Source organism: Leifsonia shinshuensis (assembly GCF_031456835.1).
GTDB classification, from domain to species: Bacteria; Actinomycetota; Actinomycetes; order Actinomycetales; family Microbacteriaceae; genus Leifsonia; species Leifsonia shinshuensis_C.
Genome location: NZ_JAVDVK010000001.1, coordinates 109,625 through 163,894, shown reverse-complemented (window position 1 = coordinate 163,894; position 54,270 = coordinate 109,625). Strand labels below are relative to the sequence as shown.

The window sequence follows — 54,270 nt, the reverse complement described above, 5'->3', positions numbered from 1 at the left end:
CCCGAACAAGCGGACGATGCTGAAGATCAAGCACCACCGCACCGCCGACGTCGTGGCGCTCGGCTACCGCATCCACACGAGCGGGCGCGGGGTCGGCTCGCTGCTCGTCGGGCTCTACGACGGCGACGGCCAGCTGCGCAACGTGGGCGGCGTCTCCGCCTTCACCGACGCCAAGCGGCTCGCCCTGATCGACGAGCTGGAGCCGCTGGTGGAGCGGGACGACAGCGGCGCGGCGATGACCGGCGAGACGGACCGCAGCCGCTTCTCGGGCAGCAAGGACGTGTCGTTCGTCCGGCTGCGGCCGGAGCGGGTGCTGGAGGTGCGCTACGACCAGATGGAGGGGATGCGGTTCCGCCACACCGCCCAGTTCGAGCGCTGGCGTCCCGACCGGGAGGCGCGCTCGTGCACGTTCGAGCAGCTGGACCGGCCGATCGCGTACGACCTCGGCGACGTGCTGACCTGAGCCGCGGCCGCCGCCGCTCCGAGCCGCCCGGCCTATCGTCGGTGGAAAGCGCTCACATCTCCGACGCAACGCTCTCCCGCGGGAGATTCGCGGCGATCGGCGCGCGATCTCCGACGCACGAGCACGGATCTCCGACGGTAGCGAGCGCCCGAGGGGCGCAAGCCGCCGCACCGACCTATCGTCGGTGGAAAGCGCTCACATCTCCGACGCAAGGCTCTCCCGCGGGAGAATCGCGGCGATCGGCGCTAAAACTCCGACGCGCGGGCACGGATCTCCGACGGCAGCGGGCGCGGACCTCCCACGGTAGCGAGCACGGATCTCCGAGGCAGGCGAACGGTAGCAAGAGCCCGAGAGGCGGAGGCCCGCACCGACCTATCGTCGGTGGAAAGCGCTCACATCTCCGACGCAAGGCTCTCTCGCGGGAGAATCGCGGCGATCCGCGCCGGATCTCCGACGCACGCGAGCGGATCTCCGACGGTAGCGGGCGCGGACCTGCGAGGCACGCGCACGGTAGCCGACGCTCGACGGGCGGATGGGCCGCGCCGAGCTATCGTCGGTGGAAAGCGCTCACATCTCCGACGCAAGGCTCTCCCGCGGGAGAATCGCGGCGATCCGCGCGCGATCTCCGACGCAGGCGCGGGGATCTCCGACGGTAGCGGCGCGCGCGAGGGGCGGATGCGGGCGGGCGGCGATTGCGGAGCCGCGCGCGGCGTGGTTGCGTGGCCGGCATGGCGGACGAGGAGCGGCCGGGCGCCGAACGGTTCCTTCCGGCCGGGCGCGACCTTCCGGCGCTGCGGGCCGCGGCGGCGGGCTGCCGCGGTTGCGAGCTGTACCGGGACGCCACGCAGGTCGTATTCTCGAGCGGGCGTGCGGGCACTCCGCTGATGCTGGTCGGCGAGCAGCCGGGCGACCGAGAGGACATCGAGGGCGAGCCGTTCGTCGGGCCGGCCGGCCGCATCCTGGATCAGGCGCTGGGCGACGCCGGGATCCAGCGGACCGACGTGTACCTGACGAACGCCGTGAAGCACTTCCGCTTCCACCGGCAGGGCAAGCGCCGCATCCACGAGAAGCCCGCGGTCGGCAACATCGTGGCCTGCCACCCCTGGCTGGAGGCGGAGTTCGGCGTGGTGCGGCCGCGCGTGGTGGTGTGCCTGGGGGCGACCGCCGGGCGCAGCGTGCTGGGCCGCGCGGTGCGCATCGGAGAGGAGCGCGGAAAGCTGCAAGAGGCGGACGGCCGCTCGGTCCTCGTCACCACGCACCCGTCGGCGCTGCTGCGGCTGCGGGACGACCCGGGATGGGACGCCGCCTACGACGCGTTCGTCGCCGACCTCGAGACGGCGGCCCGGGCGGCGGCCCGGGCGGCGGCACGGGCGACAGGCGAAGCCACGGCACAGGCGACAGGCGAAGCCGCAGCCGAACGCGCAGCCGACTGACCGCCCGCGCGCCCTACGCCTTCTTCGCCCGGCTCGGCTGGACGCGCGGCGGCTCGCCGGGCATCTTCGGGTAGTCGGGCGGGAACGGCAGCTCGCCGAGCCCGTTCGACAGGTCGCGCTCCCACCAGCCGAGCAGTTCGTCGATCCGGCCGGGGTCCGCAGCGAACGACTCCCACGGGTCTCCCGTCGTGCGGAGGCGCTCCGGCATCGTCAGGATCGTGAACTGCTCGGGCGAGATCCGCTCCAGTTCGTCCCACGTGATCGGGGCCGAGACCGGGGCGTGCGGCAGCGCGCGGGGGCTGTAGGCGCCGGCCATGGTGCGGTCGCGGTTGGCCTGGTTGAAGTCGACGAAGATCCGCTCGCCGCGCTCCTCCTTCCACCACGCCGTGGTGACGCGGTCGGGCATCCGGCGCTCCAGCTCGCGGGCCGCTGCGATCACGGCGTGCCGCACATCCAGGAACTCCCGCTCGGGGACGATCGGCGCGAAGACGTGGAGGCCGCGGTTGCCGGAGGTCTTGATGAACGCGGTGAGCCCCGCCTCCTGCAGCACGGCCCGCAGTTCGATGGCGGCCGGGACGGCCTCCGCGAAGCCGGTGCCCGGCTGCGGGTCGAGGTCGATGCGCAGCTGGTCCGGGTTGTCGGAGTCCTCGGCGCGCGACGGCCACGGGTGGAACACCACGGTGTTCATCTGCGCGGCCCAGACGGCGGCGGCCGGTTCGTCGATGACGAGCTGGGGATGCGACCGGGCGCTCGGGTAGACCACGGGGACCGACCGCACGTAGTCGGGCGTGCCCCGCGGCGGGTTCTTGGAGAAGAACTGCTCCCCGTCGATGCCGTCGGGGAAGCGCTGCAGCGAGACCGGCCGGTCGCCGTTCGCCCGGACGAACGCCTCGCCGACCTCGACCAGGTACTTCGCCACATCCAGCTTCGTGATGCCGTCCTGCGGGAAGATCACCCGGCCGGGACTCGAGATGCGCACCTCCCGGTCGCCCTGGGGTCCCGGAACCGTGAGGATGACCGCGTCGCCTGCCATGCGACCACCGTACCGCTCCGAACCGACGGTGACCGTGATGTGAATTCCTTGTGGGATGCCGTCGCGTCGCTTGAGCCGAGCCGCGAGTGGGACAGAATGGCAGGGCAGGCGCGAATGCGCCTGCCCGCGACGGTGGACGTCGAGAAGAGGTGCATGACCCTGAGGATCGTGAGCTACAACCTCCGCAAGCACGCCGCGAGCGGTGAGCTGTCGGGTATCGCCGAGGCCTACGACGTCGACGTGCTGTGCCTCCAGGAGTGCGACAGCGAAGCCCTCCCGCAACGGCTGCACCACCTCGCGCTTGCGGACACCACTCGGGCCAACCGGCTCGGGCTCGCGGTGTACGTGCGCGACGAGCGCTACGAGATCCTGAACACTCAGGTGTTCGCCGTGCAGAAGTCGCTCCATGATCGGGTGCTCGCGCCCGCCAACGAGCGTCTGCTGGCCGTGCACCTCCGCGACCGCGACAGCGGCGAGGACATCCTGGTCGGCTCGTTCCACGCCGCCCCGCTGACCGCCCTCAACTCGCTGCGCCGCAAGCAGATCGCCGCGGCGCACGACGGGATGCGGTCCCTCTCCCCCGAGACCCCCGCGGTGATGGTCGGCGACTTCAACTACCCGTGGTTCATCCGCGGCCTCGAACGGCACCTCACCACCTCCGGCTACACGCTGAAGCGGACGACGGAGCCCACCTACCTGCGCTACAAGTTCTTCTCCGGCTACTTCGACTTCGTCACGTCGACCGGTTTCGAGATCGAGCGGGTGGATGTGCTGCCCGCCGGCGCCTCGGACCACCGGCCGATCCGGCTGGACGCCGAGCTCGCGGCCTGACGCCGAAGCACGACGCGTCCCAGCCTCCCCCTGGCAGGATGGGACCGTGACCGACATCGTGCCTTCCGCCCTGCTCGTGATCGACCTGCAGAAGGGCGTGCTGCCCGGCTGCTTCGACGCCGAGGGCGTGCTCGCCCGCGTCGTGCGGCTCGTCGACCGGGCCCGTTCCGCAGGCACGCCGGTCGTCTGGGTGCAGCACGAGGAGGACGGGATGGAGCAGGGCACCACCGCGTGGGAGCTGGCGGACGGCCTCGTTCCCGCGGAGGGCGAGCCGCGCATCCTGAAGCACTACCGCGACGCGTTCGCCGACACCGACCTGGATGAGGTGCTCGAGCGTCTCGACGTCGGTCGGCTGGTCGTGACCGGCGCGCAGAGCGACTACTGCGTCCGCACCACCGCGCAGAGCGCCGCCGTGCGCGGCTTCGACGTGACGCTCGTCTCCGACGCCCACACCACGACGGACACGGAGTGGGACGGCGTCGAGATCTCGGGCGAGCAGATCGTCGCGCACACGAACCGCTACTTCGACGGGCTGCGCTACCCCGGGCAGCTCTTCGGGGCGGAGCCGGCGGCGTCCGTTCCGGTCTGACCCCGGCGAGACACTCGGCGCGGCACGGCGCGACACCCGTCCAGTGCCCGGTCCGGGCCTCGTCCCGATCCGGCTGTCGGCGTACGGTGAACCCGTTCCGACGATCGGGGTGGTGTCGATGGAAGTCCCCGCATGGCTGACCGCATGGCTGGCCGGCGACGACTACACGATCGCCCGCGAGATCCTCGAGAGGGGTGTCGCGGCGCTGTACCTGGTCGCGTTCGTCTCCGCGGTGAACCAGTTCCCCGCCCTGCTCGGCGAGCACGGCCTGCTCCCGGTGCGGCGTTTCCTGCGGCACCCGTACGCGCGGAAGCAGCCGACGCTGTTCCGCTGGCGGTACTCCGACCGACTGCTCCGGGCCGTGGCGTGGACGGGCGCGGCGCTCTCCGCCCTGATCGTGCTCGGCGTCGTGCAGCTCGCGCCCACGTACGTGTTCGTCCCCGTCTTCCTGATCGTCTGGTTCCTCTACCTCTCGATCGTGAACGTCGGGCAGACCTTCTACGGATTCGGCTGGGAGAGCCTGATCTGCGAGGCGGGTTTCGTCGTCGCCTTCCTCGGGGCGTGGGACACCGCTCCCCCGATCACGATCGTGTTCTTCATCCGCTGGCTGGTGTTCCGCCTGGAGTTCGGCGCCGGGATGATCAAGATGCGCGGCGACCGCTCGTGGCGCGACCTGACGGCGCTGTACTACCACCACGAGACGCAGCCGATGCCCAACCCGTTCAGCCGCACCGCGCACCTGCTGCCCAAGTGGTGGCACCGGGTGGAGGTGCTCGGCAACCACTTCGCCCAGCTCATCGTGCCGTGGTTCCTGTTCGCGCCGCAGCCGGTGGCGAGCATCGCCGCGGCCGTCATGATCCTGACGCAGCTGTGGCTGGTGCTCACCGGCAACTTCGCCTGGCTCAACTGGATCACCATCGTGCTGTGCTTCGCCGGGGTGAGCGACGGCGTCTGGTCCTGGCTGCTGGGCGGCGCCGACGTCGGCCGCTTCGGTGCCGAGACCGTGCCGCTCTGGTACGCCGTGGTGGCGGTCGCCGTGACGGTGTTCCTCGTCGTGCTGAGCTGGCCGCCGCTGCGGAACCTGTTCGCACGCCGCCAGCTGATGAACGCCTCCTTCAACCGCTGGCACCTGGTGAACGCCTACGGCGCGTTCGGGAGCGTCACGAAGGAGCGCTACGAGGTCGTGGTGGAGGGCACCGCCGACGACCCGTACGACCCGGAGGCGCGGTGGGAGGAGTACGGCTTCCGCGGCAAGCCGGGCGACCCGCGCCGGGTGCCGCGCCAGTTCGCCCCGTACCACCTGCGGCTGGACTGGCTCATGTGGTTCCTCGCGCTCGGCTCGCGCGACTCGCCCTGGTTCGAGGTGCTGCTGCTGCGGCTGCTGGAGGCGGACGGCCCGACGCTGAAGCTGCTCCGGTGCGACCCGTTCGGCGGTCGGGCGCCGCGCGCCGTGCGGGCGCGGATGTTCCTCTACCGGTTCAGCACGCACGCCGAGAAACGCGAGACCGGGGACGTGTGGGTGCGGTCGGAGGTCGGCGAGCTCGTGCCGCCGGTGAGCCTGCGCTCCGGTCAGTAGCCGGTGCGCTCCTCCTCCAGCCGGGCGAGGTCGCGCCAGATCAGCAGCCGGAGCCGCGCCGGCTTCTCGCGCTCGTAGTCGGCCTTCAGCGCCTCGGCGCCCGAGAAGGCGTCGAGGCCCGCCTCGATGGCGCGCCCCACCTCGTCCCACGCGTCCTGCCGGCCGCGCTCGACCAGCGCCAGCAACTCCTCCTCGGAGTCGGCCTTCCGGCGCAGGGCCGCGGCGAGCGCGATCGCGGCGTCGCGGCGCAACCGCAGGTTGTCCGCATCCACCCGGCGGTAGTCGTGGGGGTGCTCGGCGTCGCCGCTCAGCTTCTCGGCCGCCTCCAGCTCCTCCTCGATGCGGCCCGCCGCCACGCCCTGCTCGGACGCGAGCTCGCGCAGCATCGCCGCGGCCTCCATGGCGTGCAGCGCGGGGTCGTACGAGTTGCCGTACTGGATGGTGTCGACGACGATGTGGTTCTTCACCGACATGCGCGTGGCGTATTCCGCGAGCAGCATGCCCTCCTCGACCGACTGCTCGAGGGTGGGCGTCGCGGGCTCCGGGAGGGCGTGCTCGTCGAAGGGCCGCGTGCGCGTCGTCTTCTCGACGCGCTTGCGGAACCGCTTCGGCCAGCGCATGGGACTCCTCGGATGGGGCGGCCGTCGTGCCGCCTCCTCCCATTCTGTCCGATGGCGGGACGCTTTCAGCGGCCTGTGAAGAACCCGTTCGCCCGGCGGGTGAAGAGCAGCACGATGATCAGCAGCGACCAGAGGATCTGGACGATGCCGCTCGCCAGTTGGCCCGTGAAGAGCATGAGCACGCCGTTCAGGATGTCGATCACCATGACGACGGTGACCACCGTCCGCGCGCCCGGGCTGCCGCGCAGCAGGCCGCGGGCGACGATGACGACGATGATGCCGAGCAGGATCGAGATGATGGCCGCCGTGGTGATGCCGGCGACCGAGCCGCCGTTCGGGCCGGCCATCTGATCGCGGGTGATCAGCAGGATCACGCCGCCGATGATGTTCAGGATGCCGTTGATGTAGGTGAGGACGGCCACGAACGTGACCGATCCGGGACGTGCCGCCATGCCGTGTCCTCCGCTCCGCCGCGGGGCGCTTCTCGCCCGGGCGCTTCACCGGTAGCTTGGCGGATATGGCCGGTTATCGCTACGAGTTCGAGGCGGAGCTGTTCCGCTGGGCGTCCCGCCGCGAGCTGTGGGTGTTCGCGCAGCTGCCGCCGGACGTGTCGGAGGAGATCCGGCTGCAGCCGCATCCACCGGCCGGGTTCGACTCCGTGAAGGTGGTCGTCACCCTGGGCGGCTCGCGCTGGTCGACGTCGATCTTCCCGCAGGCCGACGGCAGCTATGTCGTCCCGATCAAGGGCGCGGTGCGCCGCGCGGAGGGCGTCGAGCTCGGCGACCGGGTGCGGATCGGCGTCGAGACGCTGCTCTGACGCCCTAGCGCGTCCCCGACATGATCGTGTTCAGGGCGAGCACGATGATCAGGCCGTTGAAGAAGTAGCTGAGCACCGAGTGCCAGACGATGGTCCAGCGCATCCGCGTCGCCAGCACCTCGACGTCGGAGGCGGCGAACGTGGTGCCGAGCGTGTAGGCGAAGTACACGAAGTCGACGAAACGCGGGACCGGCGCGGGCGTGCCCTCGGGATGCGGGAAGCGCAGCATCGGCTCCGGGGCCGCGAAGTACCGCTGGTAGTAGATCTGCGAGAAGCCCCAGTGCAGGAACCCCCACGCGAGGAGCATCGACCACACCCCGACGAAATCGGTGACCGATCCGATCTGCGGGTCGTTGTGCAGGGCGAGCACCTGGATCGCCGCGGTGAGGCCGATCAGGCTGGAGAGGATGGTGGCGACCATCGAGATCAGGCGGGCGATGCGGCTGGTCTCCCACCGGGCCGGCCGCGCATCGGACAGCGCCGGCCGCCGCGCCACACGGCCCAGCACGATCAGCACGACGACGAGGTAGAGCGTGCCGATCCCGCACCAGGTGGCGAGCAGTTCCAGCGTCGTGGCGTCGTCCTCGGAGAGCACGACCAGCCACACCCCGACGACGATCATCGCCAGCTGGGCCAGGAGGCTCGCGACGAGGCCCAGGACGACCACCGGCCGCCGCACGGGCGCGCTCTGCGACATACCTGGATGCTAGCGGTGCCGCGCCGCGTTCCCGGGTAGCGCGGGGCGCAGGGCAGGATGGAGGGGTGCAGCCCCTCCTCGTCGTCGCCGCGGTCCTCCGCGACGGCGACCGCGTGCTGGCCTGCCGCCGCGCGCCCGGCAAGGACGCCGCCGGGCGCTGGGAGTTCCCCGGCGGCAAGGTGGAGGCGGGCGAGACGCCGGAGGCCGCGCTGGAGCGCGAGATCGCCGAGGAGCTCGGGGTGCGCATCCACGTCGGGGCTCTGCTCGACCGCACGGTGACGACGCGCGCCCAGGGCCGGCCGATCGACCTGGCCTGCTACGCCTGCGGGCTGGACGGCGACGTCCCGGTCGCGAGCACCGACCACGACGAACTGCGCTGGGTCGCCCTCGAGCACCTGAGCACGCTGGAATGGGCCGAGGCGGACCTCGCCGCGGTCGCCGTCCTGACCCGGGAGGTCGTATGAGGGCCCTGTACTACGAGCGCTTCGGCGGGCCGGTCGAGGTCGGCACGCTCGCCGACCCGGCGGTGCCGGACGGCGGCGCCGTCATCCGGGTGGAGGCGTCGGGGCTGTGCCGGAGCGACTGGCACGCCTGGGCGGGCCACGACGACTCCGTCGCGCTGCCGCACGTTCCAGGCCACGAGTTCGCGGGCGTGGTCGAGGCCGTCGGCCGCGGCGTGACCCGCTGGCGCGCCGGCGATCGGGTCACGGCGCCGTTCGTGAACGGCTGCGGCGAGTGCGAGTGGTGCCTCTCCGGCCAGGCGCAGGTGTGCCCGCGGCAGACGCAGCCGGGCTTCACGCAGTGGGGGTCGCACGCGCAGCTGGTCGCGGTGCGCGCCGCCGACACGAACCTGGTGCGCGTGCCGGACGGCCTCTCGTCGGACGCGGCGGCGAGCCTCGGCTGCCGCTTCGCGACGGCGTACCGCGCGGTCACGGCGCGGGCACGCATCCAGCCCGGGGAATGGCTCGCTGTCTACGGCGCCGGCGGAGTGGGCCTCAGCGCCGTGATGATCGCGGCCGCCCTCGGTGCGCGCGTCGTCGCGGTCGACCGCGCCCCCGCCGCGCTGGAGCTCGCGGCGCGGCTCGGGGCCGAGAGCACCGTCCCGGCGGGATGGGAGGCGCCCGCGCTCGTGACCGAGCTCACGAACGGCGGTGCCCACGCCTCGATCGACGCGGTGGGATCCGCGGAGACAGCGTCGTCGAGCATCCGGTCGCTCCGGCGGCGCGGCCGCCACGTGCAGGTCGGCCTGCTCGCCTCGGCCGTCCCCGAGCTGCCGCTCGGCCGCGTGATCGCCTGGGAGCTGGACGTGCTCGGCAGTCACGGCATGGCCGCCGCCGACTACCCCGCCATGCTCGACCTGGTCGCCGCCGGCCGCCTGCGCCCGCAGGAGCTCGTCGGCCGCTCTGTCGGCTTCGCCGAGGCCGCGCGGCTGCTGGAGACCGCCGACTCCGCGCCCCCGACGGGCATCGCGGTGCTGCATCCGGCAGGATGAGGACATGCGCATCTCCGACTTCGAACGCCCGGACACGGCCGCGGCCCGCGCCGCCGTCCAGATCGCGACGACGTATCACACGCCCTCGCTGCTCAACCACGTGGAGCGGTCGTGGCTGTGGGCCGAAGGCTTCGCCGTGCTGCGCGGCCTCGACGCCGACCACGAGCTGCTCTTCGTGTCGGCCCTGCTGCACGACCTCGGCATCGTGCCCGAGTTCGACAACGCGACGCTCGCCTACGAGGACGCCGCCGGTCACGTCGCGATCGCGCTGACCGCGGGCGCCGGGTGGGAGCCGGAGCGCCGGGTCCGCGCCCACGAGGTGATCGTGCGGCACAACTGGCCCGAGGTCGACCCGGCGATGGATGCGGAGGGCCACCTGCTCGAGATCGCCACCGCCCTCGACATCTCCGGCGCCCGCGCCGACGACCTGCCGCTCGACTTCCGCCGGGAGGTGCTCACCGCCTACCCGCGGCTCGAGCTCGCGGCCGAGTTCGGCGCGTGCGTCGCCGACCAGGCCGAACGGAAGCCCGGCACCTCGGCGCGCCGCCTCGTCGACGGCGGCGTGCAGCGGAAGCTCCGCGACAACCCGCTGGAACGTATCCTCGAAGGGTGATCGCCGTATCCCCCGCCCCCGTCGTGCTCTCCGCCGACGTGTGGCGGGAGCGCGAGCGCGCCCACGCCGAGCGGGCCGACGCGCTCACGGCGGACCATCGGGCGCGGGCGGCCCGCGGCGAGAAGCACCCGGTGTGGGACTTCCTCTTCACCTACTACTCGTACTCGCCCGCGCAGCTGCGGCGCTGGCATCCCGGCGCCGGTGTCGAACTGGCCGACGCGGCAGGCGACGCGCGCGCGTCCTGGCGCTGGTACGCGCCCGGCGCATCCACCGGCTCGCTCGTCGTCGACCGGCCCGCCATGGAGGCGGAGAAGGCGCCGCTGCTGCGGACCGTCGAGCGCATCCTCCGCTCCACCGCGTCGCGGCCAGGACGGTTCGGCTGCTTCGGGCTGCACGAGTGGGCGATGGTGTACCGGCAGGAAGAGCACCGGCATCCCGTCCCGCTGCGGCTCGGGCGGGAGGCGACGGACGCCGTGGTGGAGTCGCACGAGCTGCGCTGCACGCACATCGACGCGTTCCGCTTCTTCACGTCCGACGCGGTGCCGCTCAACCGGTTCGCGCCCACCCGTGAGACGCAGCCGGAGCTGGAGCAGCCGGGCTGCCTGCACGCCGGGATGGACGTCTACAAGTGGGCGATGAAGCTCGGCCCGCTGGTGCCCGGCGAGGTGCTGCTCGACGCGTTCGAGCTCGCCCGCGACATCCGGCTGCTCGACATGCAGGCGTCGCCGTACGACATGCGGCCGTGGGGCGCCGAGCCGGTCGCGATCGAGACCGCCGAGGGCAAGGCGGAGTACGTCCGCCGGCAGCGCGCCTTCGCCGAGCGGTCGAACGCGCTGCGGGCGCGCATCCTCGACATCTGGCCGGGCGTGGAGCAGGCCGCCGCCTAGCTCAGCCGCCCTTCTTCTTGCCGGTCGGCTTCGGTGTCGGCGTGGTCCCGCCGCCGGGTGCCGGGTTGGTCGAGGCGGCCGCGCCCTGCCCGTTGCTCACGGTGAGCGTCACCGAGTCGCCGTCCTCGAGCGATGCGCCGGCCGCCGGGTCGCTCGCCGCGACCGTTCCAGCGGGCTGGTCGCTCGGCACCGGGTTCGGGTCGACGGTCACGTCGAGGCCCAGTCCGTCCAGCAGCTTCTGCGCGACGTCGGGCTGCTTGCCGGTGACGTCCGGCATGGTGATCTGGCTGCCGTAGAGCACGGCGTCGGTCGGTTCGGTGAAGTCGGAACCGCCGTACAGCGCGTTGACCGCCTTCAGGATGGGCTTCGCGATCGAGAACTTGACGTTGCCGCCGCCGACCCCGTTGAAGTAAAGCGAGCGGAGCGGCGTCTGCCCCGACACGTTCCCGACCCAGGTTGCCGTCGCGACCTTGGTGGTGGACGTGATCAGCCAGTTCTCGAGGGAGTCGTCGGTCGTGCCGGTCTTCGCCATGATGGGGACGCCGTCGTACGGGTTGGCGCTGGCGGCGGTGCCGCCGCCCTTGATCACGCCCTCCAGGGCGTACGTCACGCCCGCCGCGATGTCGGGCTTCAGCCCCTGGGTGCAGGTCGTCTTGCTGACCTTGTGGTCGGTGCCGTCGGCGTTGACCACGCGGTCGATCGCGATCGGGGTGCACACCGTGCCGTTGTTGGCGATGCCGGCGTAGGCGGTGACCATGGTGAGCGGCGAGATGTAGTTGACGCCGAGGATCATCGACGGCGTCTGCACCCACGGGTTGCTCTTCGACGCGGGATGCACGCCGAGCCCCTTCGCGGCGTTCACGATCGAGCAGAGGTCGACCTTGGTGCCCATCTCCGCGAACGCGGTGTTGACCGACTCCGCTGTGGCGGACATCACCGAGAGGCGGCTCGCCGAGCCCTCGTCGTTGGTGACCGGCCAGGCCGGACCGTCGATGTTCGCGCAGGTGTTTGTGAAGTCGGACGTCGGGAACAGGTGCTGCGATGCGTTCACCGTCTCGTACAGGCTGTGGCCCGCCTCCAGCCACGCCGCCAGGTCGAACGCCTTGAACGTCGATCCGGTCTGGAAGCCCTGCGAGCCTCCGTAGTCCTCGTCCGTGTTGTAGTTCACCGCGGTCGTGCCGTCGATGGGCGTGTCCGTGTTGTTGAAGGCGCGGTTCTGCACCATCGTCACGATGCGCCCGGTGCCCAGCTCGAGCGCGACGTTGGACGCGCCGAGGTCGATGCCGGGACGGGATCCGGGGATGTACTTGCTCAGCGACGCCTGCGCGACCTGCTGCAGGTCGAGGTTGAGCGTCGTGTAGATCTTCAGTCCGCCGCGGTTGAGGGTCTGCAGGCGGTCGTCCGCGGTCGCTCCGTAGGCCGGATCGGTCAGGATGACGTCGCGCACGTAGTCGCAGAAGAAGGCGGCGTTGTACTGCTGCGCGGCCGCGCATCCCTGGGTCGTCGGCGTGATCGTCGGCGTGATCTTCGTGGCCTTCGCCTCGTCGCGCTGCTGCTTGGTGATGGTGTGCGTGATGTACATGCGGTCGAGCACGTAGTCGCGGCGCGCCTTGGTCAGCGCGTAGCCGTTGGCGGCGCCGTTGTCCTTGTTGTCGGGCTCGTCGATCCGCAGATTCGCCGGGTTGTTCAGGATGGCCGCGAGCGTGGCAGCCTGGGCGAGGTCGAGCTTCGCGGCGGTCGTGCCGAAGTAGTACTGCGCGGCCGCCTGCACGCCGTAGACCTGGCCGCCGAAGCCGACGACGTTGAGGTAACCGGTGAGGATGTCCTTCTTGCTGTAGTTCTTCTCCACCTCGACGGCGTAGCGCATCTCCTGCACCTTGCGCTGCAGGGTGACGCCGGCCGCATCCGCGTAGCACGCCTGGACCTTCTTCTGGCTGGTCAGAGCCTCGCACTTCTCGACCTCGACGTTCTTCACGTACTGCTGCGTGATCGACGAGCCGCCCTGCACGTCTCCCCCGGCCACGGTGGCGACGGCGCCGCGCAGCGTGCCCCAGATGTCGACGGCCCCCTCGGTGTAGAAGCGCGGGTCCTCGGCCGAGACGGTCGCATCCTTCATGGTCTGCGCGATCTGGTCGAACGAGACGTCCTGCCGGTTCTGCGCGAAGAAGGTGGCGATGGGCACATCCTGGCCGCCCTGCTTGGCGTAGACGGTCGAGTTCTGCGCGAACTGCTGGATGTGCAGGTCGGCCGGCAGCGCATTGAAGTCGTTGACGCCGGCGGCCGCTGTTGCGCCGACTCCCAGGAAGCCGGGCAGCAGGAACAGCGAGCTGAGCACGGCGGCGACCAGGGCGAGGCCCAGGAACTGGGCGATCAGCCCTCCGCGGGTGCGTGCGGGCTTCAGCTCGAAGCGCTTGACGGGCTCGAGCCGCTCATCGAGGGCGGCCAGGCGTGCGGGCAGGCGGGATCGATCGGATTCGGGCACGCCCTCCAGGCAACCAGGCCTTTCTGGGCGGCAACAGGGGGTTGCATGTGCGTCGCTTCGCAGATGTTCAGGATGCGCACATCCCCGCGGCCGACGCATCCACGTGGACTTTGACCCCAGTTCGGGTGGGACGCCAGTAGGGTCTGCCGCTGTCTGAGCGGCCAATCGCTAATGTCTGAGACGACACTCACTCGGGAGATTCAATGGAGTTTGCAGAAGTCCTCGCGGCGATGGCGCAGAAAGTCGCCAATCAGCGCGAAGCGATTCACACAGAAGAAGCGACCAAGAACGCTTTCGTGATGCCGTTCATCTCGAACGTCTTGGGATATGACGTCTTCGACCCACTGGAGGTCGTGCCTGAATTCACGGCCGATGTTGGCATCAAGCGCGGCGAGAAGATCGACTATGCGATCGTCCGCGACGGCGAAGTGCAGATGCTCATCGAGGCGAAGAAGTCGACGGAGCCGTTGACCATCGAGAACGCCTCACAGCTCTACCGCTACTTCGCTGTGACCAACGCTCGAGTCGCCGTCCTGACGAACGGCCAGGTGTACCAGTTCTACACCGACCTCGACGCGCCGAACCGCATGGACGACAAGCCCTTCCTGGTTCTCGACCTGCTCGATATCGACGAGACCTTGATTCCCGAGCTGCGCAAGCTCACCAAGGACGCTTTCGACCTCGACTCGGTGATCAACGCCGCAGGCGAGCTGAAGTACATCGGACAGATCAAGCGAGCCCTCTCTGCGCAGTTCCGCGAGCCCGAAGACGAGTGGATCCGGTTCTTCATCAGCCGCGTCTATGACGGCTCCATCACCGCACGGGTGCGTGAGCAGTTCGCCCCGCTGGTGATCAAGGCGACGAAGCAGTTCCTGAACGATCAGGCCAACGAGCGGCTGAAGTCGGCGCTGGGCGGATCCAGCTACGCAACCGCGGATGCGGCACCGGGTGAGGTCGTGACCAGTCAGCCCGCCGCCGATGATGACCTCAATCGCGACACGGAGATCGAGACGACCCTCGAGGAGCTCGAGGGCTACCAGATCGTCAAGGCGATCGCCTGCAGCGAGGTTAAGCCACAGCGGGTGGCGCAGCGCGACTCGAAGTCGTACTTCGCCGTCCTGCTGGACGACAACAATCGCAAGCCCGTTGCGCGGCTCCACTTCAACGGGAAGTCCAAGAAGTACCTGGGACTCTTCGACGAAGACAAGAACGAGACGAGGCACGAGATCGCGTCGCTGGACGAGATCTACCGCTTCGCGGACGACATCAGGGAGACAGTCCGGCGTTACGCCTGATCTGACCCATCGAGGGGGCGACATTGAGGGGGGACAACGGCGTGTGCGCCCCTTGATGGTGGATGCGCGAAAGCGCCGGCCCTGGGGCAGGGCCGGCGCTTGGGCGGGTGAGGCGGGGCGGGTTACGCCGCGACGGGGAGCGCCGCGGGGGCGGCGGCGACGCGCAGGTCGCCGGCCTCGGCGTCCACGATCACGCGGCCGCCCTCGGCGAGCTCGCCGCTCACCATCAGCTCGGCGATGCGGTCGTCGACCTCGCGCTGGATCACGCGGCGGAGCGGGCGGGCGCCGTACTCCGGCTCGTAGCCCGTGTCCGCGATCCAGGCGACCGCCGCATCCGTCGCCTCGAAGGCGATGTCGCGGGCGGCCAGCCGGGAGGCGGTCGCGTTCAGCAGCAGGCGGACGATGTCGCGCAGCTGCACGGCGTCGAGCTTGCGGAACAGCACGATCTCGTCGATGCGGTTCAGGAACTCCGGACGCATCGCCTCACGGAGCTTGCCCATCACGCGGTCGCGGATGTCCTTCTCCGACGCGAAGCCGTCCGAGCCGGCCGGTACGAAGCCGAGGGCTCCGCTGCGGCTGGCGAGGAACTCCGAGCCCAGGTTCGAGGTCATGATGACCACCGTGTTGCGGAAGTCGACCGTGCGGCCCTGGCCGTCGGTCAGGCGCCCGTCGTCCAGCACCTGCAGCAGCAGGTTGAAGACGTCCGGGTGGGCCTTCTCGATCTCGTCGAACAGCACCACCGAGTACGGGTTGCGGCGCACGCGCTCGGTCAGCTGACCGGCCTCGTCGTAGCCGACGTACCCGGGAGGGGCGCCGACCAGGCGGGCGACGGTGTGACGCTCGCCGAACTCGCTCATGTCGAACCGCAGCATGGCCTTCTCGTCGCCGAAGAGGGATGCGGCGAGCGACTTCGCCAGCTCGGTCTTGCCCACGCCCGTGGGGCCGAGGAAGAGGAAGCTGCCGACCGGGCGGCGCTCGTCACCGAGGCCGGTGCGGTTGCGCCGGACGGCCTTGGCGACCGCGACGACCGCGTCGTCCTGACCCACCACGCGCTCGTGCAGCTCGGACTCGAGCCGCGCCAGGCGGGCGCGGTCGGCCTCGCCGACGCGGGACACCGGGATGCCGGTCGCCCGCGAGACGATGCCGGCGATCTCCGGCTCGCCGACCACCGCATCCACCCGGGGTGCGGCGGCGAGCTCGTCCAGCGACCGCTGAACCGACTCGATCTCGTCGCGCAGGCGCGACGCCTCCTCGTAGTGCTCGGCCGCGACGGCGGAGTTCTTCTCGGACTCCAGCGTGGCCAGGCGCTCCATGAGGGCGGACGAGTCCACCCGCTTGCCGAGCGACAGCCGCAGCCGGGCGCCGGCCTGGTCGATCAGGTCGATGGCCTTGTCCGGCAGGAAGCGGTCGGAGATGTAGCGGTCGGAGAGCTCCACCGCGGCGCGGATCGCGTCCTCGGTGTAGCGCACGCCGTGGTGCTCCTCGTAGGCGGCGCGGAGGCCGTCGAGGATGAGCACGGCGTCCTCGATCGAGGGCTCGCCGACGGTCACCGGCTGGAAGCGGCGCTCCAGCGCCGGGTCCTTCTCGATGCGGCGGTACTCCTTGAGCGTGGTCGCGCCGACCAGGTGCAGGTCGCCGCGGGCAAGGCGCGGCTTGAGGATGTTGCCGGCGTCCATGCCGCCGGACTCGCCGGACCCTCCGGCGCCGACAACGGTGTGCAGCTCGTCGATGAACACGATCAGCTGGTCCTTGCCGTCGCTGATCTCGTCCATGAGCTTGGTGAGCCGCTCTTCGAAGTCGCCGCGGTACCGGGTCCCTGCGACCATCCCCGCGAGGTCGAGCGAGACGACCTTCTTGTCCTGCAACTGCTCGGGCACGTCGCCGGCAACGATCGCGCGGGCCAGGCCCTCGACGATCGCCGTCTTGCCGACGCCCGCCTCGCCGACCAGCACCGGGTTGTTCTTGGTGCGGCGGGAGAGGATCTCGACGGTCTGCTCGATCTCGTCGAGCCGGCCGATGACCGGGTCCAGCTTGCCGTCGCGCGCGAGAGCGGTCAGGTCGGTGCCGAACTGGTCGAGCATCGGGGTCTCGGAGCCGTCCTCGGCGGCCTCGGGGCCCGCCTGGCCGCCGCCGACGGTCGTGCTCTGGCGCATGGCCTCGGTGAGGGCCTCCGGGGTCACGCCGGCGGCCTGCAGCACGCGGCCGGCCGGGGCTTCCCGGCCGATCACGAGCGCGAAGAAGACGTGCTCGGGGTCGATGTACGTCGCACCGGAGGCCTGCGCCACCTGGTACGCGTGGAAGAGGGTCCGCTGGAGCGGGGCGGTGATGGATGCGCCGTCCGCGTGGATCACGTCGCCCGGGGCGGGCAGACGCGACTCGGCCGCCTCGGCGACCCGCGCGGGGTCGACGCCGATGCGGCGCATGGCGTCGGCGGCCGGCTCCTGCTCGGCCATCACGCGCAGCACATGCAGCGCGTCGAGCTCGCTGTGGCCGTGCTCCAGCGCGAACCGTCCGGCCTCCGCCAGGATCTCCTGGGTGCGCCGGCTGAGGAAGCGGCTGATGTCGATGGAGCGTGCGTTACGCGCACGCTCACCCGCGAGGTACCGCGCGAGGAACTCGTCGAACGAGTTGGCGCTGTCACCGTCGGGAGTGAAGTTCTCAGGCACGTGTTCTCCTGTTTCTGAAAGTTGAGCCTTGTGCACTCAAGTCCAACGCAGGAGGGACTGGTTTATTCCGTCGTGCCGGGATGCGCGTCCGGGGCGGTCACTCCCCCGCGTCGAGCGCGTCGAGGGCGGCGACATCCTCGGCCGACAGCTCGAAGTCGACGTCCGCGTTCTCGCGGATGCGCTCCGGCGTCGTCGACTTCGGCAGTGGCAGGATGTCCTTCTGCAGCAGGTAGCGGATGCTGACCTGGGCGACCGACTTGCCGTACTTCTCCGCGATCTCCCGGATGTCGGCGTTCTCGAGCAGCCGGCCGGTCGCGAGCGGGGAATAGCCCTCGACGAGGATGTCGTGCTCCTTGCTGAAGGCCGTCGTCTCCGGCTGCGTGTTGCCGACGAACCAGCGGATCTGGTTCGCGTGCGGCACCACGTCGGTCGAGCCGAGCAGCGACTCCAGGTCGGCGACCTCGAAGTTGCTGACGCCGATGGCGCGGGTGCTGCCGGCCTCGTAGACCTCCTCGAAGACCTTCCAGACCTCGATGTTGCCGGCGCGGTGGTCGCTGCCGATCGCGTTCCACGGCCACGGCGCGTGGATCAGGTACAGGTCGATGTGGCCGAGGTCGAGGAGCGCCAGCGAGCGCTCGAACGCGTGCCGGGCTCCCTCGGCGTCCTTCACCTCGGCGGGACACTTGGTCGTGATGAAGATCTCGTCGCGGGAGATGCCGCTGTCGCGCACCGCGCGTCCCACGCTCGCCTCGTTGCCGTAGGCGCGGGCCGTGTCGATGTGGCGGTAGCCGGCGTCGAGCGCGGTGCGCACCGAGTCGTAGGTCTCGGACCCGTGCGGGATCTGCCAGGTGCCGAAACCGATCTTGGGGATGGTGACGCCGTTGGAGAGGGTGAAGGTGTCGGTCAGTGCGGGCATGGGGGTTCCTTCCTGAAGGATGCGGTGCCGCACATCGTAGCCCCGCCGCGCGATCAGTCGACCGGCTCCGGACGTCCGTTGCGGAGGTGCTCGTAGACCACACTGGTCCGCACGTCCGCGATCTCGCGGCGCTGCGTCAGGCGGTCGATCACGAAGGCGTACAGGCTCTCGTTGTCCGCGACGGCGACGTGGATGATGAAGTCCTCGTTGCCGCTGGTCACGAAGACGCCGAGCGTCTCGGGCAGCGACGCCACCCAGTCCCGGAAGCCTTCGATCACCGGACGCGACGGCGGACGGATGCGCACCGCGATGAGGGCCTGGACCGGCCGGCCGATCGCGGCGAGGTCGACGTCGAGCACCGCCCCGCGGATGATCCCGCGGCGCCGCAGGAGTCGCGTGCGTTCGAGCGCGGTGCTCGGCGAGACGCCGACGGCGGCGGCGACGTCCCGGTTGCTGCGCCGCGCATCCGACTGGAGTTCACGCAGGATCGCCCGATCAAGTTCGTCCATAAGCGCGATCCTAGCCTCTGTGCCGAACGAAATTCGGTGCACGCGCAGGCGGCTCGCATCCTCGCTAGGTTCGGTTCGATTGGACCGAACGAAGGAGACCTGAATGCCCGAATCCGTCGGCTTCCGACCGGACGAGATCGACACCGCCGCGCCGACGCGCTCGGCCCGCCTCAAGTGGGTGATCGTCGTGGATGCCGCTCTCGCGCCCGGGATCGCGGTCAACGCGGCCGCCTGCGTCGCCGCCGCGACGCAGGCGCACGTGAGCGGCCTGCTCGGGTCCGCCGCGGTGGATGCGGACGGCGGCGAGCATCCTGGGCTCCCCTGGGCCGGATGCTCGGTGCTGGCCGCGACGGCCGAACAGCTCGTCGGCATCCGGGCGAAGGCGGAGTCCTCGGAGGGCGTCTTCGTCTCGGACATGCCGGTCGCCGCCCAGCAGACCCGCGTCTACGACGAGTACCTCGCGACCGTCGCGGCCACCGCCTCCCCCGACCTTCCGCTCGCGGCGGTCAGCGTCGTCGGACCGCGCAACCGCGTCGACCGGATCGTCGGCCGCCTGCCGCTGCTCTGACCGGATCGCCCGATCGGGCCTCCCGCGATGTCGGCGGCCGGCGCTACCGTCGGCGCATGGAGATCGTTCTCGTACCCGGATTCTGGCTCGGCGCCGACGCATGGCGGGAGGTGACGCCCGTCATCGAGCGGGCCGGGCACCACGCGCACCCGCTCACCCTGCCCGGGCTGGCGCCCGGCGACACCGACCGCGGCAGCATCCACGTCCGCGACCAGGTCGACGCCATCGTGCAGCGGATCGACGAGGTGGGCCGGGCCGGCGAGCGGGACGTGGTCCTGGTCGGGCACTCCGGCGGCGGTCCGCTGTCGTACGCCGCGACCGCCGAGCGGCCCGACCGCATCGCGCGGACGGTCTACGTCGACTCGTGGCCGCTCGGCCCCGGCGGCGTGATCGCCGGCGACCTGACCCCGGTCGACGGCGAGATCGACCTGCTGCCGTGGGACGAGTTCGAGGACGCCGACCTGGTCGACCTCACGGACGAGCAGCGCGAGGAGTTCCGGCGCAGCGCCGTGCCGGAGCCCGGCGCCATCCCCACCACCCCGATCGAGCTGGCCGACGACCCCCGGCGCCGGTCGGTCCCGGCCACCATCGTCGCGTGCGAGTTCACCCCGGCCGACCTGCGCTCCTGGGTCGACTCCGGCTCGCCCGTGCTCGCCGAGGTCGGACGGCTGGAGCGCCTGGACGTGGTCGAGCTCCCCACCGGGCACTGGCCGATGTTCACGCGCCCGTCCGAGCTGGGTGCGCTGCTGGCGGAGCTCGCCGACCGCTGAGCGCGTCGCTGCGCCTCAGTGCTGCAGCGCGCTCTTCAGCAGGATCACCGCGACCCCGAAGGCGCCGGTGACCGCCGCCCCCGAGAGGCAGACGAGCAGCGAGCGGCCGCGCACGAAGAACACGGAGAAACCGAGCAGCGCGAGCATCAGCACCGAGAGCCACAGCGACAGGTTCACGCCGAAGTCGGCCGGCAGCACGCCGAGCGCCGCCAGGAGCAGCGGGATGCTGGGCACGATCGCCGCCTCCAGCATCCCGCCGGACTCGCGCAGCGCATAGCGCAGCGAGTCGCGCACGCGGTCGCCCTCCCGCCCGGCGTCGCCGTGGTAGCCGAGCGCCGTGGAGTACACGTGCGCGAGCCAGAACACGACGATGCTGACGAGGCTGAACACCAGCAGGCGGATCGCCGACGCCTGGTCGTCCTTCGCGCCGGAGGCCGCGGCCACGACGCTCGCGTAGACGATCGTTCCGTAGATGGCCGCCGGCGACCCCCAGTGCCGCCACAGGCCGCGGTGGATGTCCGTCTCGCGCCGGACAGCGCCCTCGGGTGCTTCGCCGGAGTCGTTCAGGTCCATGCGCGCCGGGCCGAACGGGTCGCGAGCGCCGCGTCCAGGTCGATCGCGGCCCGGATCAGCGCCAGATGGGTGAAGGCCTGCGGGAAGTTGCCCAGCTGGAGACCGCTCGGGTCGACCTCCTCGGCGTACAGGCCCACGTGGTTGCCGTACGTGAGCATCTTCTCGAACGCGTACTCCGCCTCGTCGAGGCGTCCCGCGTCGGTCAGCGCCATCACGTAGAAGAAGGTGCAGAGCGAGAACGTGCCCTCCGCACCGGGCAGGCCGTCCGGCGAGGCCGCGGGGTTGTAGCGGTACACCAGGCTGTCGGTGACGAGCTCCTCCCCGATGGCGTCGAGCGTGGAGATCCACATCGGGTCCTGCGGCGAGATCATCCCGACCTGCGGCATCAGCAGGGTGATGGCGTCCACCACATCCGTGCCCGGGTACTGGGTGAAGGCCTTCCGCTCGGGGTTCCAGCATTTCGTGAACACCTGCTCGTAGATGGCGTCGCGCGCCGCCGTCCACGTCTCCAGCGGCGCGGGGAGGCCGCGGTCGCGGGCGATGCGCAGCCCGCGGTCGAAGGCGACCCAGCACATGATGCGGCCGTAGGTGAAGTCCTTCCTACCCCCGCGGGTCTCCCACACCCCCTCGTCGGGCTGATCCCAGTTCTCCGCCAGCCAATCCAGGATGCCGCGGAGCTTGGTCCAGCCCGGATTGCCGATCGGCCGGAAGCGCTCGCCGATGGCCAGCGCCTCCATCGCCTCGCCGTAGATGTCGAGCTGCAGCTGGTCGGCCGCGCCGTTGCCGACGTGGACCGGCCGGGAGCCGGCGTACCCGGTGAAGTGGTCGAGCGTGATCTCCTCGAGGTCCGACGATCCGTCGATCCGGTACATGATCTTGAGCGGTCCGGACGCCTCGCCGACCTGCTCCACCGCGCGGTCCGCCGCCCAGAGCATGAAGGCGATGGCCTCCTCGGTGTAGCCGAGCGAAAGCAGCGAGAACACGGAGAACGAGGCGTCGCGGATCCAGGTGTACCGGTAGTCCCAGTTGCGCACGCCTCCGAGCTGCTCCGGGAGCGCCGCGGTGGGGGCCGCGACGAGCGCACCGGACGGGGCGTACTGCAGCAGCTTGAGGACCATGGCCGACCGCTCGACCGACTCCCGCCAGCGCCCGGTGTAGGTGCTGCGCGACAGCCAGTCGCGCCAGAAGTTCACCGTGTCCCGGAACAGCCGCATCCCGCGCGCCCTACCGATGTCGCGCGGCTCGCCGCTCGGCTCGGTCTCGAAGACGAACAGCCGCAGGTCGCCGGTCGCCATCGTGATGGTCGTGTCGACGTCGTCCCCGTCCAGCACATCCGGGCCGACGCCGTGCAGCGCCGCGCTGGTCTCGCCGTCCTCGAACCGCACCCCGTGCCGCGACGCGGTCGCGGTGTGCGGGCGGCGCCCGTAGTCGAACCGCGGGCGGCACTCGATGCGGAAGTCGAGCGTCCCCCGCACCACCCGGATGCCGCGCACGATCACCCGGCTCGTGGTCGCCACGGTCGGCTCGTCCGCCACCGGCATGAAGTCGATCACCTCGCCGACGCCGTCCTCGGACATGAAGCGGGTGATCAGCACCGCCGTCTGCGGGAAGTACATCTGCTTGACCCGCATCCGCTCCCCCACGGCCCGGATGCGGAAGTAGCCGCCCTTCTCCGGATCGAGCAGCGACGCGAACAGCGACGGCGAGTCGAACCGCGGGGCGCAGAACCAGTCGATGCTCCCCTCGGTGGAGACGAGGGCGACCGTCTGCAGGTCTCCGATCATGCCGTGGTCGTCGATGGCGGGGATCCCGTCCCCGTTGGTTCTCGTCTCCATGTCCGCCCCTTCCGGCCGGGGACCCGGTCTCGCGCGCATGCTAACGCCGGTCTCGCGAGCGCGGGAAGGCACCACGGAGGTCGCGCGGCACGGCCGGATCTGCGCTGTCTTGCCCGGGCCACCCCGCGCGAGGCATCATGCGGCCGAAGAGGGGTGGACGCCATGACCGAGACCCGGCAGCGGAGCACCGAACGCGTGACGGCACGCGCCGCCGCGCTCAATCTGGAGGGCGCTGCGATCGTGGTCGGGGGCGCCGCCCTGGTGCTCGGCGCGCTGGCGTCGCTGCCGTTCTTCTGGGGCCGGTCGCTCCCGATCGCCGGCCCCGGCTCGGTCTCCCAGTTCACGGCGCTGGCCGCCGGCGTCGTCGGCGTGGTGGCCTACGTCGTCGGCCGTCTCTGGCACCGGGATGCGCTGACCCCGTTCGGCGGAAGCCCGAGCCGGCAGCCGGCCGGCGACCATCCGGCGCGCCGGGCAGTCACCGCCTCCGCCGTCTTCGACACGATCGTGATCGGCATCGCGCACGGCATCATCGCCCTTCTCGGCTGGCTCGCCCTCGGCGCGGTGCTCGCCGACGGATTCACGGACGCGACCGTCTACGCCGTCTCCGCGACCGCGCTGGCGGGGGTCGCCGTAGGTGTGACGGCCTACGCGGTGTTCCTCTCGGCGACCCGTATAGACCTGATGCGGCTGTCGACCGTGCTCGCCGTCTTCGCGATCGTCGGCATCATCGCCGCCATGCTCAGCGCCCCGGACCCGCACTGGTGGCAGTACCACCTGAGCGCGCTCGGCATGTCGAACACGGTCTCGTCGTTGACGTTCAACCTGACGCTGATCGTCGCGGGTCTGATGATGGCGGCGATCGCGCGCTACGCCACCGACCTCACCGGCGTCGAGCCCGAGCAGCGGCCGCGGCTCCTCCGGGTGCGCGTGTGCCTCATCCTGATCGGCGTGCTGCTGGCCGGGGTCGGGCTGTTCCCGCTGGATGTGTCGCAGATCCTGCACAACGTGTCGGCGGTCGGCATGCTGATCGCGTTCGCGCTGCTCGTGTTCTGGGTCCGGCCCGCCCTCCCGGGTGCGCCGCGCTCGTTCTTCGTCTTCGGTTACGTGTCGTTCGGCGTGATCGTGCTGGTCGCCGTCTTCTTCGTCACCGGCTATTACGTGCTCACCGCGACCGAGCTGGTCGCCGGTGTGATCGTGTTCGGCTGGCTGACCGTGTTCCTCCGCGTGAGCGGAGCGGGGGCACGGGGGTGACCCGGCCGGGCGCGCGGTGCTCCGCGGGCCCGGCCGTGGTCGCACCGCGCGGCCGGTCGCTCAGGCCGCTGCGTCCCGTGCGTGCGGGTCGGAGGCGTTGAGCACCTCGACCACGCGGTCGTAGTCGCCGCGGGCCTCTCCGTAGCGCAGGAACTTGACGCGCTCGACCTGCAGCTCCTTCGCGTCCGGCTGCGTCTCGATGAGCTGCATCACCTCGGCGACGAACTCGTCGAGCGGCATCGCGAACTCGCTCTCCTCCTGACCGGGCAGGAGGCCCGTGCGCACCGCGGGCGGCTCGAGCTCGACGACGCGCACCGACGTGTCGGCCAGCTGGAGGCGGAGGCTCTCGCTCAGCATGTGGATGCCGGCCTTGCTCGCGTTGTAGCTCGGGGTGACCTTCAGCGGCGTGAACGCGAGGCCTGAGGAGACGGTCACGATGGTGGCGTCGGGCTGCGTCCGGAGGTGCTCCACGAACGCGGCGATGAGCCGGATCGGGCCGAGCAGGTTGGTCGTGACGACCTCCTCGGCGGACTCGAGGAAGCCGGCCGGCGTGTGCCAGTCCTCGACGCGCATGATCCCGGCCATGGCGATCAGCACGTTGAGATCCGGGTGCGCCGCGAGCACCTCGGCGGCGGCCTCGCGGATGCTGTCGGCGTCGGCGGTGTCGATGCGGACGGTGCCGATGCCGGGGTGCTCGGCGGCGATCCGCTCGAGCAGCTCGGTGCGGCGTCCGCCGACGATGACCGTGTTGCCGCGCTCCTTCAGGGCGACGGCGAGGGCGAGCCCGATGCCGCTGGTGGCTCCGGGGATGAAGACGGTGTTCCCTGTGATGTTCATGCCTCCACTGTCGGGCGGCTGACGGAGCGGAGGAAGCGGACCGTTCATCCAGGGATCCGCGATCCCTGGTTCGCCGCCGGGCGGGGCGGCATCATGGAGGGATGGATCGTGCCGCCCTCGCCGACTTCCTCCGTCGCCACCGGGAGAGCCTGCGCCCGTCCGACGTGGGCTTGAGCGAGGGCGCCCGCCGCCGCGCGCCCGGCCTCCGCCGCGAGGAGGTCGCCCTGCTCGCCGCCATGTCGACCGACTATTACACGCGGCTGGAGCAGCGGCGCGGCCCGCAGCCGAGCGAGCAGATGCTGTCGTCGCTCGCCCGCGCGCTGCGCCTCACCGACGACGAGCGCGACTACCTCTACCGGGTCGCCGGCCACAACACCCCGGACCGGTTCTCGGGCGGCGCCCACGTCTCCCCGGCGCTGCAGCGGGTCCTCGACCGGCTCGACGACACGCCCGCCCTCGTGCTCTCGAACCTCGGGGAGGCACTGGTGCAGAACCGGATGGCGGTGGCGCTGCTCGGCGACCGATCCGGCTACACGGGCCTGGCTCGCAGCGAGTACTACCGCTGGTTCACCGACCCGGAGAACGCGCGGGCACAGTACCCGGAGGAGGACCGCGCCCGCCAGAGCCGCGCACAGGTCGCCTCGCTCCGCGACGCCTACGGCGCGATGGGGCCGCGCTCGCGCGCCGGAGAACTGGTGCGCGCGCTGCTCGCCGAGAGCCCGGAGTTCGCGGAGCTGTGGGAGCGCCACGAGGTCGCCCGCCGGTTCGAGGACCACAAGACGCTCATCCACGCCGAGCTCGGTCCGATCGAGCTGGACTGCCAGGCGCTGTTCACCGAGGACCAGTCGCAGTGCCTGCTCGTGCTGACCGCCCCGCCGCGCAGCGAGGCGGCCGAGAAGCTGGCGCTGCTGGGCGTGCTGGGAACCCAGTCGTTCGGCGGCTCCCCTGCTGCGCATGTCGGCGGCGAGGGCTAACCTCTCCGGCATGAGCGAGAACGGCAGGAGCCGGGACGACGCGACCGTCCGCTGGCTCCTCGAGGGGGACCCGTCCATCCGCTGGCAGACGCTGCGGGACGTGGTGGGGGCCGACCCGGACGAGGTCGCGGCCGAGCGTGAGAAGGTCGAGCGCCACGGTTGGGGTGCGCAGCTGCTCGACGCGCAGGATCCCGGCGGCACCTGGGGCGGCACGGTGTGGAAGCCGCAGGACCGGGATGCGACGGACTCCGTGCTCCTGCTGCTGGTGCTGCTGGGCGCCGACTGCGAGCGCACGCGGGCCGCCGCCGCGCGCACCGCCGAGGGCGTCGACTGGGGCGAGGAGTGGGAGCACGCTCCGTTCTTCGACGGAGAGGTCGAGCCGTGCATCAACGGACGGGTGCTCACCGCCGCCGCGCCGCTCGGCTTCGCGTCGGAGACCATCCTGGGGAAGCTCCTCGACGGGCAGCAGACCGACGGCGGCTGGAACTGCTACGCCGACACGCTCGACGACCCGGGGTCGTTCCACAGCACGATCTGCGTCGTGGAGGCGCTGGCCGCGTACCGCGACGCCGGCGGACCGACGGATGTGGCCGAGCCGTTGCGCGGCGGCCAGGAGTACCTGCTGGAGCGCGGCCTGATGCGGCGCAAGACCACCGGGGAGATCATCGACGACGCGTGGCTGGAGTTCGCCTTCCCGTACTACTGGCACTACGACGTGCTACGCGGCCTCGACCACCTGCGCACCGCGGGCGTGCCGTACGACGACCGTCTCGCCGAGGCGGTCGCGCACGTGGCCTCCCGGCGACGGCCGGACGGCCGCTGGTCGCTCGACCGCCTGCTCCCCGGGCGGCCGGCCGTGCCGATGGAGACCGTCGGCGAGCCGAGCCGCTGGATCACGCTGCGGGCCTTGCGCGTGCTCGACTGGGCGGGCGTACAGTCCACGGCATGACCGCCCGCACCCTGCTCCTGATCCGTCACGGCGAGAGCACGGCGAACGTCGCGGCCGCGGCGGCCGAGGCCGCCGGCGCCGAGGTCATCGCCGTCGACGCGCGCGACCCCGATGTGACCCTCTCGCCGCTCGGCGAGCTGCAGGCGTCGGCCCTCGGAGCCCGGCTCCGGGGGGCGCTGCCCGCGGATGCCGTGCTCTACAGCTCGCCCTACCGGCGCGCGATCCAGACCGCGCGGTTCGCGCTCGGCGAGGAGGTGCCGCTGCGTCTCGACGAACGGCTCCGCGACCGAGAGCTCGGCATCCTCGACCGCCTGACCGCCATCGGCGTCGAGCGACGGCTGCCGCTGGAGGCGGAGCGCCGCCGCTGGACCGGCAAGTTCTACTACCGGCCGCCGGGCGGCGAGGCGTGGACGGATGTCGCGCTGCGCATCCGCTCGTTCCTGCGCGACGCGATGGCCGACAGCGGTCCCGACGGCGTCGTGGTCGTCTTCGCGCACGACGCGGTCGTGAGCCTGTTCCTTTATGTGCTGCTGCGCATGACCGAGGCGCAGCTGGCCGAGCACCTGCTGACGCATCCGGTCGCCAACGCCTCGGTGACCGAGCTGCGGAACGACGGCGGCGACGGTGGCGGCGGCTGGAGCCTGCGCACGTTCGCCGACGACGCCCACCTGGCCGCCGCGGGGCTGCCGTCGACGGAGCACCCCGGAGAGGCGCGCACCGATGCCTGAGCGCGCGCGTCGGACGCTGCCCCCGGCGGAGGAGGTCACGCCCGAGCTGCTCCGGTCCTGGCCGCTGCCCGAGCCGAGCGGCTCCAAGCGATCCCGCGGCGAGGTGCTCGTCGTCGGCGGCGCCCTCCGCTCCCCCGGCGCCGCGATGCTCGCCGGCCGGGCGGCGCTCCGCGTGGGCGCCGGGAGGCTCACCCTCGCCGTCGGCCGGTCGGTGGCCGCCCAGGTCGCCGTCGCCGTGCCCGAGAGCGGTGTCGTCCCCCTCCCGGAGACATCCGCGGGCAGTATCCGCGGAGCCGGCGTCCGGGCCGCGGCGGACGATCTCGCCGGGGCGGACGCGGTGCTGCTCGGTCCCGGGCTCGACGACGCCGCGGAGACCGCACGGATGCTCCCCCGCGCCGCTCGGGCGGCCGGGCGCGACACCGTCCTCGTGCTCGACGCGTACGCCCTCGGAGCGCTCGCCGGGCATCCGCGGCTCGCGGGCACCGGCCCCCGCATCCTCACCCCCAACACCGAGGAGGCCGCGCGCCTGCTCGGCCGCGAGACGGACGACCTCGACGCCGACGCGCGCGAACTGGCGCGGCGGTACGGGGCGGTCGTGTCCTGCTTCGGGAGGGTGGCCTCACCCGACGGGCGGCTGCTCACGGTGGGCGACGGGGAGGTCGGGCTCGGCACCTCGGGCAGCGGCGACGCCCTGGCCGGTGCCATCACCGGTCTCGCGGCACGGGGCGCGGAACCGCTGCAGGCCGCGGTCTGGGGCACAGCACTGCACGCCGCGGCGGGCCGGTCGCTGAGCGCCCGCGTCGGCCGCCTGGGCTACCTGGCCTCCGAGATCGTGGACCGCCTGACAGCCGAACTGGAGGCCGTCGGCTGACCCCGGAGCGCTCCGGAATTACCCACTAGCCGCGTGAACGCACGCCGGGTTACTCTCACCGCACGTCCAGACATGCGAGCTGGAGTGGAGAGGGGAGTCCATCATGGACTGGAGCAACTTCTGGAGCGTCGTCTGGCTCTTCTTCTGGAGCTTCGCCTTCGTGGCGTATCTGTTCGCGCTGTTCGCGATCATCAGCGACCTGTTCCGCGACCACAAGCTGAACGGGTGGTGGAAGGCCGTGTGGATCATCTTCCTGATCTTCGTGCCGTTCCTCACCGCGCTGGTCTACCTGATCGCGCGCGGGCCCGGGATGGCCGAGCGGAACCAGCGGGAGGCCCGGCAGATGCAGTCCGCCACGGACGACTACATCCGCCAGGTCGCGCACTCGAGCCCGGCCGATGAGATCTCGAAGGCCAAGGCGCTGCTCGACAGCGGCGCCATCACCCCGGAGGAGTTCGCGCACCTGAAGGCACGGGCGCTCTCCGGTCAGCACACCGGCGGCGCCACCGGCCCCGCCGCACCCACGGCCGCACCGGCCGCAGCCGCACCGACGGTCCCGCCGACCGCTCCCCCGGCCGCCCCCACCGTGTGATCCGCCTGCCGGACGGCCGGGAGGGCGCCGATCCTCCCGCCCGGCCGTCCGGCGCCGCCGCGGCCACCACCGATCGGGAGGCATCATGACCGACGCATCGACAGGCCCCGGCGCACCCGCCGCGACCGAGCTCCCCGCCGCGGCACCCGCCCGACGCGGGATCTGGCCCTTCCGCCGCCGCGGTCGCACCCGCGTGGAGGAGGCGCCTCCCGTGGGCCCGGACAGCGATGAGGGCTCCGGAGCGGGTATCGGACGTGCCCTGAAGATCCTGCTGATCATCGCCGCGTCCGTCGTCATCGCCTGGGGCATGGGCGGAATCAAGGGCATCCTCGCGCCCACGCTGCTGGCGCTCGTCCTGACCATCTGCGCCCAGCCGGTGCGCGTGTGGCTGGAACGTCACGGCACGCCCTCCGGCCTCGCGACGGGTGCGGTCGCACTGACCGTCTTCGCCCTGCTCGCCGGGTTCATCGGCCTGCTGATCGTCGCCCTCGCCCAGTTCGTCGGCATGCTGCCGCAGTACAAGCCGCAGCTGCAGGAGTTCGGGGACAAGCTGGGCGAATGGGCGCAGACCATCGGCCTCGGCGCCGAGCAGGTGCAGCAGATCAAGTCGAGCTTCAACCCGTCGCAGTTCCTGGGCTTCTTCTCCGGGCTGCTGGGCAGTGCGCTCAGCCTGACCGCGTTCCTGGTGGTCGTGCTGACCATGCTCATCCTGATGCCGGCCGACGCCGCCTATACGCCGACGCTGCTGAAGCAGCTGGAGCCGTCGCGGCCGAACCTGGTCTTCGCCCTGGGCAGCTTCGCGCACGGTGTGCGCCGCTACATGGTGGTGACCACGGTGCTCGGCGTCGTGCAGGGCATCCTCAACGGCCTGGCGCTGTGGGCGCTGGGCGTCCCGGCGGCGCTGCTGTGGGCGATCCTGTCGTTCCTGTGCAGCTTCATCCCGAACGTCGGGTACTTCGTCGCCCTCGTCCCCCCGCTGGTGTTCGGCTTCCTCACCGGCGGCTGGGGCACGGTGATCGCGATCATCGTCATCTACGGCGTCGTCAACGCCGTCGTGCAGTCCATCATCCAGCCCAAGGTCGTGGGCAACGCGGTGGCGCTCAGCCAGACCCTCACCTTCTTCGCCGTGCTGTTCTGGGCGGTGGTGCTCGGGCCGATCGGCGCGATCCTCGCCATCCCGATCACCCTGCTGATACGTGCCGTCCTCGTGGACGCCGACCCGCAGGCCCGTTTGTGGCGGCCGTACATCGGCGACCTGCGCCACACCCGCGAGCTCATGAAGGAGGACGCGGTGGCGCGGAAGGCGGAACGGCAGCAGCTGCACGGCAAGGGCGCGAGCGGCGCCTGAGCGGCCGGCCGAGCTGAGCGGGCCGGGACCGGTCAGGCGGAGCGGGCGGCGACCGAGAGGTCGCTCCCACCCTCGACCGTCAGCCGGCGCCCGATCCGGACCAGCTGCGGCTCGTCGGTGAACGACCCGGCGAACAGCGCCTCCCCCTTGCGGAACGACGGCGACTGCTCCAGCAGCTGCCGCGGCACGAACCCGAACACGTCCGCGAGCTCGGCCAGATCGCGCGGCGAGTTCATCCGCATCAGCCCCAGGTTGTCGCACTGGGAGAGCACGTTCGGGTGGATCTTGGTGGGCCGCTGCGTGCTGAGGAACAGCCAGAGGCCGAACTTCCGTCCCTCCGCCGCGATCTGGATGAGCTGCTCGGTCAGCTGCGCCTCGACGCTCGACCGCGGGACGGGCGGGCAGAAGTTGTGCGCCTCGTCGATCACGATGAGGACCGGCCGGCGGTCCATGCGCCGCTCCCAGAGGTCCTCGAGGATGCCCAGGGCCGCCGCCTGCGGTTCCGCCGGGTGCGAGAACCCGCCGACGTCGAGCACGACCACGGGCGGCCGCTGCTCCACCTCCGCCGTGACGGACGCTCCGCCGAAGGCCCACAGCGGCCAGTCCAGGATGCCGAGGTTGTCGATCCGGAGGCCGAGCCGGCGCCGCGCCGGGTCGCTGGATGCGGCGAGGGTCTGCAGGAACGTGTCGCGCGAGAACTCCTTCGGGCCGACGTCGAGGTGCAGCAGTGCGTTGAACTCCTCCTCGTCGGCGATCGGGTCGAGCCGCGCCACCGACGCCTTCGACCGCACGCTCAGGTCGATGTAGCGGATGCGGAGCTGCGGTTCGCGGGGAGTGCTGGAGTGGAAGACCCGGATGTCGAGCTCGCCCCACCGCGCCGCATCGGCCGGAGAGACGTCGTCGCGCGTGCGCGCGAGCTCGGTGAAGTCGGCGTTGGGGTCGAACACCGCCAACGGCAGCTCCGTCTCGAGGAGCAGCTGCTCGAGCACCACACCCAGCGCGTAGGTCTTGCCGGATCCGCTCTGGCCGCACCAGAAGGTGTGGCGGTTGAAGCGGGATCCGTCGAGCACGGCCGGGCGATCCGGCGCCTCCGCTCGCGTTCCGACGGTCAGCGGGATCATGGCGGTCTCCTCTCGCACCGGCCCGGCGGCGCGGATGCGGCCGATGGTAGCGCCGCTCGACCGACCGCGGACAGTCCGCGGATCGGTGGACCCGGCGAACCGTGCGGACGGTGCCGACCGTCAGACCGGCCGGAGCGACTCCGGGATCGGGAACGGCAACGTGTAGATCAGCTGCGGGGCGTCGATCGCGCCGAAGTCGTCCTTCTTGACGACGATGCGCTCGGTCGAGACCTCGGTCAGCCGGACGCGCAGCGCGCGCCCGTCGTCGAGCAGCAGCTCGTAGCGGTCCGCCAGGTAGCCGATGCCCGTCGACTCCAGCAGTTCCTCGCCGGTCAGCCAGTCCACCGGACCCGCGAGCTCGCGCCCGAGCAGGTCGACGGGCACGAAACCCTCCCCCTCCGGACGCAGCCATCCGACGCGTTCGCCGTCCTCGCGGCGGTGCTCGATCCATCCCTGCATTCTGCATACCCTAGCGGCCACGCGCGGACCTATGATGAGCGCGTCCACACCCGGGGACGTCGGCGTCCCCACGGCGGTGGCTCCGTGGAAGAGGTGCGGTATGACCCTGGACATCGCGGAAACGGGCGAGCGGGCGGAGTCGCCCCTCTCTGCCGCGGAACTCTTCGAGGCGGGCCGCGCGGCCCGCACGACGCTCCCCCGCTCGGCGCACGCCGAGTACGTCCCGCCTCCCGGACGCGACCCGATCGGCATCCTGCGCGCCCAGCACGAGAACCGGCTGCAGAACCTCATCGACCTCCGGGTGGAGCGGATGAGCGCCGACGCGTTCGCGTTCTACCGCGGCACCGCCGCGATCCAGGCCGCCGATCTGCGCTCGGCCCCGTCGACCGGCGCGGAGGTCGTCGTCTGCGGGGACGCGCACCTCTCGAACTTCGGCATCTACCGCTCGCCCGAGAACGCCATGGTCTTCGACATCAACGACTTCGACGAGTCGACGGTCGGACCGTGGGAGTGGGACGTGAAGCGGCTCGTCGCCAGCGTCGTCATCGCCGGGCGGGCGATCCCCCTTCCCGCCGACTTCGTGATGGAGGCCGCGCAGGCGACCGCATCCGCCTACCGGATCTGGCTGGCCCGGGCGCTGCAGAACCCGCTGATCACCCGGTACTTCACCCCGAGCTCCGTCACCTCCGCCCGCGAGAGCCGGCTGCTCAGCGCCGACATGCTGAGCCTCATCGACCGGGTCACCAAGGAGTCGCGCAAGCGGACCAGCGAGCACGTCGCCCGCAAGACGCTGGAGACCGACGAGAACGGTGTGCTGCGCTTCATCGATCGGCCGCCGATCCTGCGGCGGGCCGAGCCCGAGGTACAGGCGCTGGCCCAGGGAGCCTATGAGAGCTACCGCGCGACCCTGCCGCCGAACACCGCCCTCCTGACCTCGCAGCTCCGCCTCGACGACGTCGCACGCCGTGTGGTCGGCGTCGGCAGCGTCGGCACGCGCTGCTTCGTCATCGCGCTGCAGGGGCCGACCGGGGAGGTCGTGCTGCTGCAGCTGAAGGAGGCGGAGGCGTCCGTCGTCGAGCGGTTCGGCGGGGTCGCCCCGCTGCCCGGCTACCTGGACCTGTCGCTGCTCCCGGACGAGCAGGGCTACCGCGTGGTGTCGTGCCAGCGCATCCTGCAGGCGGTGTCGGATCCGTTCCTCGGCTTCCTGCGCGTGGAGGGTTTCGCGTTCTACATGCGCCAGTTCCGCAACAGGAACGCGTCGTTCGAGATCCCGTCGATGAACGCGGTGCAGTTCTTCGACTACGCGCGGATGTGCGGGGCCGTCCTCGCCCGGGCGCACGCACGCTCGCCGAAGGCGGCGTTCGTCGCCGGGTACCTCGGGACCGGCCCGTCGTTCCCGCGGGCACTGGCCGAGTGGGGGCGCCGCTACGCGGACCAGGCCGAGGCCGACTACGCGGAGTTCGTCGCGGCCGCGCGGGACGGGGTGTTCGCGGTCGCCTGAGTGGGTCGTTCAGCCAGGCGGGGCGCTCAGCCGGCGGGGCGCTGTCCCGGCGGCAGCAGGAAGGCGCGCACCGCCTCCTCCACCTCCGGGGTGTCGAGGTGGAGGCCGTGGCGCGCCTCGAACTCGGTCAGCGTCGCGTGCGGGATGCGCTCCGCCAGCAGGTGCGCGTGCGACACCGGGGTGAGCGCGTCGTGGCGTCCGTGCACGACGAGCGTGTCGGCGCGGATGCGGTCGAGCACGGCCGACCCGTCGTGGTCGCGGCTGGCCGCGAAGTGCCCGCGGAGCGCCGGGCGCGTCGCGACCCGCGTGAAGAAGCGGTCGACGTCGGCGGGATGCGCGGCCGCCCAGCCGTCGTCGAAGAACAGCGGCAGCATCCGCTCGCGGTCGCCGCTCAGCAGGTCGGCGACGGCGGCGGGGTCGCGGCGCGCGGCGGACCGGTCGCCGGAGGTCGTGGCGATGAGCACGAGCCGGCGGACCCGCTCCGGGTGCTCGGCCGCCAGCCACTGGGCCACCCGTCCGCCCATCGAGTGGCCGACGACGTGCGCGGCGGCGACGCCGGCAGCGTCGAGCACCGCGACCGCGTCGTCGGCGAAGGCGCGGGTCGAGTAGGCGGCGGGGTCGCCGAGCCCGCTCTCGCCGATGCCGCGGTGGTCGTAGACGATCACCCGGAAGTCACGGGCGAGGGCGTCCGCGAACGGACCCCAGCCGTGCATGCCGGTCGCCTGCCCGGCGATCAGCAGGACCGGGACGCCGACGCCCCGCTCCGCGAAGGCGATCGGCGTCCCATCGTCCGCCGTGGCGTGCTGAATGTCCTGCTCCTCCATGAGGTCAGTCCCGCGCTCCGACGATCGGACGCTCCCGCACGGCGCGAGCGCTCCAGCGTCCGTCCGCCTTCTCGACCCGGATGCGGTGCTCGAAGGCGCGGCTCACCGTCTCGGTCGTGATCACGTCGTCGATGCCGCCGACCGCCACCGTCCGGCCGTGCGCGATGAGCAGCGCGTGCGTGGTCGACTCCGGCAGCTCCTCCAGGTGGTGCGTCACCAGCACGGACGCCAGGGCCGGCGCCGAGTGCGCCAGGCCGTCGATCGTCTCGAGCAGTTGCTCGCGCGCCGCCACGTCCAGTCCGGTCGTCGGCTCGTCGAGCAGCAGCAGCCGCGGGTCGGAGATCAGCGCGCGAGCGATCAGCGTCCGTCCGCGCTCGCCCTGCGACAGGGTGGGCCAGCGGGAGTCGCGGCGCTCGTCGAGCCCGACCGCGTGCAGCAGGTCGCGCGCTCGGCGCAGCTCGTCGTCGGCCGGCTCCCAGCGCATCGGCAGCTCCTGCGTTCCGGTGATGCCGGTCAGCACGACCTCGGTGACGGTCAGCGGCGAGCGCACCGGGTGCCGCGGGTTGACGTGGCCGATGTGCCGCCGGAGCTCCTGCAACTCGACCCTGCCGAGCCGGTGGCCCAGCACATCCACCGTGCCGGAGGTCGGGAAGGTGAGGGCGCCGCAGAAGCCCAGGACCGTCGACTTGCCCGCGCCGTTCGGGCCGAGCAGCGCCCAGTGCTCCCCGGCGCGCACGGTGAGGTCGATGCCGTCGAGGATGTGCGTGCCGTCTCGGCGGAAGGTGACATCGTTCAGTTCGAGCACGATGTCGTCGGACTGCCAGCTCACCGATCCACCCTATCGGGGGTCACGATCGGGTCACGTTCGGTCTTCCTTCGCCGTTCCCCTAGGCGACGCACAGGCCCGCTCCCTACGCTCGCCCCCTATGACCACGCAGCCGCTTCGACCCGGACCGCTGGCCCGCCGCCGCATGGCGCGGCTGGCGCAGAGCGACGCGGCCGCCGTCCACGACGGCCCGGCGCCGGCGGCCGAGGGCACGACGCCCACGATCGCGGCCCTGCAGGCGCGCGCAGACGGCTTCGCCCGCCGCGAGGAGCAGCGCTTCTTCCGCGCCATGCGCCGGGAGCTGACCGAGCACCGCATGGTGACCGCCGCCCTGCGCGCCGACCTCGACGCCTACGAGGACCGCCTCGACCGGCTGTCCGAGGCGGACCGCCTGCGCATCGCGGACGGGCCGGGACCGGCGTTCGAGGAGCTGCGGCGGCTGGAGCGGCGCATCCGGCGGGCGCATCGACGCTCCGACGAGCTCAGCGCGCTGATCAACACGCGGTTCACCGCGGCGCAGCTGCGGGCGGCGCGGATGTTCGACCGCTCCGACGAGCTCGCCGCCGTGTACTGGGGCGCGCTCCGCCGCGCCACCGCCGGCCGGGTCGCTCCCCAGCCGCCCGGCCTCCGCCGCGCCGGCTGGCTGACGTCGCGCAGCACGGCCGTCGACGCCCTGCACCCGATCGCACCCCACGAGGCCGACCACAGGAGGACCGATGCCCCGGCGTGAACGACTGAAGGACTACCGCGTCCCCGCCACCGGAGGTCTCCGCCGCCGGCTGCTGTGGCGGCTGCGGCGGATGCGCCATGCCGTCGACGTCGAGACGCTGGAGGTGTTCGAGCACGAGCTCGCCGCCTTCGAGCGCGCGGGCGTCGCCGACCTGGAGCGCCAGCGCACGCGCAATGTCGCCGCCGCCTCGGCGCGGGTGGCCGAAGCGCAGGCCCGGGAGGAGCTGATCCGCCGGGCGCTCGAGCGCGCCGAGGACGACATCCGCCGCGCGGACCTCGACGTGGAGCGGCTGGACGCCAAGCTCGCCGGCCACGACCCCGACTTCCACACCTACGCCTGAGAGGACGCCATGGCTCGCGACATCGTCACCCGCCCGCCCCGTCTGCGCCCGCGCGTCGGGCACATCTCCCCGTTCGCCCACGCGATGGTCTACGTGCTGCTCGTCGCGATGATCGCGGTGGACTACATCCTGCTCACGCAGGCGCTCACCCTGCTGCTGCGCAACGACAGCCAGTACGGCTCCATCGGGCTGCAGATGTACATCATCACGCTCGGCATCTCGCTCGCCGTGGTCACGCTGCCGCACATCGTGGCCATCCTGCTGCGCCGCGTGCAGGCCGGGATCATGTCGCGGCGGTGGATCGCGACCGCGGTCGTCCTGGGGCTGGTCTGGGCCGCCGTGCTCGCCGGGGTCACGATCGCCCGGATCAAGGCGGGCATCGACGCGCAGAGCGCCGGCGGCCTGACCGGGCTGGTCGGCGGCTCGCAGACCGCGGCGCCCGCCGGCTTCTCGTGGACCGCCCCGGACACGATCATGGCGTTCCTGATGCTGGGCGTGCTCGTCACCTCCGGCGCGGTCAGTTTCGTCGTCGCCTGGCTGACCACGCGTCCGCTGCTCACGGCGGCCGAGAAAGCGCACGCACACGCCGCACGCCTGCGCCTGCACCGCGACCGGCTGCTCGGCGAGGCCGTCGCGGCGCAGGAGCGGACCCGCTCGGCGCTGCAGCTCGACGCCCACGACGCCATCCGCTACACCGGCGCGCGGGTCACCTTCCACTCCCGGATGGACGTGGTGCGGGCGCAGCTCGCCACGCGCCTCGCGCAGCGCGAGCGCGACCCGGAGAGCACCAGCCAGATCATCCGCGAGCTGCGGTCGCGCCGCGGCGTCGAGACGCCTGACATCGCCACGCCGCTGCCGCCCGGGGCGACGGCAGCACCGGCGGCCGGTCCCGGGACGGCGACCGGAGGCCTCCAGTGAGCGCGGCGCGGGCGACCCGCGGGCGTCTCCTGGCGGCCGCCGCGGCCGTCGTCGCCGTCTGCGCGTGCCTGACCGCGTGCACGCCCGCGACGGCGTCCGGCGAGGCCTGCGACCAGTCCCACAAGCGCAACCTCGGCGTCGTCGCCGGCAGCACGGCCAACGCGCCGGCCGTCGCCGTCCCGGCCTCCGCATCCACCCAGCTGGAGGAGGCGGGCAAGACCAACGGGAGCGTCACCGTCGTGGTGCCGTCCGGCACCCCGCAGGTGATGGGCACGACCGCGCTGGGCTCCTCCGCGCAGGATGCGATCGTCTGCCAGAACGACCAGCGCACCAAGCTCGCGCAGATCGGCTCGTACATCGCCGGGCTGAAAGCCTCCGCGCCCGAGGTCGACTTCCTCGGGGCCATCGACCAGGCGGCCCGCGACCTCGGCAGCGACCCGATGGGCGTCGTCGTGATCGGCAGCGGACTGCAGACCACCGACCCGCTGAACTTCGCCGGCACCGGCCTGCTCTACGCCGACCCCGCGCAGGTGGTGGCCGATCTCACGGCTCGTGGCCTGCTCCCGAAGGACCTGAAGGGCGTCACCGTGTACTGGTCCGGGATGGGCGACGTCGCGGGCGCGCAGCAGCCGCTCACCGTTCCCGCCCGGAGCAACCTCGAGGCGATCTGGTCGGCCGTGGTGAAGGCCGCGGGCGGCACACTGTCACTGCTGCCCGAACCCGCCTCCGGGAGCGCCGCCGCGGGTCTCCCCGCGGTCACGCCCGTCGCCGTGGAGGCCGTCTCGACGAAGACCGACTGGTCGCATCCGGTCGTCATCCGCAACAGCGACCTGCTGTTCACGAAGGACACGGCCGACTTCTCCGATCCGGCCGCCGCGCAGAAGGTGCTCGCCACGCTGGTGCCGGCCATCGAGCAGAACGGCAAGCCGGTCACCGTGACGGGCACCGCATCCAAGGACCAGGCCACTGACAATACGGCGGACACCGCGCTGTCGCTGCGCCGGGCGGATGCCGTGAAGGCGGCACTGGTGGGACTGGGGGTGCCCGCGTCGCTGCTGCAGACGGCCGGGGTCGGGTTCCAGTGGTGCGGCTGGAAGAGCGAGACGGACGCGAGCGGGAAGTACTCCGACGCGCTCGCGGAGCAGAACCGCACCGTCATCCTGACGTCCGCGGGCGTCGGGCTGTGCGGCTGAGGATCGATCGCCGGTCCCGGGAATCGTGACCCCCGCCTCGCTGTTCCGTCGGACATGACGACCATCGGACTCATCGGATCAGGACACATCGGCTCCCAGCTCGCGCGCCTCGCGGTCGCGCACGGCTACGACGTGGTGCTCAGCAACTCCCGCGGCCCCGAGACCCTGCAGGGCCTCGTCGACGAACTGGGCGAGCGCGCCCGCGCCGCGACCCCGGCGGAGGCCGCGTCCGCCGGCGACATCGTGGTGGTGACGACTCCCCTGGCCGCCGAGGCGACGCTCCCCGTCGCCGAACTCGCCGGGAAGATCGTGATCGACACCAACAACTACTACCCGCAGCGCGACGGGCACATCGCGGAGCTGGATGACGAGTCGACGACCGTCGCCGAGCGCCTGCAGAAGGTGCTGCCGGAGTCGCACGTGGTGAAGGCGTTCAACCACATCGGGGCCCGCGAGCTCACGAGCCAGAACCTTCCGGCCGGCACGCCGGACCGCCGCGCGCTGATCGTCGCGGGCGACGACGCCGGAGCGCGCGAGCGCGTCGCGGCCCTGATCGACGAGTTCGGGTTCGACGCGGTGGACATCGGACCGCTCTCCGAGGGATGGCGTGCGCAGCGCGACACACCGGCCTACGTGCGCCGCTACGACGCCGCGGGCCTGAAGGAGGCCCTCGCCGCGGCCAAGCGCTACCGCGACATGTGATCGCGGGCGGTGGGGCTCAGCCCGCGGTCTTCGCGGTGACGAGCTCCACCGTCGGCGCGGCCGACGGCATCGCGCCGACGGCCTCGGAGGCCGCGCGCGACGAGAGGTAGCTGCCGCTCACGAACGCGATCGCCGCGAAGACGAGTCCGACGACGAGGTCGGCCCACTGGGTGCTGGTGAGGTGCTGGAGGAGCCCTCCCGTCCCGTGGGTCGCATCCGCGGCTCCGGGCGCCAGGAGGAGTCCGAACGCCAGGGTGCACACCGCGGCGGAGAATCCAAGGACGTACCAGGCGACTTCTTTCACATGCCTAGCTAACGCCGGATCAGGATGCGGCTGTAGAGGCTTGCGCTCCGCACTTTCAACGTGCTAGGCAACGCCCATGGAGTGCCCTCTGTACATTTTCATACGGACGCAACAGAATGACGTTACATGAGCCACCCTCATGTGATCCGGACCCCAGACCAGCGGCTCCGGATCTTCGTGTCGTCCACGCTGCAGGAGCTCGCCGCTGAGCGCCGTGCCGCACGGACCGCCATCGAACGGCTGCACCTCGCTCCCGTCATGTTCGAGCTCGGCGCGCGCCCTCATCCGCCCCGTGAGCTGTACCGGGCGTACCTCGAGCAGAGCGACGTCTTCGTGGGCCTCTACTGGGAGCGCTACGGCTGGGTCGCCCCCGAGGAGGAGGTCTCCGGTCTCGAGGACGAGTACAACCTCTGCCCGCCGGAGCTGCCGCGCCTGCTCTACGTCAAGACGCCCGCCGACGGACGCGAACCGAAGCTCTCCGAGCTGCTGGCCCGCATCCGCGACGACGACCGCGCCGCCTACAAGTACTTCGAGACGCCCAAGGAGCTCGCGCAGCTGATCGAGAACGACCTCGCCACGCTGCTCGCCGAACGGTTCGACCAGAGCCGGGCGGTCGTGACGGCGGACGTGGCGAGCGACGCCGACCGTGTGGTGGAGCCGGTCCGCCTGCCGGTGCCGCTGACCGGCCTCGTCGGCCGGGACGACGACATCCGGGCGATCGTCGACCGCTTCTCGACCGGGACGCGGTTCATCACCCTCGCCGGACCCGGCGGCATCGGGAAGAGCCGGCTGGCCATCGCGGCCGCCCGGGCCGCAGCGCAGGACTTCGAGGACGGCGCCGTCTTCGTCGACCTGTCGGCCGTGCACGACCCGCAGCGCGTGCCGAACCGCATCGCCCAGGCGCTGGGCGTGCGCGACACCGGCGACGCGCCCATCCTGGACAACCTGGTCACCGCGCTGCGCGACCGCCGCATCCTCCTGGTGCTCGACAACTTCGAGCAGGTGCTGGACGCCGCGCCGCTGCTCACGGGACTGCTCGCGGCGGCCCCGGGCCTCGCGCTCCTCGTCACCAGCCGCGCACTGCTGCGGGTGAGAGCCGAGCAGAGCTACGAGGTCGGCCCGCTCGCCGAGGACTCCGCGGTGAACCTCTTCGTGGAGCGCGCGCACGCCGTCAAGCCCGACTTCGAGGTCACGCCTGAGAACGCCGAGGCGGTCGCGCGCGTCTGCGCCGCCCTCGACGGGGCGCCGCTCGCGATCGAGCTCGCCGCGGCGCGCGTCCGTGTGCTCTCCCCCGCCGAGCTCCTCGACCGGCTCGACCGGCGGCTCTCCGTGCTCGTCGGCGGCTCACGCGACCTGCCGGAGCGGCAGCAGACCATCCGCCGCACGATCGAATGGAGCACCCAGCTGCTCGCTCCGACGCAGCGCCGGCTGCTGTCACGGCTGGGCGTGTTCGAGGGCGGCTTCACCCTCGAAGCCGCCGAGGCCGTCGGCGAAGACGGGGACGGCCCGGACGTGCTGAGCGACCTCGCGGTGCTGGTCGACTCCAGTCTGGTGTCGCAGCACGACAGCGACGACCGGCCGCGGTTCACCATGCAGGCGATCGTCCGCGAGTACGCCCGGGAGCGGCTGCAGACCGAGGGCGAGCTGCAGGCGGCGCGCGACGCGCACGCGCGGTTCTTCATCGACCTCGGCGCCCGGGCCCGCCTCCCGCTCAAGGCCGGCGGCCAGCGGGAGTGGCTGCAGCGGCTCGGCGACGAACGCGACAACCTGCGAGCGGCCGAGCGCTACCTCCTGGATGCCCGCGACTGGGACCGCGCGGCGCAGCTCGCCTTCAACCTGTTCCTCTACTTCTGGGTCATCGGCCTGCTCGGCGAGGTGCGGACGTGGATGGACGAACCGCTCGAATCGGGCGACGCGCTCCACGATCGCACCCGCGCCATCGCGCTCTACTTCACGCGCACCATCCGCTTCTGGAAGGACCCGGACGGCCGGGTGGCCGCCGACCTGCAGGAGAGCGCGGACCTGTTCCGCCAGTGCGCCGACCGCACGGGCGAAGCCATGGCGATGATCTCGCTCGCCCTCGCCCTGCTGGCTGGCGAGAAACCGGACACTGCCCGCGCTCAGGAGGTGATGGAGCGCAGCCTCGCGCTGTTCCGCGACACCGCCGACGTCTGGGGCGAGTCCATGGCGCTCGTGCTGCTCGGCCGCGTCGCCCTGCTCGAGCAGTCGGTGCGGACGGCGTTCGACCGCTTCGACGAGTCCCTGGCGCTCACCCAGCGCAGCGGCGACGCCGTCGGCGGCCGCATCGCCGCGTACCACCTGGGCTGGGCGCACCTCCTCCTGGGAGCCCCGGAGGACGCGCGGAAGGACTTCATGCTCAGCGTGACGCTCTCCACGTCCCTCGGGCACATCGAGGGGATCGCCTACGGCCTGGAGGGACTGGCGGCGGTCGCGGCCCTGGCGGGCGACGTCGACCGCGCCGGGCGGCTGGCGGGTGCGGCGCACGCGCTGCGGGAGCGATCCGGAACGCACAACGGCCCGACCTTCACGTTCCACCAGCGCTACCTGGACCGGCTCGCGGCGGCGTCTCCGCCCGGGCGCCTGGCCGAGGCCGTCGCCGAGGGCCGGGAGCTCGGCGTCGAGCAGGCGGTGGCGGAGGCGCTGGCCGAGCCCAGCCTCAACTGACGGGCGACGAGCGCATCCCTTAAATGTTGGAACCCCGGCACCAGAACGGTGCCGGGGTTCCGCCAGATCCCGGTGGGCGCACCCGAAACGCCGGCCGGGATGGTCTGTGGTCGGTCAGGCGATGAGCGCCTGGTCCGCGGTCTGGTCGGCCGGGGCCGGGGCGACCCAGGCGCCGTACACGGCGACGCGTGCCGACTCCAGCGAGCCGTAGACGCCGAGCTCGCGACCGGTGCAGTCGGTGGCGACGAAACCGTCGTGGTTGCGGTCCACCATCCCGACGTAGGAGGTCGGCGTCGAGGCCACCCAGAGCGCCGCGGCCGGCGAGTGCCAGGAGACGTACTCCGTGGGGAGATCGATGATGTCGGCGAGCTGCTCGGCCATGGTTCTTCCTTACTTCTCTTCCGTCGCGGTGCGATTCGTTGACCTAGTTAGATGATCGAACTACCGGTCCGGTGAAGCAAGAAATTCGGGGGGCCTTGTTTTCGCTGAGGCCATCCGCTATAAGCGCTGGCCCAGCCTCATCGCTGGCCGGGCGGACGCGTCTCCGACTCCTCCATGACGATCATTCCGGAGGCCCGGCCACCGGTCTGGATCATGGCCTCGATCCAGTCCTTGTTCAGCGTCGGCACCTTCGACCCGGAGAAGAAGATGTGCAGGGGGACGCCGTTGTCCACCCAGATCGTGTGCCGTCCGCTGCCGAGCTCGGCCGGGACCGGCCAGGTGAGGAAGAAGTTCTCACCCCGCCGCAGTTTGGTGCTGATGGCGATCTGCATGTGGAACAGGAGACGGTCGTCCAGTTCGTAGCTTTCGCCGTCATAACGGAGAGTTCCCACGGGTGCCTTTCGTGTGTCGAGAGAGGGCGCGTGAATGCTCCTGCGAGCATATACGTCAGGAATACAGGTGTATCGTGACCGCGCGATAGTGTTCTACGACACACGAACGGAAAGGAAACACCGCATGATCGTTCACCGCCTCACGGTCGACGGAAAGGACTACTTCCTGCCCGATCCGGTGACCGACCTCCGCGGAAAGATCCTGGAGGCGGTGCGAGCGGGCGGTGGCTACGTGACCATCCCTCCTCTGCGCGGCGGCCCCGGCGTCGACGTGCTGTTCTCGCCGGGCATGCCGGTCACCTGGGCGCAGATCGAGGTCGATCCGCCCGCCACGCGCCAGGAGGAGCCGCGGGTCGACATCGACTCGTTCGACGCGCTCTGAACCGCTGAGCCTCGCGGACGCGCACGTTCCCTCGGGACGTGCGCGTTCGTCGTCTCCGGGCCCGTCCACGGGCCTACGGCTTCGGGCGCGTTACCGGGCGAAGCGGTTGCGGTACCAGTCGACCAGCACGTCAGCCGGCTGCGGCTTGGAGATGAGGTAGCCCTGCGCGCGGTCGCATCCGGCCGCGGCGAGCCGGTCGAGCTGCAGCTGCGTCTCGACGCCCTCCCCGACCACGCGGATCCCCCGCCTGTGGGCCTCCGTGATGATCTGCGCGACCTCGTGGACGCGCTCCTCTGACTGCACCAGGCTCTTGTCGAGCTTGAGCTCGCGCGCGTGGAGGGACTCCACCCGGGCGAACGAGGAGTGCCCGGTCCCGAAGTCGTCGACCGAGATGGTCACACCGGCCGCCGCCAGCGCCTCGAGCGGCGCCGCCACCCGTTCCGGATGCGCGATGCTGTGGCTCTCGGTCACCTCCACCGTCAGGGTGGTGGGGTTGCACCGGCCGGTCGCGAACGCGCCCTCGAACATGTCGTAGAGGGACGGGTCCTCCAGCTGGGTCGCCGAGACGTTGACCGCCACCTCGATCGTGCACCCCGGGATGTACTCGGCGGTCACATCGGAGATGATGCGCGCGGTCAGCAGCGGCAGCAGCCCGGTCTTCTGCGCGACGTCGACGAAGACGTCGGGCGCGACGGGTCCGTGCTCGGGATGCGTCCAGCGGGCCAGCGCCTCGACGCCGACCATGGAGCCGTCGGCGACGTCGATCTGCGGTTGGTAGGCAGCGATGACCTGGCGCTGCGCCAGCGCGATCTCGAAATCGCGGGCGAAGTCCTCGAGGGTCCCGTCCACCAACGTCATCTTCTCGATGCTCCACACGCACGAGCGGGTTGTCAACTTTTCGGGGGACCCCTTGCGCTCGGGGCCCTCCTGCCGCTAGCGCGCCCGGCGGCGACGGTGCCGCAGCCCTCCCGCGATGCCCAGGAAGGTCGCCGCCGCCGCCCCCGCGACGCCGGCGACCACCAGGTCCACCGCCATGACGGCGGGTTGGATGGCGCTCCCTGCCGGCGCGATCACCAGCACGATCGCGGCGAGCGCGATCGCGGCGGCGAACGCCCCGGCGGATGACAGTCCCTGCATGGCCGTTCCCCTCGTCGACCTGACCTACGGCTGGAGCATAGCCGTCGGCCGCCGCGCCCGGCAGGCAGCACCCGCCGTGTTCACCCGATCGTCACCTGCCCGCACTCCGCCTCGGGGCGGGATGCGGTCATGCGGCCTCGGGCGGGAACGAGACGGGGTAGGGCTGGTCCGCATCGGCGGAGCGGCTGACCGGCGCCCAGGCGAGGTCGGAGGCGAGGAGGCGGCGGTCCTGGGCGATGCTGAACTCCGCCGCCGTGGCGCCGAGCGGGAGGTTGGTCGGCAGGTCGCGCCGGCCGGCGATGCCGACGAGGATCTCGGCCGCGCGCACGGGATCGCCGGCCGGACCGGCGTCGCTCTGCCGTACCCGCCGGTTCATCGCGCCCACCGTCTCCTGGTACTGCTCGGGGACGTCGTGCACCTCCATCGACGAGCCGGCCCAGTCGGTGCGGAACCCGCTCGGCTCGACGACCAGCACGCGCACGCCGAAGGGCGCCGTCTCCGCGCGCAGCACGCGGCTGAAGCCGTCGATGGCGAACTTCGCCGCCTGGTACGACGCGATCCCCGGGGAGCCGCCGACGCGTCCACCCACCGAGGAGAACTGGATCACGAGCCCGCCGCCCTGCTCGCGCAGGATCGGGATCGCCGCTTTGCTGACGTTGTAGACGCCCCAGAAGTTGGTCTCGAACTGGCGGCGGAAGTCGGCGTCGTCGGTCGTCTCGATCGGCGACACGTTGGCGTAGCCGGCGTTGTTGACGATGACGTCGAGGCGGCCGAATCGCTCGTGCGCCTCGGCGAGCGCGTCGGCGGCGCGCGCCGCGTCCGTCACGTCGAGTGCGAGCGGGAGGATGCGGTCGCCGTACTCGGCGACGAGGTCGTCGAGCTGCTCGGGGCGCCGGGCAGTCGCGGCGACCCGGTCGCCCGCCTGCAGCGCGGCGACGACGAGAGCGCGGCCGAAGCCGCGGGAGGATCCGGTGACGAACCACGTCAGCGGTGCCCGGTCGGTGGTGAGTGTCTGTTCCATGCCGTTAGTGAAACACCGTTTCTTTACCTAATGCAACCGCGTTGCGATATGGTGGTCGCATGACTTCGTCCGAGACGTTCCAGCGCGCCCGCAGCCGAGAGGCAAAGGCGGTCCGCGAGCAGGCCATCCTGGACGCGGCGCGCGCGCTAGCGGCCGAGCGCGGCATCCGCACGGTCACGCTGACCGAGATCGCCGACGCGGTGGGGATGCACAAGTCGGCCATGCTGCGCTACTTCGAGACCCGCGAGGAAATCTTCCTGCGCCTGACCGCCGAGGCCTGGGGCGAGTGGACGCCCGCGCTGATCGAACGGCTTGCCGCCGCATCCACCCCCGCGGAGGTCGCAGCGGCCTTCTCGACGACGCTCGCCGAGCGCGGGCCGTTCTGCGACCTGCTGGCGCAGGCCCCGCTCAACCTGGAGCGGAACGTCTCGGTCGAGGCGGTGCGCGCCTACAAGCTGACCAGCGGCGAGAGCCTCGCCCGCATCGCGGAGGCGGTCCGGTCCGCTCTCCCCGCGCTGCCGGAATCCGCGGCGCGAGACCTCGTGGCCGCGGCGACCTCGCTCGCCGGCACGTTCTGGCAGATCTCCACGCCGCCGCCCGAGATCGCCGCGCTGTACCGGTCGGACCCGCGGCTCGGGCACGCGCTCATCGACCTCGAGCCGCGGCTGCGCCGCATCCTCAGCGCGTACCTGGTCGGGGCGCTGGAGAGCGCCTGACTGCGTCGTGAGGCGGCCCCGTCGCGGGCTGGCAGCGCACCACTCGCGGCGTACGGTGTCGGCGTGACCGACCTCTCCCCCGGCTCCACCTCGACCACCAGCACCGCCGCCCACCCCGGACGCGGCCCCGCCTTCGCGGTGTGCATCGCGGTGGGGGCGCTCACGATCCTCGATCTCTCCGGCGTCAACGTCGCGCTGCCGTCCATCCAACGGTCGCTGCACGCCGACTCGACCCAGCTGCAGCTGATCGTCGCCGGCTACGCGCTCGCCTTCGGCCTCACGCTCATCCCCTCCGGACGGCTGGGCGACACGCGGTCGCGCCGGGCGATGTTCGTGATCGGGCTGATCGGCTTCAGCGCGGCCAGCGCCCTCTGCGCGCTCGCGCCGGGCATCGTCTGGCTGACGGTGACGCGCTTCGTGCAGGGCGCGGCGGCCGGCGTGCAGATGCCGCAGGTGCTCGGGATGATCCAGCAGCTCTACCGAGGAGAGGAGCGCGGCCGCGCGTTCGGCGTGTTCGGGGCGATGGTCGGCATCGCGACGGCGATCGGGCCGACACTCGCCGGCTCCCTGATCGCTCTCGGCGGAGCGACCGAGGGATGGCGACTGCTGTTCTGGTTCAACGTCCCGTGCGGCGCCGTGGCGCTGTTCTTCGCACTCCGGTACCTGCCGCGCGACCAGGAGCGGAGCCGCGAGGGCACGCAGCTCGACCCGGTCGGCCTCGCGCTCCTCGCCGTGGCGATCCTGGGGCTGATGCTGCCGTTCCTGATGACGACGGGCTCGTCGACGGACGACCCGCTGCGCTGGCTCTGGCTCATCGCGTTCGTCGTCGCGGGCGGCGCCTTCCTGCTCTGGGAGCGGGCCTACCGCCGCCGCGGACTCTCGCCGATCGTGCACCTCGAGCTGTTCCGGACGGCGTCGTACCGCAACGGCATCCTGATCGCGGCGGTGTACTTCGCCGGGCTCCCGGCGAGCTTCCTCGTCACCACGCTCTTCCTGCAGGAGGGACTGCACGCGCAGCCGCTCACCGCAGGCCTCGTCAGCGTTCCGTTCGCCCTCGGCGCCGCGCTCTCCGCCTTCGTGGGCGGCCGCCTGGTGCAGCGCTTCGGCCGCGGCCTGGTCGTGACGGGACTGGTCGTGGTCATCGTGGGGATCGCCGCGCTGCTCGCGTCCGCGACGCTGGCCCCTCCGCCGTCCGCCGTCTGGTTCATGGCCGGCTCGACGCTCATCGGCGGCCTCGGGGGCGGGCTCGTGATCTCGCCCAACCAGACGCTCACGCTCTCCGAGATCCCGCCCGAGGAGGGAAGCGCCGCGGGCTCCATCGCCCAGCTGGGCCAGCGCATCGGGACGGCGGTCGGCGTGGCGCTCGTCACGGCGGTGTTCTTCGCCACGGTGCCGGGCGGGGGCTCGCATCCCGTCTCCGAGTACCACGCCGCCGTGCGCTCCGGGTACCTCGTCACGCTGGCACTGCTCGCAGTGGCGCTGGTCGTCGGGCTGGTCGACCTGCGCGAGCGGCGGAGGGCGGGCAAGCGCGGGGTGTGACGGGCGGACGGCGCGGGCGGAATGTGCGTCCGGGCGGTCCGGGCGGGATGTGCTTCCGGGCGGTCCGGCTAGTCCGCCTGCTCCACCGGGTCGACCGGATTCGAACGACCGACGATGAGCGGGTCGACGGGCGTGAAGGGGAACCGGGGCAACTGCGCCTCCGGCACCCCGAAGGACGCCGACAGCACCTCGCGGGAGAACGCCGAGGCGGTCGCCCGATAGCCGATGTCACCGGGCGTCGGCTGGTCGAAGAAGATCAGGAAGTGGATGCCCTCCTCGCCGAGGGACTCGATGTGGTGCGGATATGCGCGCGGGATGAAGTAGGCATCCCCCGGTTCGAGCTCGTACGTGTCGATGGTGCCGTCGGGATCGAGGACCGTCATCCGGGCGTGTCCGCTCTGCACGTAGCCGAGCTCCGCCGTGACGGGATGCCAGTGCGGCTCACGCATGCCGGTGCCGCCGATCTCGAGCGAGTACATCGAGAGGTCGTCGAGCGCCGCCCAGAACTGCTTACGGGCCAGCCGGGCGCTGCCGTAGGCGTAGGACAGCGGCGGGATCTGCCCGGCGACATCGAAGAGGTGCGCGTTCGGGAGCCCGGCGGTGTCCGGGATGCGCGCCGGCCCCTCCCGCCGGACGATCTGCTGGGCGTCGTGCCGGTCGAACGGCCGGAACGCGGACGCCGGAAGGTCGTAGGTGTTGCCGAGCACCGCATCCGTCATCGCGTTCACGCTGTTCTGCAGCGAGAAGTGCGCCGGGCGCGCGCTGCGCAACGAGGCGATGACCTCGGCGGTCTCCTCGCCGACGTTCTCGATGTGGTAGATCGCCCCGGAGGCGACGTGATACATCTGCCCGGCCTGCACGACGAAGCTCGCGAACTCGTCCGCGGTGGCCAGCATGGAGACGAGGACGGTGCCGCGCACGACGTAGGCGATCTGGTTGGCGTTCACGTTCCACTGCGGCTCGCGCACTGCTCCCGGTTCCAGCACGATGCGCTTCAGCGACATCCTCCTCAGGATCGGGAAGTCGTCACGGGTGAGCTGCGAGATGCGCCCGCCATCGTTCTGGAAGGTGTCCGGCGAATCGATCAGTGAGGCGACGTGCGGCGAGCTGGAGGTCATGTCTTCCCTTCGGTGAGCGCTGACGCACGCAACGCTAGGGCCGCCCGGCGTGCGCGATCAACGCTTGTCCTGGGGGCTTCGAGCGGCGATGCTGGACTGTTGCCGTGCTGCGGGACTGCTGCCTCACCGGCTTACTGCGGGTGGCTCACTGCGGGTGGCTTACTGCCGGGTGGCTTACTGCGGGTAGGGCGTCTCGCCGCGCTCGAGCATCGCGACCAGCTTCGCCAGACGGTTGCCGCGGCTGGTGGCGCTCGGGGCGGTGATGATGCGGTGCAGCACGGCGTACCGGTTCTGGGCGTTCAGGCGCTCGAAGGTCGCTGCCGCCGCCGGGGATGCGGCGAGGGCTGCGGCCAGATCCTCGGGCGTCTCGGCGGAGGCGGAACCCGCGTAGGCGCGCTCCCACCGCCCGTCGGCCTGGGCGCGCTCGATCTCGGCGTGGCCGGCCGGCCGCATCCGCCCCTCGGCGATCAGCGCCTCGACTAGGCCGATGTTGCGCTGCGACCACAGCGACGTCTTGCGCCTCGGGGTGTACCGCTGCACGAAGGTCGCCTCGTCCCGCGACCGGCGCTGGCCGTCGATCCATCCGCTGCAGAGGGCCTCCACGACCGCCTGGTCGTAGCTCAGGCTCGTCGGGTCGGTCGTCCCCTTCTTGGCGAGGATCAGCCAGACGCCGTCCGACGTCGACTCGTGCTCATCGAGCCACGCACGCCAGGCCGCCTGGTCGGCGACGACCAGCGGTTCGGGATCGGGACGGGTGTCGTCGGCCATGACCCGATCGTAGGGGCGACCGCCGACGGTGGATGCGGGGGCGGGATGCGCGGTTGCACGATCGTCGGAGAACGGGTCCGGAATCTCCGACACAGGGCTCTGTCGCGGGAGATCCGGGCGGGAAGGGGCTGCATCTCCGACGGACGGTGACGGATCTCCGACGATCGGTCATCACTGCCCGACGCAGGCACCCACCGCGACGCCGACGACCATCGTCGGAGAACAGGTCCGGAATCTCCGACGCAAGGCTCTGCGGAGGGAGATCCGCGCCGAAAGCGGCTAGATCTCCGACGGACGGTCACAGATCTCCAACGATTGGTCACCAGTGCCCGACGCAGGCACCGATCGTCGGAGAACGGGTCCGGAATCTCCGACACAGGGCTCTGCGGAGGGAGATCCGCGCCGGAAGCGGCTGGATCTCCGACGGACGGTCACGGATCTCCGACGATCGGTCACCAGTGCCCGACGCAGGCACTCAGCGCGACGCCGACGACGATCGTCGGAAAACGGGTCCGGAATCTCCGACGCAAGGCTCTGAGCCGGAAGATCCGCGCCGGAAGCGGCTGCATCTCCGACGGACGGTCGCGGATCTCCGACGGAAGCAGCCCCGCGCCGGCCCAGCCGGCGCCCGCGCCGGCTACGCGGGCGTCGGCGCGGGCGCGCCGCCCTCGGCGGGCGCCTGCAGCGCGCGGATCAGCGACTGGGCGTCGTAGGGGCCGACGTGGCGGCGTCCGTTGATGAAGAACGTGGGGACGGCCGTGATGTCCATCGCCTCCGCGTCCAGCATGTCGTCGCGGACGCGGGCGGCGACCTCCGGCGAGCTGAGGTCCGCCTCGAAGCGGTCCAGGTCGAGACCCAGCTCCTCCGCTCGGCGCAGGATGTCGGACGGCAGCTGGTGCTCCTGGTCGGCGAAGAGGGCGCGTTCGAACTCGAAGAACATCCCCTGCTTCGCCGCCGCCTCCGACGCCTCCGCCGCGGCGAGCGCGTTCGGGTGGAACCGGGTCAGCGGGGCGTGCCTCCAGACGTAGCGCAGCCGGTCGCCCAGTTCCCGCTGCACCTCGAACACCGAGCCCGTCGCCTTCAGGCAGAAACCGCACTGGAAGTCGCCGTACTCGACGATCTCGTAGGGCGCGTCCGGCGAGCCGAAGACGTGGTCGCGGGCCGGGTCGACCGGGCGGACGAGCGTCAAGCCGGCCTCGTCCTTCGGACGGTGGGCGTCGGAGATGCGGAAGACGACCGTGGCCACACCGAACGCGACCAGCGTGGCGGCCAGAACGCCGACGCGCGCCGCGTTCTGCGCGGCCTCGTCGGGGATGGCGAGGTCGACGATGAACAGCGAGATGGTGAAGCCGATGCCGCACAGCGCCGCTCCCCCGGCGAGCCGGTCGAGCGTGAGGCCCGGGCCGAACTCGCCGATCCGCAGTACGCGCAGCAGCGCCGCCGACCCGAACACGCCGATGAACTTGCCGACGACCAGCCCCACGAGCACGCCCCACGCGATCGGAGAGACGAGGGCGCCCATCAGGATGTCGCCGCTCAGCCGGACGCCGGCGTTCGCCAGCGCGAAGAGCGGGAGCACCACGTAGGCGACGTACGGTCCCCAGGCGGACTGCAGGCGCTCGTTGATCGAGATCGACTCGCGCAGGCTGTTGGCGGCGGCGCGGGCGTACTCCGTGTTGGGGGACTGCCGGAACGTGCGGGCGAGGTCGAGCGCGTGCTCCACATCCCGCCGGTTCGGCCGGTACACGGGCACGAGCAGTGCGATGGCGACGCCGGCGAGGGTGGGATGCACGCCGGAGGCCAGGAACGCTAGCCAGACGATGATCGCGAGCGTCGCGTACACCGGTCCGCGACCGCCCCGCAGGTAGCGCGTGAAGTAGACGCCCACGAGCCCGACGGCCGCGACGATGAGCGGGATCGGGTTGAAATGCTCGGTGTAGACGAGCGCGATGATGCTGAGTGCGCCGATGTCGTCGACCACGGCCAGCGCGAGCAGGAACACGCGGAGGCGACCGGTCGCGTGCGGCCCGACCAGGGCCAGCGCCCCGACCAGGAACGCCGTGTCGGTCGAGATGACGACGCCCCAGGCGTGCTGCATGCCCGTCCCGGCCGTGAACAGCACGAAGATCACGGCGGGGACGGCCAGGCCGAAGACGGCGGCGACGACGGGTACGACGGCGCGCGACCAGCTGGTCAGCTCGCCGATCGCGAACTCGCGCCGCACCTCCAGCCCCACGGTGAAGAAGAAGATCGCCATGAGGGCGTCGTTGACGAGCGAGTGGAGGGTGAAGTCGAGGGTGAGATCGCCCACGCCGACGGTGAGGTGCGTCTCCCAGAAGTCCTCGTAGCCGGCGAAGGAGATGTTCGCCCAGACGATCGCGACGAGCGTCGCGGCGACGAGCAGCAGCGCGCCGAGGCGGCTGCGGCCCATCATGCGGAACCGCTCGGCGATGGTCGGCCGGCGGTCACGGGACTCGCCCGGCGACTCCGGGTCGGGCGAACGCTGGATGACGGTGAGCGGGATGGTCACGGGAGCGACTCTAGCGAGTGCCGCGCCCGTGGTCACGCCCGCCCGGCGCCTGACCGGCGCCCGACCGGCGCCCCGCCGGTGCCCGACAGGCGGCCGCCGGTGCCCGCCGTCGCCAGCGGCGCGCTCAGGGCGTGAGGACCACCTTGATGCAGCCGTCCTCCTTGTCGCGGAAGATGTCGTACATCCGCGCCGCCTCCTCCAGCGGCACCCGGTGCGTGACCAGGTCCTCGGTCCCGAGCGGGTCGGACGAGTCCTCCACGAGCGGGAGCAGCTCGTCCCGCCAGGCGTGGACGTTGCACTGCCCCATCCGCAGCGTCACCTGCTTGTCGAACAGGTTCATGAACGGCACCGGATCGGCGACGCCGGCGTACACGCCGCTCAGGGAGACCGTCCCGCCGCGGCGGACGGCGTCGAAGGCGAGCGTCATGGCCGCCATCCGGTCCACCCCGACCGTCGTCATCAGCTTCTGCGCCACCGGGTCCGGCAGCAGTCCGACCGCGGACTGCACCGCCGCCGTCCCCGGGTTGCCGTGCGCCTCCATGCCGACGGCGTCCACGATGCCGTCCGGGCCACGCCCGTCGGTGGCCTCGCGGAACCAGTCGGCGACGTCGTCACTGAGGTCGAAGGTGTCCACCCCGTGGCGCTCGGCCATCGCACGGCGCTCCGGCACGGGGTCGACGGCGACGACGCGGTGGCCGAGGTGCACGCCGATCCGGCTGACGAACTGGCCGACAGGCCCGAGGCCGATCACGCCGAGGACGCCGTGCTCCGGAAGCTGCGCGTACTGCACGCCCTGCCACGCCGTCGGGAGGATGTCGCTGAGGAACAGGTAGCGGTCGTCGGGCAGCTCCGACCCGACGCGGTAGGCGTTGAAGTCCGCGAGCGGAACGCGGAGCCGCTCCGCCTGGCCGCCGGGGACCGAGCCGTACAGCTCGGTGTAGCCGTACAGGGTGGCGCCGGTGCCGTGGTCGTAGTTCTGCGTGGTCTCGCACTGCGTCGTCAGGCCGCGGCGGCACATGAAGCAGGTGCCGCAGGCGATGACGAACGGGATGACGACCCGGTCGCCGACGCGGACGTTCCGGACCTCCGGGCCGACCTCCTCCACGATCCCCATCGGTTCGTGACCGAGCACGTCCCCCTTCGCGAGGAACGGCCCCAGCACGTCGTAGAGGTGGAGGTCGCTGCCGCAGATGGCGCTGGACGTGATGCGCACGATCGCGTCGGTCGGCTCCTGGATGACGGGGTCGGGGACGTCCACGACGGCGACCTTCTTGGTTGCTTGCCAGGTGAGTGCTCTCATGCTGCGTTCATACGCCCCACCACGGCGGACTGCTACGGGTTGCGCGCGCGGGCTCCGGCGAGGACGGCCGCCAGCTCGCCGAGGGTGAAGTCCCAGCCCTGCCGATACGACTCCGCCGGTGCGTCGTCCTCCCACGGCCCGGTGTGCCGCACGGTCACCAGGGTGCCGCGCCCGGCCGCGCTGAGCGTGATGTCCACCGCCTCGTCGACGCTCGAGCCGTCGGCGTCGATCCAGCGCCAGCCGAAGGCGAGGCGCTGCGGCGGCTCGACCACGAGGTAGCGACCCTCCACGGCGATCTCCGCACCCGGCGCTTCGATCCGGTAGCGGCCGCCGACGCGCACGTCCGCCTCGATCGTCACGTCGCTCCAGTGCCGCCACCACCAGGTCCGGAGGCCCTCGGCGGAGGCGATGGCCGCCCAGACCCGCTCGGGCTCGGCATCCACCGTTCTCGTGACCTCGAGCGGGCGGGCGCCGATGAGGCGCCAGGCGCCGGCGCCCTCTGCGACCGCCTCGCCGCCGGTCAGCGACCGGTCGAGCGCCGCGAGGGCGTCGTCCCAGCCCCGGCCGGACGGCGCGACCCGCTCCTCCGACGCGAGCCGATGGCGCAGCGTCAGCTCGGCGCGCCCGGCGCCCGTGTCCCTCCACTCGGCGGAGAGGATGCTCTCGGGTTCCTCGCCTGCGACCCACGACACCTCGAGACCGTCGTCGTCGCAGCGCCGGATGCGCCCGGTCGCCGTGCCGTCACCGCCGAGGTCGACGCGGAACTCTGCGCCGGCGCCGGAGGGCGCGCCCTCCACCGACCCGAACCAGCGGGCCAGGCGCGGAAGAGAGGTGCAGGCGTCTCGCAGCTCGCCGGACGTCGCCCGGTACTCCCTCCGGAGCACCAGCTCGGGATGCCGGGGCGTGCCGATCAGCGCCCGGACCGTTCGCGGGTCCATCAGCGGGCCTCCGGCCGTCGTGCGCCGGGATTCCGCTGCGAGCGGTCCCTCACCAGCTCGGTCTCCAGCGCATCCAGCCGCTGCGACCACATCCGGGTGTACCGGTCGACCCAGCCGGTGAGGTCGTCGAGAGCTCCGGGAACCAGCCGGTAGATCCGCTGGGACCCCTG

57 protein-coding genes (2 of these 57 only partly in view) are annotated in these 54,270 nt (G+C 71.7%); 30 read left to right on the top strand and 27 right to left on the bottom strand.

Annotated features, from left to right (window positions below; all coding sequences use genetic code 11):
- Positions 1–463, top strand: partial view of an ATP-dependent DNA ligase gene (locus tag J2W45_RS00870; protein ID WP_310128195.1) — the 3' end only. Its footprint begins 602 nt before the window's first position; only the last 463 of its 1,065 coding nucleotides appear in the window; the start codon falls outside the window, past its left edge; the stop codon is at positions 461–463.
- 728 nt (positions 464–1,191) lie between these two features.
- Entirely contained in the window at positions 1,192–1,896 is a 705-nt protein-coding gene (locus J2W45_RS00865) for a UdgX family uracil-DNA binding protein (RefSeq protein ID WP_310128193.1), read from the top strand.
- A gap of 13 nt (positions 1,897–1,909) precedes the next feature.
- Here the strand turns inward: J2W45_RS00865 and ligD are convergent, their stop codons facing one another.
- Positions 1,910–2,929, bottom strand: coding sequence for a non-homologous end-joining DNA ligase (ligD, locus tag J2W45_RS00860; protein WP_310128191.1), 1,020 nt, complete (start codon positions 2,927–2,929; stop codon positions 1,910–1,912).
- Positions 2,930–3,082: 153 nt separating this feature from the next.
- On the opposite strand from ligD, the gene J2W45_RS00855 reads away from it, so the two are divergent.
- The 3 genes from J2W45_RS00855 to J2W45_RS00845 all read left to right on the top strand — a co-directional run bounded on the left by J2W45_RS00855 (position 3,083) and on the right by J2W45_RS00845 (position 5,925).
- Positions 3,083–3,760, top strand: a complete 678-nt coding sequence (locus J2W45_RS00855; RefSeq protein WP_310128190.1) for an endonuclease/exonuclease/phosphatase family protein — start codon at positions 3,083–3,085, stop codon at positions 3,758–3,760.
- A 46-nt stretch (positions 3,761–3,806) separates the two neighbouring features.
- A complete protein-coding gene (locus J2W45_RS00850; protein ID WP_310128188.1) occupies positions 3,807–4,349 on the top strand; it encodes a cysteine hydrolase family protein in 543 nt (180 codons plus the stop codon).
- Positions 4,350–4,467: 118 nt separating this feature from the next.
- Positions 4,468–5,925 (top strand): lipase maturation factor family protein, encoded by a 1,458-nt coding sequence (locus tag J2W45_RS00845; protein ID WP_310128186.1) that lies wholly within the window; start codon positions 4,468–4,470, stop codon positions 5,923–5,925.
- Here the strand turns inward: J2W45_RS00845 and J2W45_RS00840 are convergent.
- Together J2W45_RS00840 and J2W45_RS00835 are read right to left on the bottom strand one after the other, a co-directional pair.
- Positions 5,919–6,545 (bottom strand): hypothetical protein, encoded by a 627-nt coding sequence (locus tag J2W45_RS00840; RefSeq protein WP_310128184.1) that lies wholly within the window; start codon positions 6,543–6,545, stop codon positions 5,919–5,921. The two genes, J2W45_RS00845 and J2W45_RS00840, sit on opposite strands and share 7 nt — an antisense overlap.
- Positions 6,546–6,610: 65 nt before the next feature.
- Entirely contained in the window at positions 6,611–6,997 is a 387-nt protein-coding gene (locus J2W45_RS00835; RefSeq protein WP_310128182.1) for a DUF7144 family membrane protein, read from the bottom strand.
- A 65-nt stretch (positions 6,998–7,062) separates the two neighbouring features.
- Between J2W45_RS00835 and J2W45_RS00830 the strand changes: the two genes are divergently transcribed.
- Entirely contained in the window at positions 7,063–7,362 is a 300-nt protein-coding gene (locus J2W45_RS00830) for a DUF1905 domain-containing protein (protein WP_310128180.1), read from the top strand.
- A 4-nt stretch (positions 7,363–7,366) separates the two neighbouring features.
- Here J2W45_RS00830 and J2W45_RS00825 read toward each other — a convergent pair whose 3' ends face one another.
- Positions 7,367–8,059 carry a DUF1345 domain-containing protein gene (locus tag J2W45_RS00825; RefSeq protein WP_310128178.1) on the bottom strand — a complete coding sequence of 231 codons (693 nt, stop codon included), beginning with the start codon at positions 8,057–8,059 and terminating at the stop codon, positions 7,367–7,369.
- A gap of 65 nt (positions 8,060–8,124) precedes the next feature.
- Here J2W45_RS00825 and J2W45_RS00820 point away from each other — a divergent pair, with 65 nt between their 5' ends.
- Genes J2W45_RS00820 through J2W45_RS00805 form a run of 4 tightly spaced genes read left to right on the top strand, consistent with a single transcriptional unit; the run spans position 8,125 to position 11,051 of the window.
- A complete protein-coding gene (locus J2W45_RS00820) occupies positions 8,125–8,523 on the top strand; it encodes a (deoxy)nucleoside triphosphate pyrophosphohydrolase (protein WP_310128176.1) in 399 nt (132 codons plus the stop codon).
- Entirely contained in the window at positions 8,520–9,551 is a 1,032-nt protein-coding gene (locus J2W45_RS00815) for an alcohol dehydrogenase catalytic domain-containing protein (RefSeq protein ID WP_310128174.1), read from the top strand. The genes J2W45_RS00820 and J2W45_RS00815 overlap by 4 nt, the downstream gene beginning before the upstream one ends.
- 4 nt (positions 9,552–9,555) lie before the next feature.
- A complete protein-coding gene (locus J2W45_RS00810) occupies positions 9,556–10,164 on the top strand; it encodes an HD domain-containing protein (RefSeq protein WP_310128172.1) in 609 nt (202 codons plus the stop codon).
- On the top strand, positions 10,161–11,051 hold the full coding sequence (locus J2W45_RS00805; protein ID WP_396427046.1) for a 3-methyladenine DNA glycosylase: 891 nt from the start codon (positions 10,161–10,163) through the stop codon (positions 11,049–11,051). The genes J2W45_RS00810 and J2W45_RS00805 overlap by 4 nt, the downstream gene beginning before the upstream one ends.
- Before the next feature lies 1 nt (position 11,052).
- Here the strand turns inward: J2W45_RS00805 and J2W45_RS00800 are convergent, their stop codons facing one another.
- Positions 11,053–13,533 (bottom strand): transglycosylase domain-containing protein, encoded by a 2,481-nt coding sequence (locus tag J2W45_RS00800; protein WP_310128170.1) that lies wholly within the window; start codon positions 13,531–13,533, stop codon positions 11,053–11,055.
- A 203-nt stretch (positions 13,534–13,736) separates the two neighbouring features.
- Here J2W45_RS00800 and J2W45_RS00795 point away from each other — a divergent pair, with 203 nt between their 5' ends.
- Complete coding sequence (locus tag J2W45_RS00795; RefSeq protein ID WP_310128168.1) at positions 13,737–14,828, top strand: type I restriction endonuclease; 1,092 nt, start codon at positions 13,737–13,739, stop codon at positions 14,826–14,828.
- A 122-nt stretch (positions 14,829–14,950) separates the two neighbouring features.
- Here J2W45_RS00795 and J2W45_RS00790 read toward each other — a convergent pair whose 3' ends face one another.
- From J2W45_RS00790 to J2W45_RS00780, 3 genes are all read right to left on the bottom strand, one after another.
- On the bottom strand, positions 14,951–17,494 hold the full coding sequence (locus J2W45_RS00790) for an ATP-dependent Clp protease ATP-binding subunit (protein ID WP_310128166.1): 2,544 nt from the start codon (positions 17,492–17,494) through the stop codon (positions 14,951–14,953).
- A 97-nt stretch (positions 17,495–17,591) separates the two neighbouring features.
- Entirely contained in the window at positions 17,592–18,410 is an 819-nt protein-coding gene (locus tag J2W45_RS00785; RefSeq protein WP_310128164.1) for an aldo/keto reductase, read from the bottom strand.
- Positions 18,411–18,463: 53 nt separating this feature from the next.
- On the bottom strand, positions 18,464–18,919 hold the full coding sequence (locus tag J2W45_RS00780; protein ID WP_310128162.1) for an Lrp/AsnC family transcriptional regulator: 456 nt from the start codon (positions 18,917–18,919) through the stop codon (positions 18,464–18,466).
- A 103-nt stretch (positions 18,920–19,022) separates the two neighbouring features.
- Here J2W45_RS00780 and J2W45_RS00775 point away from each other — a divergent pair, with 103 nt between their 5' ends.
- Together J2W45_RS00775 and J2W45_RS00770 are read left to right on the top strand one after the other, a co-directional pair.
- On the top strand, positions 19,023–19,487 hold the full coding sequence (locus J2W45_RS00775; protein WP_310128160.1) for a DUF2000 domain-containing protein: 465 nt from the start codon (positions 19,023–19,025) through the stop codon (positions 19,485–19,487).
- Between the two features lie 56 nt (positions 19,488–19,543).
- Positions 19,544–20,257: an alpha/beta fold hydrolase gene (locus J2W45_RS00770; protein ID WP_310128158.1), complete on the top strand. Its 714-nt coding sequence runs from the start codon at positions 19,544–19,546 to the stop codon at positions 20,255–20,257.
- Between the two features lie 15 nt (positions 20,258–20,272).
- Here the strand turns inward: J2W45_RS00770 and J2W45_RS00765 are convergent, their stop codons facing one another.
- Together J2W45_RS00765 and J2W45_RS00760 are read right to left on the bottom strand one after the other, a co-directional pair.
- Positions 20,273–20,830, bottom strand: coding sequence for a hypothetical protein (locus tag J2W45_RS00765; RefSeq protein ID WP_310128156.1), 558 nt, complete (start codon positions 20,828–20,830; stop codon positions 20,273–20,275).
- Positions 20,821–22,665 carry a glycoside hydrolase family 15 protein gene (locus tag J2W45_RS00760; protein WP_310128155.1) on the bottom strand — a complete coding sequence of 615 codons (1,845 nt, stop codon included), beginning with the start codon at positions 22,663–22,665 and terminating at the stop codon, positions 20,821–20,823. Before J2W45_RS00760 ends, J2W45_RS00765 begins: the two co-directional genes overlap by 10 nt.
- A 162-nt stretch (positions 22,666–22,827) precedes the next feature.
- Here J2W45_RS00760 and J2W45_RS00755 point away from each other — a divergent pair, with 162 nt between their 5' ends.
- Complete coding sequence (locus J2W45_RS00755) at positions 22,828–23,916, top strand: DUF998 domain-containing protein (protein ID WP_310128153.1); 1,089 nt, start codon at positions 22,828–22,830, stop codon at positions 23,914–23,916.
- Between the two features lie 60 nt (positions 23,917–23,976).
- Here the strand turns inward: J2W45_RS00755 and J2W45_RS00750 are convergent, their stop codons facing one another.
- Positions 23,977–24,753, bottom strand: a complete 777-nt coding sequence (locus tag J2W45_RS00750; RefSeq protein ID WP_310128152.1) for an SDR family oxidoreductase — start codon at positions 24,751–24,753, stop codon at positions 23,977–23,979.
- 101 nt (positions 24,754–24,854) lie between these two features.
- Here J2W45_RS00750 and J2W45_RS00745 point away from each other — a divergent pair, with 101 nt between their 5' ends.
- The 6 genes from J2W45_RS00745 to J2W45_RS00720 all read left to right on the top strand — a co-directional run bounded on the left by J2W45_RS00745 (position 24,855) and on the right by J2W45_RS00720 (position 30,215).
- Positions 24,855–25,727, top strand: coding sequence for a helix-turn-helix transcriptional regulator (locus J2W45_RS00745; protein ID WP_310128150.1), 873 nt, complete (start codon positions 24,855–24,857; stop codon positions 25,725–25,727).
- A gap of 10 nt (positions 25,728–25,737) precedes the next feature.
- Positions 25,738–26,676: a hypothetical protein gene (locus J2W45_RS00740; protein WP_310128149.1), complete on the top strand. Its 939-nt coding sequence runs from the start codon at positions 25,738–25,740 to the stop codon at positions 26,674–26,676.
- Positions 26,673–27,404, top strand: a complete 732-nt coding sequence (locus tag J2W45_RS00735; RefSeq protein ID WP_310128148.1) for a histidine phosphatase family protein — start codon at positions 26,673–26,675, stop codon at positions 27,402–27,404. Before J2W45_RS00740 ends, J2W45_RS00735 begins: the two co-directional genes overlap by 4 nt.
- On the top strand, positions 27,397–28,275 hold the full coding sequence (locus J2W45_RS00730; RefSeq protein WP_310128147.1) for an NAD(P)H-hydrate dehydratase: 879 nt from the start codon (positions 27,397–27,399) through the stop codon (positions 28,273–28,275). The genes J2W45_RS00735 and J2W45_RS00730 overlap by 8 nt, the downstream gene beginning before the upstream one ends.
- A 103-nt stretch (positions 28,276–28,378) precedes the next feature.
- Positions 28,379–28,867 (top strand): SHOCT domain-containing protein, encoded by a 489-nt coding sequence (locus J2W45_RS00725; protein WP_310128145.1) that lies wholly within the window; start codon positions 28,379–28,381, stop codon positions 28,865–28,867.
- An 85-nt stretch (positions 28,868–28,952) separates the two neighbouring features.
- The gene (locus tag J2W45_RS00720; protein ID WP_310128143.1) at positions 28,953–30,215 is read left to right on the top strand and encodes an AI-2E family transporter; all 1,263 of its coding nucleotides are present in this window, start codon (positions 28,953–28,955) and stop codon (positions 30,213–30,215) included.
- Between the two features lie 32 nt (positions 30,216–30,247).
- Here J2W45_RS00720 and J2W45_RS00715 read toward each other — a convergent pair whose 3' ends face one another.
- Both J2W45_RS00715 and J2W45_RS00710 read right to left on the bottom strand, forming a co-directional pair.
- Positions 30,248–31,336, bottom strand: a complete 1,089-nt coding sequence (locus J2W45_RS00715) for an ATP-binding protein (RefSeq protein WP_310128141.1) — start codon at positions 31,334–31,336, stop codon at positions 30,248–30,250.
- 120 nt (positions 31,337–31,456) lie between these two features.
- Positions 31,457–31,795, bottom strand: a complete 339-nt coding sequence (locus J2W45_RS00710; protein WP_310128139.1) for a hypothetical protein — start codon at positions 31,793–31,795, stop codon at positions 31,457–31,459.
- A gap of 100 nt (positions 31,796–31,895) precedes the next feature.
- Here J2W45_RS00710 and J2W45_RS00705 point away from each other — a divergent pair, with 100 nt between their 5' ends.
- Positions 31,896–33,296, top strand: a complete 1,401-nt coding sequence (locus J2W45_RS00705) for a DUF2252 domain-containing protein (RefSeq protein WP_310128137.1) — start codon at positions 31,896–31,898, stop codon at positions 33,294–33,296.
- A gap of 26 nt (positions 33,297–33,322) precedes the next feature.
- Here J2W45_RS00705 and J2W45_RS00700 read toward each other — a convergent pair whose 3' ends face one another.
- Together J2W45_RS00700 and J2W45_RS00695 are read right to left on the bottom strand one after the other, a co-directional pair.
- Positions 33,323–34,120, bottom strand: coding sequence for an alpha/beta fold hydrolase (locus J2W45_RS00700; RefSeq protein ID WP_310128136.1), 798 nt, complete (start codon positions 34,118–34,120; stop codon positions 33,323–33,325).
- 4 nt (positions 34,121–34,124) lie between these two features.
- Positions 34,125–34,949 (bottom strand): ABC transporter ATP-binding protein, encoded by an 825-nt coding sequence (locus J2W45_RS00695; protein ID WP_310128134.1) that lies wholly within the window; start codon positions 34,947–34,949, stop codon positions 34,125–34,127.
- A 97-nt stretch (positions 34,950–35,046) separates the two neighbouring features.
- Between J2W45_RS00695 and J2W45_RS00690 the strand changes: the two genes are divergently transcribed.
- The 5 genes from J2W45_RS00690 to J2W45_RS00670 are packed head-to-tail and all read left to right on the top strand — an operon-like array spanning position 35,047 to position 38,829.
- Positions 35,047–35,676 (top strand): hypothetical protein, encoded by a 630-nt coding sequence (locus J2W45_RS00690; RefSeq protein WP_310128132.1) that lies wholly within the window; start codon positions 35,047–35,049, stop codon positions 35,674–35,676.
- Positions 35,663–36,016, top strand: a complete 354-nt coding sequence (locus tag J2W45_RS00685) for a hypothetical protein (RefSeq protein WP_310128131.1) — start codon at positions 35,663–35,665, stop codon at positions 36,014–36,016. The genes J2W45_RS00690 and J2W45_RS00685 overlap by 14 nt, the downstream gene beginning before the upstream one ends.
- A gap of 9 nt (positions 36,017–36,025) precedes the next feature.
- On the top strand, positions 36,026–36,934 hold the full coding sequence (locus J2W45_RS00680) for a hypothetical protein (RefSeq protein WP_310128130.1): 909 nt from the start codon (positions 36,026–36,028) through the stop codon (positions 36,932–36,934).
- The gene (locus J2W45_RS00675; protein ID WP_310128128.1) at positions 36,931–38,127 is read left to right on the top strand and encodes an OmpA family protein; all 1,197 of its coding nucleotides are present in this window, start codon (positions 36,931–36,933) and stop codon (positions 38,125–38,127) included. Before J2W45_RS00680 ends, J2W45_RS00675 begins: the two co-directional genes overlap by 4 nt.
- A gap of 54 nt (positions 38,128–38,181) precedes the next feature.
- Complete coding sequence (locus J2W45_RS00670) at positions 38,182–38,829, top strand: NADPH-dependent F420 reductase (RefSeq protein WP_310128127.1); 648 nt, start codon at positions 38,182–38,184, stop codon at positions 38,827–38,829.
- 16 nt (positions 38,830–38,845) lie between these two features.
- On the opposite strand, the gene J2W45_RS00665 is transcribed toward J2W45_RS00670, so the two are convergent.
- Positions 38,846–39,133: a hypothetical protein gene (locus J2W45_RS00665; protein WP_310128125.1), complete on the bottom strand. Its 288-nt coding sequence runs from the start codon at positions 39,131–39,133 to the stop codon at positions 38,846–38,848.
- Between the two features lie 126 nt (positions 39,134–39,259).
- Here J2W45_RS00665 and J2W45_RS00660 point away from each other — a divergent pair, with 126 nt between their 5' ends.
- Positions 39,260–41,818 (top strand): DUF4062 domain-containing protein, encoded by a 2,559-nt coding sequence (locus J2W45_RS00660; protein WP_310128123.1) that lies wholly within the window; start codon positions 39,260–39,262, stop codon positions 41,816–41,818.
- A gap of 114 nt (positions 41,819–41,932) precedes the next feature.
- On the opposite strand, the gene J2W45_RS00655 is transcribed toward J2W45_RS00660, so the two are convergent.
- Both J2W45_RS00655 and J2W45_RS00650 read right to left on the bottom strand, forming a co-directional pair.
- Entirely contained in the window at positions 41,933–42,199 is a 267-nt protein-coding gene (locus J2W45_RS00655) for a hypothetical protein (RefSeq protein ID WP_310128121.1), read from the bottom strand.
- Between the two features lie 137 nt (positions 42,200–42,336).
- The gene (locus J2W45_RS00650) at positions 42,337–42,651 is read right to left on the bottom strand and encodes a DUF7882 family protein (protein WP_310128120.1); all 315 of its coding nucleotides are present in this window, start codon (positions 42,649–42,651) and stop codon (positions 42,337–42,339) included.
- A gap of 124 nt (positions 42,652–42,775) precedes the next feature.
- On the opposite strand from J2W45_RS00650, the gene J2W45_RS00645 reads away from it, so the two are divergent.
- Positions 42,776–43,033 (top strand): hypothetical protein, encoded by a 258-nt coding sequence (locus J2W45_RS00645; protein ID WP_310128119.1) that lies wholly within the window; start codon positions 42,776–42,778, stop codon positions 43,031–43,033.
- A 90-nt stretch (positions 43,034–43,123) separates the two neighbouring features.
- Here J2W45_RS00645 and J2W45_RS00640 read toward each other — a convergent pair whose 3' ends face one another.
- From J2W45_RS00640 to J2W45_RS00630, 3 genes are all read right to left on the bottom strand, one after another.
- Complete coding sequence (locus tag J2W45_RS00640) at positions 43,124–43,891, bottom strand: EAL domain-containing protein (RefSeq protein WP_310128117.1); 768 nt, start codon at positions 43,889–43,891, stop codon at positions 43,124–43,126.
- A gap of 75 nt (positions 43,892–43,966) precedes the next feature.
- Entirely contained in the window at positions 43,967–44,170 is a 204-nt protein-coding gene (locus tag J2W45_RS00635; RefSeq protein ID WP_310128116.1) for a hypothetical protein, read from the bottom strand.
- 127 nt (positions 44,171–44,297) lie between these two features.
- The gene (locus J2W45_RS00630) at positions 44,298–45,191 is read right to left on the bottom strand and encodes an SDR family NAD(P)-dependent oxidoreductase (RefSeq protein ID WP_310128114.1); all 894 of its coding nucleotides are present in this window, start codon (positions 45,189–45,191) and stop codon (positions 44,298–44,300) included.
- A 59-nt stretch (positions 45,192–45,250) separates the two neighbouring features.
- Between J2W45_RS00630 and J2W45_RS00625 the strand changes: the two genes are divergently transcribed.
- Positions 45,251–45,907, top strand: coding sequence for a TetR/AcrR family transcriptional regulator (locus tag J2W45_RS00625; RefSeq protein WP_310128112.1), 657 nt, complete (start codon positions 45,251–45,253; stop codon positions 45,905–45,907).
- A gap of 63 nt (positions 45,908–45,970) precedes the next feature.
- Positions 45,971–47,446, top strand: coding sequence for an MFS transporter (locus tag J2W45_RS00620; protein ID WP_310128110.1), 1,476 nt, complete (start codon positions 45,971–45,973; stop codon positions 47,444–47,446).
- A 68-nt stretch (positions 47,447–47,514) separates the two neighbouring features.
- Here J2W45_RS00620 and J2W45_RS00615 read toward each other — a convergent pair whose 3' ends face one another.
- The 6 genes from J2W45_RS00615 to J2W45_RS00590 form a co-directional block, all read right to left on the bottom strand.
- The gene (locus J2W45_RS00615) at positions 47,515–48,564 is read right to left on the bottom strand and encodes a cupin domain-containing protein (protein ID WP_310128108.1); all 1,050 of its coding nucleotides are present in this window, start codon (positions 48,562–48,564) and stop codon (positions 47,515–47,517) included.
- Between the two features lie 174 nt (positions 48,565–48,738).
- The gene (locus J2W45_RS00610; protein ID WP_310128107.1) at positions 48,739–49,332 is read right to left on the bottom strand and encodes a YdeI/OmpD-associated family protein; all 594 of its coding nucleotides are present in this window, start codon (positions 49,330–49,332) and stop codon (positions 48,739–48,741) included.
- A gap of 637 nt (positions 49,333–49,969) precedes the next feature.
- Positions 49,970–51,862, bottom strand: coding sequence for a Na+/H+ antiporter NhaA (gene nhaA / locus J2W45_RS00605; RefSeq protein WP_310128106.1), 1,893 nt, complete (start codon positions 51,860–51,862; stop codon positions 49,970–49,972).
- A gap of 124 nt (positions 51,863–51,986) precedes the next feature.
- Entirely contained in the window at positions 51,987–53,162 is a 1,176-nt protein-coding gene (locus J2W45_RS00600; protein WP_310128105.1) for an alcohol dehydrogenase catalytic domain-containing protein, read from the bottom strand.
- A 32-nt stretch (positions 53,163–53,194) separates the two neighbouring features.
- Positions 53,195–54,100 carry an SRPBCC family protein gene (locus tag J2W45_RS00595; protein WP_310128104.1) on the bottom strand — a complete coding sequence of 302 codons (906 nt, stop codon included), beginning with the start codon at positions 54,098–54,100 and terminating at the stop codon, positions 53,195–53,197.
- Positions 54,100–54,270 carry the end of an ArsR/SmtB family transcription factor gene (locus tag J2W45_RS00590; protein WP_310128103.1) on the bottom strand. 183 nt of this gene lie beyond the right edge of the window, so only the last 171 of its 354 coding nucleotides appear in the window; its start codon lies beyond the right edge, outside the window; its stop codon occupies positions 54,100–54,102. The genes J2W45_RS00595 and J2W45_RS00590 overlap by 1 nt, the downstream gene beginning before the upstream one ends.

What these genes read in the sequence shown, in the direction of transcription:
- J2W45_RS00630 (WP_310128114.1), bottom strand. Translation starts at nt 45,191, where the DNA reads ATGGAACAGACACTCACCACCGACCGGGCACCGCTGACGTGGTTCGTC.
- J2W45_RS00740 (WP_310128149.1), top strand. Translation starts at nt 25,738, where the DNA reads ATGAGCGAGAACGGCAGGAGCCGGGACGACGCGACCGTCCGCTGGCTC.
- J2W45_RS00775 (WP_310128160.1), top strand. Translation starts at nt 19,023, where the DNA reads ATGCCCGAATCCGTCGGCTTCCGACCGGACGAGATCGACACCGCCGCG.
- J2W45_RS00865 (WP_310128193.1), top strand. Translation starts at nt 1,192, where the DNA reads ATGGCGGACGAGGAGCGGCCGGGCGCCGAACGGTTCCTTCCGGCCGGG.
- J2W45_RS00745 (WP_310128150.1), top strand. Translation starts at nt 24,855, where the DNA reads ATGGATCGTGCCGCCCTCGCCGACTTCCTCCGTCGCCACCGGGAGAGC.
- J2W45_RS00700 (WP_310128136.1), bottom strand. Translation starts at nt 34,120, where the DNA reads ATGGAGGAGCAGGACATTCAGCACGCCACGGCGGACGATGGGACGCCG.
- ligD (WP_310128191.1), bottom strand. Translation starts at nt 2,929, where the DNA reads ATGGCAGGCGACGCGGTCATCCTCACGGTTCCGGGACCCCAGGGCGAC.
- J2W45_RS00635 (WP_310128116.1), bottom strand. Translation starts at nt 44,170, where the DNA reads ATGCAGGGACTGTCATCCGCCGGGGCGTTCGCCGCCGCGATCGCGCTC.
- J2W45_RS00710 (WP_310128139.1), bottom strand. Translation starts at nt 31,795, where the DNA reads ATGCAGGGATGGATCGAGCACCGCCGCGAGGACGGCGAACGCGTCGGA.
- J2W45_RS00670 (WP_310128127.1), top strand. Translation starts at nt 38,182, where the DNA reads ATGACGACCATCGGACTCATCGGATCAGGACACATCGGCTCCCAGCTC.
- J2W45_RS00765 (WP_310128156.1), bottom strand. Translation starts at nt 20,830, where the DNA reads ATGGACCTGAACGACTCCGGCGAAGCACCCGAGGGCGCTGTCCGGCGC.
- J2W45_RS00610 (WP_310128107.1), bottom strand. Translation starts at nt 49,332, where the DNA reads ATGGCCGACGACACCCGTCCCGATCCCGAACCGCTGGTCGTCGCCGAC.
- J2W45_RS00785 (WP_310128164.1), bottom strand. Translation starts at nt 18,410, where the DNA reads ATGCCCGCACTGACCGACACCTTCACCCTCTCCAACGGCGTCACCATC.
- J2W45_RS00760 (WP_310128155.1), bottom strand. Translation starts at nt 22,665, where the DNA reads ATGGAGACGAGAACCAACGGGGACGGGATCCCCGCCATCGACGACCAC.
- J2W45_RS00815 (WP_310128174.1), top strand. Translation starts at nt 8,520, where the DNA reads ATGAGGGCCCTGTACTACGAGCGCTTCGGCGGGCCGGTCGAGGTCGGC.
- J2W45_RS00755 (WP_310128153.1), top strand. Translation starts at nt 22,828, where the DNA reads ATGACCGAGACCCGGCAGCGGAGCACCGAACGCGTGACGGCACGCGCC.
- J2W45_RS00845 (WP_310128186.1), top strand. Translation starts at nt 4,468, where the DNA reads ATGGAAGTCCCCGCATGGCTGACCGCATGGCTGGCCGGCGACGACTAC.
- J2W45_RS00795 (WP_310128168.1), top strand. Translation starts at nt 13,737, where the DNA reads ATGGAGTTTGCAGAAGTCCTCGCGGCGATGGCGCAGAAAGTCGCCAAT.
- J2W45_RS00690 (WP_310128132.1), top strand. Translation starts at nt 35,047, where the DNA reads ATGACCACGCAGCCGCTTCGACCCGGACCGCTGGCCCGCCGCCGCATG.
- J2W45_RS00705 (WP_310128137.1), top strand. Translation starts at nt 31,896, where the DNA reads ATGACCCTGGACATCGCGGAAACGGGCGAGCGGGCGGAGTCGCCCCTC.
- J2W45_RS00780 (WP_310128162.1), bottom strand. Translation starts at nt 18,919, where the DNA reads ATGGACGAACTTGATCGGGCGATCCTGCGTGAACTCCAGTCGGATGCG.
- J2W45_RS00855 (WP_310128190.1), top strand. Translation starts at nt 3,083, where the DNA reads ATGACCCTGAGGATCGTGAGCTACAACCTCCGCAAGCACGCCGCGAGC.
- J2W45_RS00770 (WP_310128158.1), top strand. Translation starts at nt 19,544, where the DNA reads ATGGAGATCGTTCTCGTACCCGGATTCTGGCTCGGCGCCGACGCATGG.
- J2W45_RS00615 (WP_310128108.1), bottom strand. Translation starts at nt 48,564, where the DNA reads ATGACCTCCAGCTCGCCGCACGTCGCCTCACTGATCGATTCGCCGGAC.
- J2W45_RS00655 (WP_310128121.1), bottom strand. Translation starts at nt 42,199, where the DNA reads ATGGCCGAGCAGCTCGCCGACATCATCGATCTCCCCACGGAGTACGTC.
- J2W45_RS00685 (WP_310128131.1), top strand. Translation starts at nt 35,663, where the DNA reads ATGCCCCGGCGTGAACGACTGAAGGACTACCGCGTCCCCGCCACCGGA.
- J2W45_RS00680 (WP_310128130.1), top strand. Translation starts at nt 36,026, where the DNA reads ATGGCTCGCGACATCGTCACCCGCCCGCCCCGTCTGCGCCCGCGCGTC.
- J2W45_RS00640 (WP_310128117.1), bottom strand. Translation starts at nt 43,891, where the DNA reads ATGACGTTGGTGGACGGGACCCTCGAGGACTTCGCCCGCGATTTCGAG.
- J2W45_RS00645 (WP_310128119.1), top strand. Translation starts at nt 42,776, where the DNA reads ATGATCGTTCACCGCCTCACGGTCGACGGAAAGGACTACTTCCTGCCC.
- J2W45_RS00660 (WP_310128123.1), top strand. Translation starts at nt 39,260, where the DNA reads ATGAGCCACCCTCATGTGATCCGGACCCCAGACCAGCGGCTCCGGATC.
- J2W45_RS00825 (WP_310128178.1), bottom strand. Translation starts at nt 8,059, where the DNA reads ATGTCGCAGAGCGCGCCCGTGCGGCGGCCGGTGGTCGTCCTGGGCCTC.
- J2W45_RS00830 (WP_310128180.1), top strand. Translation starts at nt 7,063, where the DNA reads ATGGCCGGTTATCGCTACGAGTTCGAGGCGGAGCTGTTCCGCTGGGCG.
- J2W45_RS00730 (WP_310128147.1), top strand. Translation starts at nt 27,397, where the DNA reads ATGCCTGAGCGCGCGCGTCGGACGCTGCCCCCGGCGGAGGAGGTCACG.
- J2W45_RS00600 (WP_310128105.1), bottom strand. Translation starts at nt 53,162, where the DNA reads ATGAGAGCACTCACCTGGCAAGCAACCAAGAAGGTCGCCGTCGTGGAC.
- J2W45_RS00835 (WP_310128182.1), bottom strand. Translation starts at nt 6,997, where the DNA reads ATGGCGGCACGTCCCGGATCGGTCACGTTCGTGGCCGTCCTCACCTAC.
- J2W45_RS00595 (WP_310128104.1), bottom strand. Translation starts at nt 54,100, where the DNA reads ATGGACCCGCGAACGGTCCGGGCGCTGATCGGCACGCCCCGGCATCCC.
- J2W45_RS00840 (WP_310128184.1), bottom strand. Translation starts at nt 6,545, where the DNA reads ATGCGCTGGCCGAAGCGGTTCCGCAAGCGCGTCGAGAAGACGACGCGC.
- J2W45_RS00720 (WP_310128143.1), top strand. Translation starts at nt 28,953, where the DNA reads ATGACCGACGCATCGACAGGCCCCGGCGCACCCGCCGCGACCGAGCTC.
- J2W45_RS00625 (WP_310128112.1), top strand. Translation starts at nt 45,251, where the DNA reads ATGACTTCGTCCGAGACGTTCCAGCGCGCCCGCAGCCGAGAGGCAAAG.
- J2W45_RS00810 (WP_310128172.1), top strand. Translation starts at nt 9,556, where the DNA reads ATGCGCATCTCCGACTTCGAACGCCCGGACACGGCCGCGGCCCGCGCC.
- J2W45_RS00750 (WP_310128152.1), bottom strand. Translation starts at nt 24,753, where the DNA reads ATGAACATCACAGGGAACACCGTCTTCATCCCCGGAGCCACCAGCGGC.
- J2W45_RS00735 (WP_310128148.1), top strand. Translation starts at nt 26,673, where the DNA reads ATGACCGCCCGCACCCTGCTCCTGATCCGTCACGGCGAGAGCACGGCG.
- J2W45_RS00715 (WP_310128141.1), bottom strand. Translation starts at nt 31,336, where the DNA reads ATGATCCCGCTGACCGTCGGAACGCGAGCGGAGGCGCCGGATCGCCCG.
- J2W45_RS00725 (WP_310128145.1), top strand. Translation starts at nt 28,379, where the DNA reads ATGGACTGGAGCAACTTCTGGAGCGTCGTCTGGCTCTTCTTCTGGAGC.